This is a genomic window from Paenibacillus tepidiphilus, from assembly GCF_008635795.1.
GTDB classification, from domain to species: domain Bacteria; phylum Bacillota; class Bacilli; order Paenibacillales; family Paenibacillaceae; genus Paenibacillus_AQ; species Paenibacillus_AQ tepidiphilus.
Genome location: NZ_VWRQ01000022.1, coordinates 57,672 through 115,342 on the forward strand (window position 1 = coordinate 57,672; position 57,671 = coordinate 115,342).

At 55.8% G+C, this 57,671-nt stretch carries 38 protein-coding genes and 1 tRNA gene (2 of these 39 cut by a window edge); 6 read left to right on the forward strand and 33 right to left on the reverse strand.

What is annotated here, in order from left to right:
- The 13 genes from F1379_RS23555 to F1379_RS23615 form a co-directional block, all read right to left on the reverse strand.
- Positions 1-2,020 carry the 5' portion of a methyl-accepting chemotaxis protein gene (locus F1379_RS23555; RefSeq protein WP_420850525.1) on the reverse strand. It extends 191 nt beyond the left edge of the window, so only the first 2,020 of its 2,211 coding nucleotides appear in the window; it begins with the start codon at positions 2,018-2,020; its stop codon lies off the left edge, out of view.
- A 275-nt stretch (positions 2,021-2,295) separates the two neighbouring features.
- Entirely contained in the window at positions 2,296-3,615 is a 1,320-nt protein-coding gene (locus tag F1379_RS23560) for a peptidase U32 family protein (protein ID WP_150274600.1), read from the reverse strand.
- A 23-nt stretch (positions 3,616-3,638) separates the two neighbouring features.
- Positions 3,639-4,568 carry a peptidase U32 family protein gene (locus F1379_RS23565; RefSeq protein ID WP_150274603.1) on the reverse strand — a complete coding sequence of 310 codons (930 nt, stop codon included), beginning with the start codon at positions 4,566-4,568 and terminating at the stop codon, positions 3,639-3,641.
- Positions 4,569-4,662: 94 nt separating this feature from the next.
- The gene (gene mltG, locus F1379_RS23570; RefSeq protein ID WP_239004783.1) at positions 4,663-5,709 is read right to left on the reverse strand and encodes an endolytic transglycosylase MltG; all 1,047 of its coding nucleotides are present in this window, start codon (positions 5,707-5,709) and stop codon (positions 4,663-4,665) included.
- Positions 5,710-5,875: 166 nt separating this feature from the next.
- A complete protein-coding gene (locus F1379_RS23575; protein ID WP_150274605.1) occupies positions 5,876-6,181 on the reverse strand; it encodes a DUF1292 domain-containing protein in 306 nt (101 codons plus the stop codon).
- Positions 6,174-6,479 carry a DUF1292 domain-containing protein gene (locus F1379_RS23580; RefSeq protein ID WP_150274607.1) on the reverse strand — a complete coding sequence of 102 codons (306 nt, stop codon included), beginning with the start codon at positions 6,477-6,479 and terminating at the stop codon, positions 6,174-6,176. Before F1379_RS23580 ends, F1379_RS23575 begins: the two co-directional genes overlap by 8 nt.
- A gap of 13 nt (positions 6,480-6,492) precedes the next feature.
- Positions 6,493-6,909 (reverse strand): Holliday junction resolvase RuvX, encoded by a 417-nt coding sequence (gene ruvX / locus F1379_RS23585; protein ID WP_150274609.1) that lies wholly within the window; start codon positions 6,907-6,909, stop codon positions 6,493-6,495.
- Positions 6,906-7,181: an IreB family regulatory phosphoprotein gene (locus F1379_RS23590; RefSeq protein WP_150274612.1), complete on the reverse strand. Its 276-nt coding sequence runs from the start codon at positions 7,179-7,181 to the stop codon at positions 6,906-6,908. The genes ruvX and F1379_RS23590 overlap by 4 nt, the downstream gene beginning before the upstream one ends.
- A 374-nt stretch (positions 7,182-7,555) precedes the next feature.
- Positions 7,556-10,189, reverse strand: a complete 2,634-nt coding sequence (gene alaS / locus F1379_RS23595; RefSeq protein WP_150274614.1) for an alanine--tRNA ligase — start codon at positions 10,187-10,189, stop codon at positions 7,556-7,558.
- 474 nt (positions 10,190-10,663) lie between these two features.
- On the reverse strand, positions 10,664-12,142 hold the full coding sequence (gene pdxR / locus F1379_RS23600) for a MocR-like pyridoxine biosynthesis transcription factor PdxR (protein ID WP_150274616.1): 1,479 nt from the start codon (positions 12,140-12,142) through the stop codon (positions 10,664-10,666).
- The gene (locus F1379_RS23605) at positions 12,142-12,453 is read right to left on the reverse strand and encodes an AzlD domain-containing protein (protein ID WP_150274618.1); all 312 of its coding nucleotides are present in this window, start codon (positions 12,451-12,453) and stop codon (positions 12,142-12,144) included. The genes pdxR and F1379_RS23605 overlap by 1 nt, the downstream gene beginning before the upstream one ends.
- Entirely contained in the window at positions 12,450-13,172 is a 723-nt protein-coding gene (locus tag F1379_RS23610; protein ID WP_162551267.1) for an AzlC family ABC transporter permease, read from the reverse strand. Before F1379_RS23610 ends, F1379_RS23605 begins: the two co-directional genes overlap by 4 nt.
- Positions 13,132-13,953, reverse strand: a complete 822-nt coding sequence (locus tag F1379_RS23615) for a B3/B4 domain-containing protein (RefSeq protein ID WP_150274622.1) — start codon at positions 13,951-13,953, stop codon at positions 13,132-13,134. The genes F1379_RS23610 and F1379_RS23615 overlap by 41 nt, the downstream gene beginning before the upstream one ends.
- A gap of 222 nt (positions 13,954-14,175) precedes the next feature.
- On the opposite strand from F1379_RS23615, the gene F1379_RS23620 reads away from it, so the two are divergent.
- Positions 14,176-14,249 (forward strand) — tRNA-Pro (locus F1379_RS23620).
- A 79-nt stretch (positions 14,250-14,328) separates the two neighbouring features.
- On the opposite strand, the gene F1379_RS23625 is transcribed toward F1379_RS23620, so the two are convergent.
- On the reverse strand, positions 14,329-15,153 hold the full coding sequence (locus tag F1379_RS23625) for an Rpn family recombination-promoting nuclease/putative transposase (protein ID WP_150274624.1): 825 nt from the start codon (positions 15,151-15,153) through the stop codon (positions 14,329-14,331).
- A 158-nt stretch (positions 15,154-15,311) separates the two neighbouring features.
- On the opposite strand from F1379_RS23625, the gene F1379_RS23630 reads away from it, so the two are divergent.
- The 3 genes from F1379_RS23630 to F1379_RS23640 all read left to right on the forward strand — a co-directional run bounded on the left by F1379_RS23630 (position 15,312) and on the right by F1379_RS23640 (position 17,756).
- Positions 15,312-15,569, forward strand: coding sequence for a hypothetical protein (locus F1379_RS23630; RefSeq protein ID WP_150274626.1), 258 nt, complete (start codon positions 15,312-15,314; stop codon positions 15,567-15,569).
- Between the two features lie 24 nt (positions 15,570-15,593).
- Positions 15,594-16,472, forward strand: a complete 879-nt coding sequence (gene dpsA / locus F1379_RS23635; RefSeq protein WP_150274628.1) for a dipicolinate synthase subunit DpsA — start codon at positions 15,594-15,596, stop codon at positions 16,470-16,472.
- Between the two features lie 225 nt (positions 16,473-16,697).
- Positions 16,698-17,756, forward strand: a complete 1,059-nt coding sequence (locus F1379_RS23640) for a DUF1835 domain-containing protein (RefSeq protein ID WP_162551268.1) — start codon at positions 16,698-16,700, stop codon at positions 17,754-17,756.
- A gap of 216 nt (positions 17,757-17,972) precedes the next feature.
- Here F1379_RS23640 and F1379_RS23645 read toward each other — a convergent pair whose 3' ends face one another.
- The 10 genes from F1379_RS23645 to F1379_RS23690 all read right to left on the reverse strand — a co-directional run bounded on the left by F1379_RS23645 (position 17,973) and on the right by F1379_RS23690 (position 38,986).
- Positions 17,973-19,340 (reverse strand): dicarboxylate/amino acid:cation symporter, encoded by a 1,368-nt coding sequence (locus F1379_RS23645; protein ID WP_203457164.1) that lies wholly within the window; start codon positions 19,338-19,340, stop codon positions 17,973-17,975.
- 487 nt (positions 19,341-19,827) lie between these two features.
- Positions 19,828-22,308, reverse strand: a complete 2,481-nt coding sequence (locus F1379_RS23650; RefSeq protein ID WP_150274632.1) for a GH36-type glycosyl hydrolase domain-containing protein — start codon at positions 22,306-22,308, stop codon at positions 19,828-19,830.
- Between the two features lie 103 nt (positions 22,309-22,411).
- Complete coding sequence (locus tag F1379_RS23655) at positions 22,412-26,668, reverse strand: glycoside hydrolase family 2 TIM barrel-domain containing protein (RefSeq protein ID WP_239004784.1); 4,257 nt, start codon at positions 26,666-26,668, stop codon at positions 22,412-22,414.
- Complete coding sequence (locus F1379_RS23660; protein ID WP_150274636.1) at positions 26,637-27,314, reverse strand: hypothetical protein; 678 nt, start codon at positions 27,312-27,314, stop codon at positions 26,637-26,639. Before F1379_RS23660 ends, F1379_RS23655 begins: the two co-directional genes overlap by 32 nt.
- Positions 27,315-28,147: 833 nt before the next feature.
- Entirely contained in the window at positions 28,148-31,921 is a 3,774-nt protein-coding gene (locus F1379_RS23665; protein ID WP_150274639.1) for an Ig-like domain-containing protein, read from the reverse strand.
- 121 nt (positions 31,922-32,042) lie between these two features.
- The gene (locus tag F1379_RS23670) at positions 32,043-33,599 is read right to left on the reverse strand and encodes an ABC transporter substrate-binding protein (RefSeq protein WP_150274642.1); all 1,557 of its coding nucleotides are present in this window, start codon (positions 33,597-33,599) and stop codon (positions 32,043-32,045) included.
- Positions 33,600-33,636: 37 nt separating this feature from the next.
- Positions 33,637-34,521 carry a carbohydrate ABC transporter permease gene (locus tag F1379_RS23675; protein ID WP_150274645.1) on the reverse strand — a complete coding sequence of 295 codons (885 nt, stop codon included), beginning with the start codon at positions 34,519-34,521 and terminating at the stop codon, positions 33,637-33,639.
- Positions 34,522-34,536: 15 nt separating this feature from the next.
- A complete protein-coding gene (locus F1379_RS23680; RefSeq protein WP_420850527.1) occupies positions 34,537-35,550 on the reverse strand; it encodes an ABC transporter permease in 1,014 nt (337 codons plus the stop codon).
- Positions 35,551-35,831: 281 nt separating this feature from the next.
- Entirely contained in the window at positions 35,832-38,135 is a 2,304-nt protein-coding gene (locus F1379_RS23685; protein WP_150274650.1) for a helix-turn-helix domain-containing protein, read from the reverse strand.
- 83 nt (positions 38,136-38,218) lie between these two features.
- On the reverse strand, positions 38,219-38,986 hold the full coding sequence (locus F1379_RS23690) for an SGNH/GDSL hydrolase family protein (RefSeq protein WP_162551269.1): 768 nt from the start codon (positions 38,984-38,986) through the stop codon (positions 38,219-38,221).
- A gap of 132 nt (positions 38,987-39,118) precedes the next feature.
- Between F1379_RS23690 and F1379_RS23695 the strand changes: the two genes are divergently transcribed.
- On the forward strand, positions 39,119-39,985 hold the full coding sequence (locus tag F1379_RS23695) for an AraC family transcriptional regulator (RefSeq protein ID WP_150274655.1): 867 nt from the start codon (positions 39,119-39,121) through the stop codon (positions 39,983-39,985).
- A 117-nt stretch (positions 39,986-40,102) separates the two neighbouring features.
- On the opposite strand, the gene F1379_RS23700 is transcribed toward F1379_RS23695, so the two are convergent.
- Complete coding sequence (locus F1379_RS23700) at positions 40,103-41,023, reverse strand: AraC family transcriptional regulator (RefSeq protein WP_239004785.1); 921 nt, start codon at positions 41,021-41,023, stop codon at positions 40,103-40,105.
- Positions 41,024-41,146: 123 nt separating this feature from the next.
- Between F1379_RS23700 and F1379_RS23705 the strand changes: the two genes are divergently transcribed.
- Positions 41,147-43,132: an alpha-amylase family protein gene (locus tag F1379_RS23705; protein ID WP_150274656.1), complete on the forward strand. Its 1,986-nt coding sequence runs from the start codon at positions 41,147-41,149 to the stop codon at positions 43,130-43,132.
- Between the two features lie 219 nt (positions 43,133-43,351).
- On the opposite strand, the gene F1379_RS23710 is transcribed toward F1379_RS23705, so the two are convergent.
- From F1379_RS23710 to F1379_RS23745, 8 genes are all read right to left on the reverse strand, one after another.
- On the reverse strand, positions 43,352-44,314 hold the full coding sequence (locus F1379_RS23710) for a DUF5692 family protein (protein ID WP_150274658.1): 963 nt from the start codon (positions 44,312-44,314) through the stop codon (positions 43,352-43,354).
- Positions 44,315-44,617: 303 nt separating this feature from the next.
- Entirely contained in the window at positions 44,618-45,877 is a 1,260-nt protein-coding gene (locus F1379_RS23715; RefSeq protein WP_150274660.1) for a flavin monoamine oxidase family protein, read from the reverse strand.
- Between the two features lie 6 nt (positions 45,878-45,883).
- Entirely contained in the window at positions 45,884-46,912 is a 1,029-nt protein-coding gene (locus tag F1379_RS23720) for a helix-turn-helix domain-containing protein (RefSeq protein ID WP_150274663.1), read from the reverse strand.
- Between the two features lie 104 nt (positions 46,913-47,016).
- Positions 47,017-48,072: a hypothetical protein gene (locus tag F1379_RS23725; protein WP_150274665.1), complete on the reverse strand. Its 1,056-nt coding sequence runs from the start codon at positions 48,070-48,072 to the stop codon at positions 47,017-47,019.
- Positions 48,073-48,282: 210 nt separating this feature from the next.
- Positions 48,283-49,746 (reverse strand): glycoside hydrolase family 1 protein, encoded by a 1,464-nt coding sequence (locus F1379_RS23730; protein WP_150274667.1) that lies wholly within the window; start codon positions 49,744-49,746, stop codon positions 48,283-48,285.
- Positions 49,747-49,776: 30 nt separating this feature from the next.
- A complete protein-coding gene (locus tag F1379_RS23735; RefSeq protein WP_150274670.1) occupies positions 49,777-51,666 on the reverse strand; it encodes a beta-glucoside-specific PTS transporter subunit IIABC in 1,890 nt (629 codons plus the stop codon).
- A gap of 120 nt (positions 51,667-51,786) precedes the next feature.
- Positions 51,787-52,620, reverse strand: a complete 834-nt coding sequence (gene licT, locus F1379_RS23740) for a BglG family transcription antiterminator LicT (RefSeq protein WP_150274672.1) — start codon at positions 52,618-52,620, stop codon at positions 51,787-51,789.
- A 270-nt stretch (positions 52,621-52,890) separates the two neighbouring features.
- On the reverse strand, positions 52,891-57,671 hold the 3' portion of the coding sequence (locus F1379_RS23745) for a calcium-binding protein (protein ID WP_150274674.1). The gene runs 436 nt beyond the window's last position; only the last 4,781 of its 5,217 coding nucleotides appear in the window; its start codon lies beyond the right edge, outside the window; it ends in the stop codon at positions 52,891-52,893.

Below are 57,671 nucleotides of genomic sequence, written 5' to 3' on the forward strand. Positions count from 1 at the left end.
GGGAATGACCCAGGCTGCCAATGGCCTCCGTCACCGTCTCCAGGCTGGTGATGAAATCCGTCATCTGCCCCTGCACGGAGAGGAAAATATCGCTGGTGCTCTTCACGGCGCCCATCTGCTCCTTGAAGAGCGGAGCCACCTGGGAGAGCACATCTACAGTCTCATTCATTTCGGAGACGATCTTGTCGATAATGCCGGCTACCAGGGCAATGGACTGCTTGGACTGGTCAGCCAGTTGCCGCACTTCGCCGGCGACGACCATGAAGCCGCGTCCCGCTTCGCCCGCTCTGGCCGCTTCAATCGTAGCGTTGAGCGATAGAATATTCGTCTGCTGTGTGATGTTCTTCATGACATCCAGCACTTTGATGACCGAATATACGGTTTCCTTCAGGTTGTTGACCCGGTCTACCAGCGCCGAAGTCATCTCGCCGGTCCGGCCCGTCTGCTCCAGCAGCTCTTCCAGGCGCTTCGCGCCTTGGCCGGAGGCTTCACCCACACTGCGCGCTGCGTGATCCATCTCGCTGTTGGCGGCGATAACGCTCTGCATCTGCGTGCCGAACAGCTCGGTCAGCTCATTGCCGCGTTCCGCTTCCTGCGCCAGGCTTCCGGCGCCGCCGGCGATCTCTTCCGTCGCGGCTGCGATTTCCTTCGCGGAAATTGCCGTCTTGCGGGAGGCGTCGCCGAGTTCTCCGGCCGTCTCCAGCACTTCGCGCGCCGTATCCGTCGTCTGTGCAACCAGATCGGTGATCTTCCCCATCATCGTGTTGAACGAAGCGGACAATTGCCCGATTTCGTCGCGCGACACATACTCCGTACGCACGCTCAGGTCGCCTTTGGCTCCCTGGTTCATCAGATCCTTCAGGCGGGCCAGCGGGCGGGCAATCATCTGGACCATCCATAGGCCCAGCAGCAATGCGAGCACCGCAGCTATAGCTGCAGCCCAATAGGTCGTAATCAGAATCGGTTCCGCCGGTTCTACCAGCACACCGGTCGGCACCACGCCGCTCAGCTTCCAGTCCGCCTTCTCCATCGGATGGAATACGGCCAGCATACCGTCCGCTTCCTTGTTGTCATTGCTCTGCTTCGATTCCTGGATGAAGGTCAGCTCTGATACGAGGCCATCCTCCTCCGGTACGGATGAAGCCACCACAATACCCTGCGGATCGACCAGTTGAACGCGGGAGCCGTCGCCAAGCGATACATTCTTGAACGATTCCTCCAGCAATGTGTTCTTCAGCTCGAGCATAATGGCGTACCCCTGGCCGCTGCCCATCCCCTTGAGCACTCTGACCATGGCCACATTCCTGCCGCCGTCGCCTTCCACGGCTGTCGAGAACCAATAGTTCTGGGCGCTTGTGGCTTCGGCGGTATAGTACGGCTCATAAGACTGGGCGTTGGCAACCACCGTCTTGAACCAATCCTTGCTTCTTATATCATCCATACTAAGCGTTGAACTGCCGCTAGTAATCACATTCTGTCCTTCCAGAAGCGGAATGAGCGAAATCGCTACAATGTTCGAATCGGTCGTCGTTTGGCTGACCAGCTTCTTGCTGATTTCGCTTGTCGCCGTGAACTGCTCATAGCTGGAGACCGCGCCTTCCAGGTTCGTCAGATTCGTCTGCATCTGGGCGTCGAAGTACACCTGCAGCGCCAGATTCTCGTATTGCTTCAGTGTAATGTCCAGCTTGTCCGCAGTCTGGATGATCGTCTGCCGGTTCGCTTCCGACACATTATCTTTAATTGTGTCCTTTGCCTTGTTGTACGATAACAGTCCCAGCAGCAATACAACAACCACAATCGATGACAAGAAAATCAGAAACAACTTGACGCCAACCGATTTTACCGGATTGACCCGTTTCACCTGACGTACCGAGCCTTGCAGCAAACCTGTGAAATTCACCTTTGTGCCACTGGCTGTTTTGGAGACCTTACCCTGTCCTGCTGTCTTTGTTTCTTCTGTACGGCTAGTCTTGTTTTTCTGTACATCCGCCGGTTTCTCGCTCTTCTTCCTCACTTGCATCCTTCTCCCTTTCTGATTTACCCTTCTGTTCTCCTGCCCGGGAGCCCCCATTGCAATTACCTACCAGTAGGATTAGAAGTCGTATGTAAGCGTTCACTATCATTATATCGGCAAAATGGGTCTTATTTCTTAGTCTTTTGCCGCAATTGTCCCAAGTTTTTTTATGATTTTCCGGAATCATTCTATTTTCCCGTAATGCGCATACTGTGATAACGATTGCACAATCCACCAAAAAGAGCCGTCCCCCTTCGGGAACGGCTTTACATGAATTTTGGCTACTTTCTTTTACGCATCATATCGAAGTAGGCGACCGGCCGGTCCACCTTCATTCGTACCCGCTGCAGCGGATGGCGGGCGGCATCCAGTGAATTCCCCTCTTCATCCCACAGTTCGCCGACGGTCTGCTTGAACACCGTGTTGTCCGGGCCGAAGAATTCCACTTCCTGCCCCGGCTTGAAATGATTGCGCTGCTGGATCACGGCCATGCCGCTGTCCGCATCATATTCCAGCACCAGTCCGGCAAAATCATACGGTGCCGCCTTCTCTTCCGGCTCATAAATATGGTCTTCATGGTCCGGCGTGTCGTAGAAGAATCCGGTGTTGAGCGGTCGGTTCGCTGCCTTCTGCAGCTCCTCCAGCCATTCCGGCTTCAGTTCGTAGCCTTCGGGATCGGCCATGTAGGCATCAATCGCCTTGCGGTAGGCATTGACGACGGTGGCTACATAGTGAATCGACTTCATCCGGCCTTCGATCTTGAAGCTGTCAATGCCGGCTTCGATCAGATCCGGGATGCTCTCCAGCATGCAGAGATCCTTGGAGCCCATCGTAAACTGGTTATCCTCCGGCTGATGCAGCGGAAGCTGGGTAACACCCGGCTGCAGCGGTTGCGGAGTCTGCCCTGCCTCGCCTTGATCCTCCTCGGATACCCAGCGGGCATCCTCGAACAGATCGTACTTCCAGCGGCAGGACTGGCAGCAGCCGCCCCGGTTGGAGTCGCGGTCCGTAAAGTGGTTGGACAGCACGCAGCGGCCGGAGTACGAAGAACACATCGCCCCGTGGATGAAGGTTTCGATTTCAATATCGACATTCGCCTTGATCTCGGCGATCTCCTCGAGACTGGTCTCGCGGCCGAGCACGACGCGCGGCAGCCCCTCTTCCTTCCAGAAGGAGACCGCCTGCCAGTTGATCGTCGACTGCTGGGTGCTCAGATGCACCTCCAGCCCCGGCACTGCACGGCGGGCCGTATCGACAATTACCGGATCGGCGACAATAACCGCCGCAATGCCGGCCTCATACAGATTGCGCAGATACTCCTCAATGCCGGCGATGTCTTCATTATGGGCATAAATATTGGTCGCAACAAAGACCTTGGCGCCGTATTTCTTGGCGAACTCCACACCTTCGCGCATTTCCTCGAAGCTGAAGTTGTCCGCCCCTGAACGCAGACCGTATTTCTGTCCGCCGATATATACCGCATCCGCCCCGTAATGCACGGCGAATTTCAATTTCTCCAAATTGCCTGCCGGAGCCAGGAGCTCCGGTTTATCCAGACGGTAACGCTTGCCCTTATATTTCGGCATGGTTCTCGTTTCCATTCCTGTTCTCCCCTCCATGGTGTTTAATAGACCTGTTCCTTATAAAAGAAGCCGAACGACAGCTCCCGTTCCGGGTCCTGCAGCGCTCTGACCTCGTCCAGCCACTCCTCTTCATAGGCATAGCCTTCGGGATCGGCGGCATAGGCGTCAATTGCCTTGCGGTACGCTTTGACCACAGCCGTGTTGTAGACGGTCGGCTTCAGCAGTCCTTCCACCTTGAAGCTGTGCACGCCGGCAGCCATCAGGATATGCAGATCCTCCATAATGCAGATGTCGTCCGAGCTCATAATATGCGTACCGTTAACGTCCTCATAGATGGGGAACTTCTCTTCCTGGCGTTCCGCTTCGATCAGGAACAAGCCGCGTTCCTTACCGAGGCTGCCTTCCACCTGGCGGCCCTGATGGGCCATATAGCTTGCTACAAGCTTGCGCTTGGAATGATAAATATTGGTCATGCCATGCACCTGGACCTGGGCTTCCACTTCCAGATGAGGCACCATTTCGGTGATTTCATCCATGTTCAGCTCACGCGCCAGTACGACGCGCGATGCGCCCTTGCGGCCCCAATAATTCGCCGTTGCGTAATTAGTCGAGGTCATCTCGGCATTCCAGAACAGCTTCAGCCCCGGTGCCTCCCGCTTCACAGCGGACAGTACAGCCGGATCACCGAACTCCGCACCGTCGAGACCAAGCTCGCCAATCGCCTTGACGTAGGCAGGCAGCTCATCCAGCAGCCGGTTGCTCATCAACCCGTTAAGGCTCACATAAACTTTGCAGCCTCTGCCATGGGCAAGCCGGACCGCCTCTGCGGTGTCCTCCAGCGTGAAATGCCCCGGCAGGCGCATCCCGAAGCGGTCGTCTCCGATCAAGAGCGCATCTGCGCCGGCATCCAGCAGCGCAGCAGCTTCTTCCAGCGACGCTGCCGTCGCCAGCAGCTCCGGTTTGTTCATCATGTTGTTTCCTCCTAATCTATCGGCCCGGTTAACGGCTGTATCGCCGTATCAAATATAAAGTTAAAGCGCATCAGTTCCCATTGTACCTTGTTTTCTAAGGATTTTGCTCGCTTTTTTTAATATTGGCTAAATGTTCCTCATACGTTTTTCCGAACAAATGCCCCTGGGTGCCGTCTTTCTTGGTGACATAGAAATAATAATCGGAAGCCTCCGGCTCAAGCGCCGCCTGAATGGAGGCAAGGCCCGGATTGGCAATCGGTCCCGGCGGGAGTCCCGGATTCTTGTACGTATTATAAGGGCTCTCTGCTTCCAGATCCTTGTACAGCAGCCGTTCCTTCTGCTTGTCCAGCAAATACTGCACTGTTGCGTCAATCTCCAGATTCTGGCCCTTGTCCAGCCGGTTGTAGATTACGCCGGCCACCAGCGGCCGTTCTTCGTCCACGACGACCTCACGTTCGACCAGCGAAGCCACCGTCAGAAGTTCATGCAGCGTTAGCCCCCGCTTCTCAAGCTTCTCCTGCCAGCCTTCGATGCTGTCCAGCTTCTTCGTGAACTGCTCCAGCATGGCGGCGATGATCTCCTGCGGTGTGCTGTCTTTAGCCAGCTCATAGGTTTCCGGGAACAAATAACCTTCCAATCGGTGCCGCACGTCCGCATTCTCAGGTACATCCAGCGTCTGGACTGCCTCCAGGCCGGTGCCTGTATCGATCAGCTTCAGGAACGTGTCCGCCGGCTGGCCCCAGGCCTCCGCCAGCTTGTCCGCCACCTGCTGCGCAGTGAAGCCCTCCGGAATGGTAAAGACAACCGTCTCCTCCTTGACAACATCGCCTGCGTTCAGCCTGGCAATCAGCGTGTCATAGGTGTCACCGGGGCTGGCGGTATAGGTACCGGCCATAAAGGCGGAGCCTTCATTCACCCAGCGCAAATATCCCTTAAACAGCAGTGCGTTGCGGATTATACCATGCTCCTCCAGCAAATCGGCAATTTCTGCACTGCCCATTCCTTTCTCAACCGTGAATTCCACCGGCGCTCCCGCAGGCTTGACCGGCTGCATTCCGTTCCATACATACCATGCCCCGCCCCCTGCGGCTAAGGCCAGCACAAGGACAACAATCAGCACGGTACGGACAAAGGGTTTCAAATGGGACTCCTCACTTTCCGACTATAAAGTATAAAATTGTATTGTTTCAAATTCAACATTTATTTTACAATCTGCTCTTAACCCTTTTCTTTCTCAAGCAAAAAGAGCGGAAACTGTTTCTCCGCCCTTTCCATGATTGATTCAAGTGTAGGCTTGCCAGCGGCCGTTACAGATCACCCTCGGGAAACGTCAGCTCATCGTACAGCTCGGAGACATCTTCCCATTCCTCGTCGTCCTCGATGCTCTCCAGCTCCGGCAGCCCGTCCGGGGATACAACAATCCGCATGATTTCCTGCTCGGCGTCCTTCCCGGCTCCGGCCAGCACCGCATAGGCGCGGGTGCCCACCTCAAACTCGGCCACGATATCGTAAACGGAAGACCGGCCTTGCTCATCTTCCAGTTCCACAGTCTCACCGTATATATCCTTCAAGCGGGAGGTCCATACCACCTTATCGGCGGACCAATCAGTCATTCTCAGATCCCCCGTCCAGCTCGTCTACCAACGTATTGAACGTTTCTTCAACGATAGCCCATTCTTCATCGTTGTCGATCATGAAGAGCTGCAGATCATCGCCGTCTTCCTCATAACGGAAGGCATAGACTTCGTCGCTGTCCTCTTCGTCGGCATCAAGAGGTACCACCATCATATATTTGGCATCTGAGCCATCGACCTCAAATTTCATGATGACCTCAAATTCCTCTTCATTACCTTCCTCATCGGGAATATAGATAATTTCCGGTTCTTCTTGGCCAATATGCTCGTTAGTCATTTCAATGCACCCCTCACCTTTTACTGTTAGCATCCAAATAGTTTTGCAGAATCAGGGCTGCGGCCATTTTGTCCACAATCCCCTTGCGTTTCTTCCGGCTGACGTCCCCTTCAATCAGCACCCGCTCGGCGGATACCGTCGTCAGACGCTCATCCCAAAGGTGTACGGGTATATCTAGCTGCTCATGCAGCTGACCGGCGAATTCCATGCACAGTTCACCACGGGGGCCAATAGAGCCGTTCATATTCTTCGGCAAACCCACCACGATCTCGCCAATTTCATGTTCCTTGACCAGCTCGCGGATACGCTCGAACTCATTGCCGTTACCGCGGCGTTCAATGGTCTCCAGAGCCTGTGCCGTCCAACCGAAAATATCACTTGCGGCAACTCCGATTCTCCTGTCGCCATAATCCAGTCCCAGCTTCTTCATTTCAGATGGTCCACCCGATGATTCGCCAGGTAAAAACGAACCAATTCCTCAATCAGTTCATCACGTTCTTTTCTCCGGACCAAACTTCTCGCATTGTTGTGGCGCGGAATATAGGCCGGATCTCCGGAAAGAAGATACCCTACGATCTGATTGATCGGATGATACTCCTTCTCTACCAGCGCGTCGTACACGGCAAGCAGAATTTCCTGGGGAGATGCTTCCTGTTCATCGCCCTTCACATTGAATTTGACCGTTTTGTCCATGGAGTCCATTTGTGACACCTTCCTTCTGCAAAATCACCCCGCCGGGGCGGTCTCGCAAGTGTTGCTGCTTAAGCTCCTTGCTGCCCTCATCATAACATATTCATGGGCCAACGAGGAAATCCTCCCATGGTAATAGCGCTTTTTTTGGCATTTCGTCTACAAAAATATAGATATTTTTGGATTATCGCGCTATTGCACATTGCCTTGGCCACAAAAAAGCATCATATTCTGCCTTGCTGCGGAATAAAGCAGCGGTACTGATATGTTGCCCTCAGTACCGCTGTATACTTATTAAATGCTGCCGCCCGCTGCAAGCGAGGGCGCTTGTAGATCTACATTAGCCTTTTTTGCTCAATTGTGGGGTTTGATGCAGCCCCGGCCGCTTAACCCAAGGCTGCGACAAGCTCTTCGGCTTTGGCGAGCGCTTCGACCAGCTTCGAGGCATCCTTGCCGCCTGCCTGCGCCATGTCCGGACGTCCGCCGCCGCCGCCGCCGCATACAGCAGCAACCTCTTTGACGAGCTTGCCGGCATGGTAGCCCTTCTTCACCAGCTCCTGCGGCACCGCTACGACAAAGTTGACCTTGTCGTCCATTGCAGCCCCGAGCACGAGCACGGCTTCAGGCAGCTTGGCCTTCAGCTCGTCGGCGGTGGAGCGGAGCGCATCCATGCTGCCTGCCTGCACCTGCACGGCCAGCAGCTGCGTGCCGCCGCCTACCGTCTTCACGCTGCCGGTCAGCTCGGCGGCGAACGTTGCGCTCAGCTTCGACTGGAGCGACTCGTTCTCGCGGGAGAGCTCGCGCACCTGGGCATGCAGCGCTTCGATGCGCTTCGGCACATCGTTCAGTGAAGATTTCAGCAGGCCTGCCGACTGCTTCAGCAGATCGAGCTGGCTCTCGGTGAACTGGTAAGCAAAGCGGCCGGTTACGGCTTCAATCCGGCGCACGCCGGAGCCGATGCCGCTCTCGCTGACCAGCTTGAAGATGCCGATCTGCGAGGTGTTGCCCACATGGCAGCCGCCGCACAGCTCAAGGCTGTAATCGCCGACCTGCACCACGCGTACGATGTTGCCGTATTTCTCGCCGAAGAGCGCCATTGCGCCCATAGCCTTGGCTTCGTCGATCGGCTTGTTCTCGATCACCACGTCCAGCCCCCGCCAGATCTGGGCATTGACGCGTTGCTCGATATCGCTCAGCTCCTCCGGCGTAATGGCGCCGAAATGCGAGAAGTCGAAGCGCAGGCGTGCACCTTCCACGAGCGAGCCGGCCTGGTTGACATGGCCGCCGAGTACTTCCTTCAGCGCTTTATGCAGCAGATGGGTTGCCGTATGGTTCTTCACGACATCCTCGCGGATCTCGCGGTTCACTTCGGCGCGGACCGTATCGCCCACGCGCAGCTCGCCGGCTTCGACGGTTACCAGATGCACCGGCTGCCCGTGCGGAGCCTTGAACAGGCCCGTTACCTTGGCCGTTACGGAGCCGCCTGTAAGCACCCCTGTATCGCTGACCTGACCGCCGCTTTCAGCGTAGAACGGCGTTGTTTCCAGGATGACCTGGCATTCAGCGCCTTCGCCGGCGGAATCGGCCAGCTCGCCGTCAATTACGATGGCCGCAATTTTCGACTCGGTTACCAGATCATTATATCCAACAAATTCACTTTTAACCGTTAAATCAGCCAGTGCGCCCCCTTGAATCTTCATGCTTGCGTTGTCCTGGCGCGCTGCTCTGGCGCGGTCACGCTGCTCCTGCATCGCTGCGTCGAAGCCCGCGCGGTCCACCTTAAGCCCCTGCTCGGATGCGAAGTCCTCGGTCAGGTCGAACGGGAAGCCGTAAGTGTCATACAACTTGAAGGCGTCGGCTCCGGAAATGGTATCGATGCCGTCTTCTTTGGCCTTGGCGGATACTTCGCCGAGAATGGCCAGTCCGTCGGACAGCGTTTCATGGAAACGCTCCTCTTCCGTGCGGATGATTTTGGCGATATATTCCCGGTTCTCTACCACAGTCGGATAGTACACACCCATAACCTCGCCCACTGTCTCGGTCAGCTCGTACAGGAACGGACGGTCCAGGCCGAGTGTCTTGCCGAATCGAACAGCGCGGCGGAGCAAGCGGCGGATAATATAACCGCGTCCTTCATTGGAAGGAAGCACGCCGTCACCTACCGCAAAGGCCACGGTGCGGATATGGTCGGCAATGACCTTCAGCGCGATATCCTGCTCCAGATTGTCTTTGTACTTCACGCCGGCCAGGGCGGCGGTTCTCTGGATCATCGGCTGGAACAGGTCGGTGTCGAAGTTCGAGTCCACATCCTGCAGGATGGAAGTCAACCGTTCGAGACCTGCGCCGGTATCGATGTTCTTATTCGGAAGCGGCGTGTAGCTGCCGTCCTTGTTGTGGTTGAACTGCGAGAACACGAGGTTCCACACTTCCAGCCAGCGTTCGTTCTCGCCGCCCGGATACATTTCCGGATCGCTCATGTCGTTGCCGTAGGCTTCACCGCGGTCATAGAAGATTTCCGAGCAAGGGCCGCACGGGCCTTCGCCGATATCCCAGAAATTCTCGTCGCCAAGCTTGATGATGCGTTCCGGCGGCAGGCCGATTTTCTCATTCCACAGCTTGTAGGCCTCTTCGTCTTCGGCATATACCGTAACGGAAATCAGGTTGCCGTCGAAGCCGATCCATTCCTTGCCGGTCAGGAATTCCCAGGCCCAGGTGATCGCTTCCTCCTTGAAGTAATCGCCGATGGAGAAATTGCCCAGCATCTCAAAGAACGTATGGTGCCGGCGCGTCTTGCCGACATTCTCGATATCGTTGGTGCGGATACATTTCTGCGAGTTCGCAATCCGCGGATTCTCCGGTACTTCACGGCCGTCAAAATATACTTTCAGCGGCGCCATCCCGGCATTGATCCACAGCAGCGACGGATCGTTGTGCGGCACGAGCGAGGCACTCGGCTCAATCTTATGCCCCTTGCTCTCGAAGAATTGCAGCCATTTGGAACGGATTTCACTTGCTTTCATCGTTTACAGCTCCCGTCTCTAATTTCCCCACAAAGTGGAGTTGTTTCCCGAAGCCGATTCAAGTACTTTGCGGGGGCCCCAAAACCTAAAAGACCCACAGGCCACAAAACCTGAACCAACAACCTTCTAACAAACTTACTTCAGAAAATAAAAAACGCCCCTGAATAAATTCAGGGACGATTGATATCGCGGTACCACCCTGGTTATCGCCTCTGCCGGACAAAACCCGGAAGCTTGCAGACGATCGCCTTGTCGCGGCTGTTAACGGGCGCCCCCGGCGGGATTTCCCCGCACTCCGAAATCAGCTTTCGGCCGGTATGTGCACAGGGTTCTCGCAGCCATTACGAAATCGTAAAGGAACCCGTTCTCTGGGAGCCATGCTCCGGCGTACTTCATTTCATCAACGTTTTGATCGATTCGTATTTTAACATTCTCAGTATAGCCAGCACCGGAATATCTGTCAATCTCGGACCGTCAATTCCTGGACAGGGCTTGTTCGGCCCGCGCCACCGCACCGATGCCCAGGCGGATTTGATGCTCCGACAGGTTCGCATACCCCAGAATGAAGGTAGGATATTCCGGCCTGCTCCCGATATAGTATCCGGAAGCGGGATATATTCTTGCCCCGTAACGCAGCGCTTCGGCTGCCAAGGCCAGCTCATCTGCCGCCGTTTGCAGTTCTATTAACAGGTGCAGTCCCGCTTCGTCTCCCAGGATGTGCACGCGATCGCCGAATTCACGCTGCAATGCCTCCACCAGGCAGGCTCTGCGGGTGGCATAGAGCTTCCCCATCCGGCCAATATGCCGGGCATACTGGCCGGAGCGAATGAAATCCGCCAGCGCTTCCTGTTCAATGGCCGCAGTCATCCGGTCCGTGATCATTTTGACCGCGAGAAAAGGCTCGACCAGGGCAGGAGGAAGAATGGCATATCCGATCCGCAGAGCAGGGAACAGAATTTTACTGAAGCTGCCCACATATACGACCCGGCCGCTTGTGTCCAATCCGGCAAGTGCCGATGCCTTTTGCCCGACGTACCGGTATTCGCTGTCGTAATCGTCCTCAATAATGAGCGCGTTTGACCTTCTCGCCCACTCCAGAAGCTGAATCCGGCGATTAAACGACAGGGTCACTCCTATAGGAAATTGATGCGAGGGCGTTACGTACAGCAGCTTCGGGGTTCTCTCCGGTCCTTGACTGTATGCCGCTAGACACCGGTCGATGTCCCGGACGCAAATCCCCTCCTGATCCACCGGGACCGGGATAATCTCTCCGCCCGAGAAGCTGAAAATTTCGCGCAGTACATGATGAGTCGGATCCTCAACCAACACCTGGTCTCCCTTGCTCAGACAGAGCCTGGACAGAATATCTAAAGCCTGTGTTGCTCCTGTCGTGATCACTATCTGTTCAGGAAGCGCCGGAATGGAGCGGGTTGAACGCACCAGACGGGCAATTTCATCCCTAAGTGCAAAGGAGCCCTCCGCAGGTCCATATGTAAGCATATCCGGTGTGGCTCTCCGGCACGCTTCGTTCAATGCCCGCTGCCAGCGGTCCATCGGGAATACATCCCATGCCGGCACACCATGGCGGAAATCATAGGCTGCCGCTGAGGATAACGGATCAAACGAAATAAATTCAGGTGCTTTGGTCGCTACTGTGCAGCCATCGCCGGACACCGGGGGAGAACTTGTTCCTGCCTCCGCTGCCGTAGCGGCAACGAACGTCCCTGCTCCTTTTCTCATCTCCAGATACCCCTCTGCCTGCAGCTGCTCATAGGCTTCAAGCACAACGCTGCGTGAAACAAGTAACTGCTTGGACAGCAGCCGCGTAGCGGGAAGCCGGTCTCCGCTCTTCAGGCATCCGCCGGCAATAGCCTGCAGAATTTGTCCGTACACCTGTCTGGATAACGCAGTTTCCCGTTTCTTATCAATTGTAATTAACAGTTCAATTGCCATTAATGGCCCCCTCCTAACGCAACGACCACCGCAACTGCAACAGAAGCTGTAATCACACCAAACAATGGAATTTTTTTGACGAATACCAGAAGAAAAATTGCCGCAGCGCCCGCTGCAATCCCGACCCACGGCGACTCTTTATCCACCTGGAAGATGCCCGGAATAATCATCGCGCTCAGAATCGCCAGCGGCAGATTCTCCAGAAATCCGTGCTTCTGCTTCGCCGACCCGTTCTTCCGGACAAGGAGCAGCGGGGTAAAGCGCAGCAGGAAAGTCATTGCACCTATTGCCAAAATCACGATAATCGTCACATGGCCTCACTCCTGACCGTCTCTTTTTTGAAGGGAAACATTGCGCCTACGGCTGCTCCTATAGCCATAGCCGCTAATACACTAGCTGTCCCCAGCAAAGGCTGTAAGCACCAGGAGGAGGCTGCCGCCGAAATGCAGATCGCCAAGTTCTTGCGGTGGCGCCGGATTTGCGGAATCACGAGTGCAATAAGCAATGCGTACAAGGAGGTGTTAAGCGCCGGCAGAATATCGGCAGGAATATAACCTGACAGCATAATCCCGGCACAGGTTGAAATAAGATTTACAGTGTATGGCGGAAATTCCATCCCCAGCACATAAGGCAAAGAGTGACTGGAACTGTCATTACGGCTGCGGATTTTCATCATGCTTACCGCGTACACTTCTTCCGTGAGCCCGAATCCGACCAGTCCCTTATGAAGAACCCGTGTATCCCGTTTCATCTTCGAAGCGAACGACATGCCGATGAACAAATACCGCAAGTTGATAACAAATGTCAGCAGCAACACAATGGGTGCGGCGGTCCCCAGAGCCAATAAATTGGCAGCAATAAACTGGCTTGCGCCGGCGTAAACCACTGCGGACAGCAGGAACACTTCGAGGTCGCTCAGAGAGAGCGCCTTACCGACGAGCCCGAAGGTGATACAAGCCGGAATATACCCGATAACGATAGGGGCGGAGTCAATAATCCCCTTCTTGAACAGCTTCAAGGTATCCTGCATGATCCGCGATAACCCCCTCCGAATGTAATTGAAAGGTATGGCTCGGAGCATCCTTATGAATGAACGCGCATTCAATACTCCCTGTGTCGGTGAACGGCCGCAGCAGCTCATGGAGCAAATGAGTAGTAGCCTCAACAAGAGCTTTGGCGTCCTTGTGGACCGCTTCAATCGTGAACAGCATTTGGGAAGATTCGGCTGTCGTTTTAATGTGATTGCTCTGTCTCCAGTTCCAGCGGCGGGAATGCGCTCTCCCGGCAGCATCCGAATAAATGATCTCGCCTGCCGAGGCTACCTCGTACTCATTCACTTTTCCGATCGGCAGGAACAACTCATCTCCGGCAGCTCTTCTGATCGTGAATCCCCGGGTCTCCGAAATATCGCAGGAGACAATGGGAGTGCGGCATTTCAAGGAAATCGCATTGCAAAGATTCACCAAAGTATTGATCCTTGCCAATGCACCATGCTCCACTACACGCTTGATCAACGATTCCGCTGCACACGGATACCTGGCCGGCTTGACGCCGAACTGGCTGTAAACCTTTCGCCAAGCAGCTATCGTCGGAATTTCACTTACCGTATCTTTTTGCAGGCCAGAATTCAGAACCTCCTGTTCCATATGGGCCAGAAGAGCATTAACTTCTGCGTCCTTCTCCAGGTTGGCCATTCGGGAAGCGGCGATCAGCCCGACGTGCAGCTCAGGAGCAATCTCAAACACTTCCCCGGAAAACTCCACCTTAAAGGCCCTGGTGTTCTTGGTATGATTCCTGCGGACTTGATTCATCGTCTTCCTCCTTCATCGCTTGTCATGGAACATTGTACCTGATATACCCATAATCTATAAATTACCAATTACCGCTCAATGCGCCGGACCAATTTGTTAACCATACCACTTTCAATTTTCATCAAAAGCTATGGCAAAAAGAGCTCTGCCTATTATTTACAGAGCCCCAACAGCGGGTGTATAATTCTGTATATTAAGAGTTTTCAAGCAGGTTAACAGCTTCGAGACGTGGCTCAGCTTGGTAGAGCGCTTGCTTCGGGAGCAAGAGGTCGCAGGTTCAAATCCTGTCGTCTCGATAATTAAAAAACACTGGAGCCAAAAGGGTGATCCCCTTCGGCTCCAGTGTTTTTATTGCTCTACTTAGTTCTTCAAGCTTTATTTCAACTCAAGGATTTCCTTCTCGGATAAGCCCGTTGCTTTAGCTATAGTTGCGATATCCAGATTCAGTTCCAGCATGTTTTTGGCAACCTCTTTGATGCCTGCTTGCTTCGCGCCTTCAAGCATCGAAGCTTCGTCATGCAAATACTTCTGGCGGGCTTCATACAAGCGGCGGGCTTCCGAATCCTGGCTCAAGTATTGCAGAGTGTCCATAGCCTTCTCAAGTCCCGGTTCATTCATCTTCAGCGCCTCCCAATAAGTTGTATCGATCCCTTTCAGGAACAGCAGCCAGTTCTCCAGTCCGCCGTTCGAGGGGATTTCATTCTCCAGCTTCGGCAGTTCCAATACATGGATCTCAATATCATCAATCAGCGGTATTCCTGTGCGGTCTTCCCTGAGGTGAAAAACATTATGGTATTCGTCATTTGACAAGAATGCATAGTTTAGAATGTTGATCGTAACGCATTTTTTTAATTCCTGATACTTCTCGCCTTCCTTAAGCTGCCCGGCGTATCGCTTGCTCCAGTAGAACAATGTACGTTTCTCGATATCGTATTTATTGAACAATTGCATCTCAATATCAATCAGCTTGCCCTCGGCCGTCTTGGCATAAACATCGAAGATAGATTGCTTGTCTAGTGGGTCGTCCTTGTCGGTATATGGGTTCATCAGGATAATCTCTGTGAGCGTGGGTTCACCTGCCCTGGTAAATATCCTGTTCAGAAAAGCCAGCAAAACATCCTTGTTGTTCTCGCTGCCAAAGATTCGTTTGAACACAAAGTCAACTCTCGGATCAAGCAACTCCACATCGAACAGCTCCATTCTTAAATTGATTATATCAAAATTTCCGGCCGTGCACGGGAAACATGATATTGACTTCACTTCATTTAGTTTGATTTCCGCCCCCCTTGGCTTAAAATTAACTTTAGATTGCATGATCAGAATGGTCAGTACAATTCCTCATAAGGAGTGAGATCGGCTTGAAGAAAACAAGCATTGCCTCCCTGAGCCTTTCCGTCGTTTCCTGGATCTTGTTCTTCTCTGTCAGCGACAGCCGGTATTTGAGTTATGTACTGATGCTGGCCATCTTGTCTTTTGGGATAGGTGCGGCAAGTTTCTATAGGATCACTAAACTCTCTCTGATCGGATCAACGCTTGCCATCGCGTTAAGCATGGTTCTGGCTTTTGTTGTGATCGGGGTGATCACGCTTGGAAAATTTGTGGACAGTGCGCAGTAGGAGAATCCGAAAGGGAGAAAAGTTATGACATTATTAAGCAGTAAAAAAATCGCTGTGATCGGGGGCGATCTGCGTCAGCTCGAAGTGATCCGTATGCTGCTGGAGCGGCAGGCCGAGGTTCTGCTGGCCGGTTACGATGAACTGGCACAGGTGCCGGAAGGAGCAGTAAAGGTACAATTGGAGCCGAGCCTTCTTGCCAAAGCCGATGCCATTATTCTTCCTGTTGCAGGAACCGGCAACGACGGCTCCGTCGAATCCAGCTTCGCGGCAGGAGATCTGGTGATGTCAGAGGAACTATTCGCAGCCATTCCGAGGCATGCTACCCTCTTCACAGGAATCGCCAAAAGCTATCTGCGGGAAATGTGCGGCCGCTATGCCTTGACGCTGGTGGAAATCCTCGACCGTGATGATGTGGCGATTTACAACTCCATCCCCACGGCCGAAGGTGCGGTGATGATCGCCATGCAGCATACGGATGTCATGCTGCATGGCTCCCGGTGCGCTGTGCTGGGCCTGGGCAGGATTGGGACCACGCTGGCCCGAACCCTAAAGGCGCTCGGTGCCATTGTAGCGGTCGGAGTTCATAAGCCTGACGCATACGCCCGCGCGTATGAGATGGGTCTACAGCCTTTTTATACCTCTGAACTGGCGGAACAGGCGGAACAGGCGGATATCCTGTTCAACACGATTCCGGCTCCGGTAATCACCCGCGACGTCATCTCCCGCATGCCGCGCCAGGCACTTATTGTTGACCTCGCTTCCCATCCGGGCGGAACCGACTTCGCCTATGCTAAGGAGCGGGGCGTTCAGGCTTTGCCAGCCCTGGGTCTGCCCGGTATCGTCGCGCCCCGCTCGGCAGGCCGGATTATTGGCAATGTGATTGTGGAAATGCTGGAGACCTGAGTTCTACTCGCTAACGGACCCTATAGCCTTTATTGCTCAGTTTCGGGTCGATCGGGCAGCGTAACGGACTCCAGTGCTCTCATCTATGTCAAATGACATGATGATTGGCCCATTCATCAGGAATAAGGTTATCTGACTCCGATACCAATGCAAATTCGGAGGTTTAAGCCGAATAGAGATTTTACGATCCGATAGCAGCGGATGAAGAAAGGAGCTGTCACTTGCATGAGCGGGATCCACGAGCAAATTAACCGGTTGGACGGGCAGGAGGCCAAAGGGCTGCTCCATGCCTACATGATGCATACGCAGCGCCTGGCCGGCGGCAAGCTGACACAGGAGCAATTCATTGCAGAAATATTCGAAACGCTTGAACGCCTGACCGAAGCCAAGAAGCAGGATCACTACACGAGGATATTTCCGCCGGGTCCGATAACCCGCCTGCATATTATCTTTGGCGACTCCGCCGGCGGCGGTCTCAAAATGGCGCTGCGGCAGCTGGGGCTGAGCCCTGGTCATCAGGTGCTTGTACTCCGCGAACGATACGAAATGGGACCGCTCGCGGGATGGGAGCAGCCGGAAGGGCGCGCAGAGCGGCGGGAATGGCTGCGGGAACGTCTCAATCAGCATGACTCTGAAAGCGATGCGGAGCTTGAAGAAGAGTATGGGCTAAAACTGGAGGAGTATCTTGCGGCGCTGCCGCCCGATGTTCCTGTCACCATCTGGAGCGGCTGCAACGGCTGTGAGCAGACCGGGCTGCGGCACGCCGTTTATCTTTTGCGAAATCTCCGAAATCCCCTCTATGTTATATTCCCGGACCGGGACAGCCACCTTCTCTTCGATACCGCCACGGCAGTCCAGGACTACCGGCACAGCGGAGAGATCATTCCGGAGAAGCTAGCCGCCATCTTCAGGCACAATGAAGCCTCCGAACCTCTAACGTCCGGTGAGCGGGACAAGCTGGTACAAGAATGGCTCGATCTGACTGCTGCCGGAGAAGAGCTGCAATACCGGATTTGGGAAGCCGGGCAGCTGAAGGCCGTAGGTGTCGATTATTTTGACGAATATTTACTGGGGAAAGCCCGTGAGCTGCAAAGCTGGCGCAAGGAAGGTGACTTTATGAAAGCCGCACGCGTCATCGGCGAAGCGCTGGGGTACAGCGAGCAGTACGTGGGCGACGATTTCCTGGAATACAGATTGCGGGAGCTTATATACCGGGGACTTCTGGAGATTAAAGGCGTGCCGAAAGCCATGCGGTATTACAGCGTCCGGGTGAAGCAGTTATAAGCTGCCAATTCACAGTTAGCAGGGAAACGACTAGCCCTCAGGCCGCAAGCAGGTAGATCCGGCAACTCATGTAACGCCGCCAACTCATGCAGCCCGGTCAACTTCCGGGGATGAAGCTTCCGGGTACAATAGGGAATAAAGAAAGAGCAGCGCTTCTCCCGGCATTCGGGGACACGCTGCTCTGTTCATTTTATTAGTTAACGTATAAGTTAACTATTAACCGGCGCTCAGCACGATATCATCGTCATTGTCGTCTCTGTTGAACGCCTCGCGGTCGAACTCCCCTTCCGAGTTCGCGACCAGCAGCGCCGTAACGGTGGTACCGGAGGCGTTGACGGCCGTCCGGCCCATGTCGATCAAAGCTTCTACGCCCGCCACAATCGCAATGCCTTCCAGCGGCAAGCCCAGTGCTGTCAAAACAACGGTAGTGGAGATAACCGCAGGGCCCGGAACACCGGCGACCCCGATGGAAGATACGATACTGACAAGCACCAACGTAACATAATCTGTTGCCGTGAGATCAATACCAAAGACCTGCGCCGTGAATACGGCGACAATGGCTGGCCATACGCCGCCGCAGCCGTTAAAGTTAACGGAAGCGCCGAGCGGAGCGACAAAGCTGGCAATCTTCGGCGAAACATGCAGCCGCTTGGTGATAACCTCCAAATTCACAGGGAGTGTAGCGTAGCTGCTTCTTGTCGTAAAGGCAACAGTCAGCGTCGGGTATATTTTATGGAAGAACCGAATCGGATTGACTTTGGCCACGAACAGGACCAGCCCGCCAAAGACAAGCACAAAATGCAGAATCAGCGCCGTGTAGGAAGCAAGAATGACGCTTCCCAGCTCCTGCAGCGTATCCCAGCCGTAGCGTGCCGTAATTCCGGCGATAAGTGCGAACACACCGTAAGGTGTCAGGCGGATCACGAACTTGACGACCTGGTGCAGCACCTGGGTCAGCGATTCAATCAGGTCACGTACAGGCTTGACGGCATCCGGCTTCTTGGCGCCGACCTTCAGGATCGCTACCGCCAGGAAGATGGCAAAGATCAGAATCGGTACCACTTTACCTTCAGCCGCTTCACTGAACGGATTGGACGGCACCAGATCCAGAATAACCTGGGAGAAGGTCGGGATTTCCCGCGCCGTGAAGCCTTCTGGCACCTCCTGCTGAATACCGCTGCCGGGATTGAACAGCAGGGCTACCAGAAGCCCGATAATAGAAGCAATTCCCGTTGTCCCCAGGAACCAGGCGAAGGTCTTTGTGCCGATCTTGCGCAGATACTCCAGACTGGACAGCGAGGAGATACTGTTCAGCACCAGTACAAAGACGAGCGGAATAACCAGCATGCGGATCAGACTGACATAGATGCTGCCGAAGGTAGAGATGGCCTGCGTCTGCAGCTCAAAGGCCTGGAAGAATATCCCCGCAACCAGTCCGAGGCCCAGACCGACGAGCACGCGAACGCCAAAACCGACGCGCTTGCGGGCCAGCCAATAGAGGAAGCCGAACACGATAATGGACACCGTAAATCCATACCAGTTGGTTTCAATTGCGGTCAATAAATTGTTGTCGATATTACTCATGTCAGCTGATGACCTCCTATACCTACTTTTTAGATGTGAATAATGCGATTAATGTACAGTGAATACTTTGCTTTGTCAATGGGGGAATTACGGGTGAAAAAGGAAATTCCCTTTAACACCAAGCAATCTAATGTGAATAATATTTTTTATATTGACAGGACGTGTCACCCTGGGTAATATGTAGCATAATCACACGCCTAGTGAATCCACTGGACAGCCGGAGGTTCAACCCGCGGACGCACCCGCTGCGCCGGAGTTGGGCCTTTTTTGTTGTCTGCGAGCAAGAGGGGATGCCATCGACGAAAATGGGTTAACAGTCTACGTAAGGAATCTACTCTTTATTCTATGAGCACAGGCTTCCGCCAATAACGCCGGAATTCTAGAATAGGGATTCATTTATGGCTATTAAAGAAACTCCACAACAGTGCAGGTAAAAAAGCCGCAAAAACGGTTTCCCGTATTTGCGGCTCTAACAGCACACACTTGCTTATAGTATGACTTCCACTTTCACCGAGGAACGCCCCGGATAAGCCGGCAGTACATGGCCCTCCAGCGGCTCGCCGTCGACGGTGATTTGCTTGACGCCTTTGCAGACCCCGCTCTCATTTCTGACTGTTATATCGTAGAGACAGCCGCGGAAGCGGCGTTTGACCGTAAAGCCTTCCCAGTCGGAAGGAATGCACGGATCAATGGATAACCCCTCAAGGACCGGCTTTACACCCAGAATATACTGCGTCACGGCCACGTACATCCAGGCGGCGGTGCCTGTCAGCCAGGAGACGTTGGCCAGGCCGAATTTGTCGGATTCCGGCCCGAACAGATTGGAGGCATAGACATACGGCTCCGCCTTGTACCGCCATAAGCCCGCTTTGTCCATGGCTACATTCGGCAGCAGCTGTCGGTAATACTTATAGGCCTGATCGCCCCGGCCCAGCAGGCATTCGGCAATGATCGCCCAGGTGTTGGCATGGCAGAAGACTGCGCCGTTCTCGCCCGTTCCCTTGTTGTAATTGGTCAGCGGATCTGCCGGATCGGGGAAGGTGGTGATGGACGGGTGGATTTTTTTGATGCCCAGCTCGGTATCCAGCAGCTCGCGGACGCTATCCATCGCCTGAAGCCCCTTCTCCGAATCGGCCATGCCGGACAGGGTGGCCCAGGTCTGGGCATTGAGCCAGATTTTGGCCTCGTCATGCTCGTCGCTGCCCAGGAACCGGCCGTCGTCCATAATGGCGCGGCGGAACCAGCGGCCGTCCCAGCCGGTGCTGTTCACCAGCTGCCGCTGCGCTTCATACATCGCCTCAAATTGTGCGATATCCTCGGGGTGACCCGCTGCTGCTGCGAGATCGATCATCTTCAGCAGCACTGTGCCGAGCTGCATCGCCGTCCAGATACTTTCTCCCCTCCCCTCGCGGCAGACGCGGAACAGCTGGTCGTTCCAGTCCGAGCGCAGCATCAGCGGGAAGCCGTTCGGCCCCAGCTTGGAGGCGGTAAAGTCAATTGCAGCCTTCAGATGCTCATATACCGGGCCTTCGCCGCCGTCGTAATAAGGTACGGACGCATGCAGGAATGCGGCGTCGCCGGTCTCGGCCAGCAGATCCCAGGCCGCCAGAGCGGTCCACAGATGGTCATCGGAATGCACACTTGTCACCGGGTCCCAGCCTTCGTTCGGGAAGAAATAATGGTTCACATGGCCGTCCCTGTACTGTTGGCCGAGCAGCAATATCATTTTGCTGAGGGCAAGCTCAGGATCAAAGGGCACCACCGCCAAAATATCCTGCGACGTATCCCGGTAGCCGACGCCCCGGAATGTGCCGGTCGCATAAAACGAAATATTCCGCGAGAACAGGAAATTGCGGTGCGCCTGATAAGGATTCCAGATGTTAACCATCCGCTCCGCATCCTTATCCGGCAGTACACTCTCCCAGGAGCCCAGATACTGCTCCCAATTCTCCTTCAGCGCTCCAAAGGAACGTTCGACAAAACCGGCTTCCCGGGAATGGGCGATAGCTTCCAGAACGCCGGCTTCATCCGGAGCCGTTCCCAGAAAAACATTGATGCTCCGGCTCTCGCCCGGCTGCAGCACCAAAGTGAATTGCAGCGCACCGCACGGATCGCCGCCCAGCAGCGTTGACCCGGTACAGCCGCCGTGCTCGATGGCCGCCGGATTAGCTTCACTGCGGTAGCTGCCGATGAACTCCTCACGGTCGCCGTCATAACCGGCCAGCGGTGTATCGGCAGCCAGATAGACCAGCGGGGTCTCCTCAGGCTTCGGCTGATTCTCGACCCCGTATTTATACACCAGCGCCTCGGCAGGATGATACTGCACCGACACCTGATGCTTGTTGTAGCACTGCCACTGCAGCTCGCGCATAAATTCCATCATGCCGAATTCGGCATAGGCGTACACATTGAGTTCTTTTGGCACAGTGCCTTCGTTGGTTAAGGTTAAATTCCAGATCAGCGAGTTCTCGTAAGGGCCGACAAAATACAGGGTCTTTGCAGAAACTCCGTCCCGCTTGGCTGTAAAACGGGTGTAGCCGAGACCATGCGCGCTCTTCCATTCCTCCGGCTTCGCCAGGGCAGGCTCGTTCGTCGGACACCAGTATTCGCCCGTCTTGCGGTCCTGAAGATAGATGTAAGGACCGGAGCGGTCCATCGGCAAATGAAAGAAACGATAGCGGGTAATGCGCCAGATTTGCGGTGACTTATAAAAAGCGACTCCGCCGCCCGCATGCGACAGCATCGTATGAAAGGTTCCGTTCGACAGATAATTCATCCACGGGGTCGGCATGTCGTGGCGGTTGAATTCCACTTCTTTGGCTTCATCGTGAAAAACATAATAATCCTCCGGATTGCTGCTGTTCGGTCGGACGCCTGTTGAAGAAGCTGCTGCTGCAGCACCGGTCCCTGTCTCCCGCCCGGGATGGTCCGTAGGCTTCAAGCGATTTGCTTGCTCGTTTGTGTTCATGGTTATCAGCTCCTTTATGTTTGTCTAATGGGCATCAGGTCCGCAGCCGCAGGTATGCCGGCTATCCAGTGGCTGTTGCCGCCGCTGCGTTCCAGTCCGCCGTTTATTTGGGCTCGACCTCATCCAGGGTCAAGGAATATTCCAGGTCCTTCATATAGGCACCGTTCTCATGCAAAAAGGTCAGGCCGAACGTAATGTCTCCCCCGCTTCCGCGCAGAACCGCGATCAACCGGTTGAGTCCGCTCCGCAGCAGCAGCTCCTGCTCAGGCTCAGGAACCCGCTCCCCGTTCAGAACAATTTCGTACTCTGCGTCCGTCTGAATGCGCAGACGCCCACGGCGCTGCAGGGGCACGCCTTGTCCGCCGCCAGGCACCTGTACGAAGCAGCTCACAAACCACGGGGCCGTGCCGGCATCCGCGATCCGCATTGTGCCGCTTTCAGGGCGGCGCTCTTTCTTCTGCATCCAGCCATATAGTCCTTCACCCAGATTATTCAGCGAGAATTCGGGGTCCATATAATACGCCTTCATCGCCTCGTAATCGACATACGGCGGGCAGGGCAGCGCCATCGCCATCTCCAGCGCCCATTCGGCGTCTCCTTTGACACTGTCCAGCAGCCCGTCATCGAAGGACGCCCCCAGGTTGCCCAGCAGACGGGTATACAGACGCAGCGCCTTGTCGCTGCCCGGGTCCGTCCGGAGCTGCGAGCAAATAACGGTTCCGGCTCCCAGCTTCAGCTCAGCCAAAAATGTCCCGGACGGCCTTGCCTTGGTCCGGTTCAGTTCCACCAGCGCGAGACGGCTGTACTCCGCCGTGTAGTTATTGACGAAAAAGTCCTTCCAGGCCGTCCCCTCCACGCTGGTGCATAACGCTGCAGCTTCCGGCACCTCCAGGCTGTGGTCCGCCAGCACATGGTTCACGACCTCCCGCGGCGAGAGGAAGACCTTGTCGAAGCCAAACAGGTCGACCGGACTCACGCCGCGGACCGCGGCGGCGCTGTAATCCGCCGCCAGATGATACGTCTCGTGCGGCATGACGCGCACGGGACGGCCCAGCAGGCGCGCGAGCGCCGCCTGCTGCTCTTCCCCCGCCGGCAGGACGAGCACGCGTCCGCCGGCCTCGGCATGGCGCCGGGCGGCGTCGGCCGCCCCCGGCGCCGCCAGCAGGCAGGCTTCGGCCACCAGCAGGCCGAAGTCCTGCCCGGGCTGCGCCGGGGCTGTGCCCGGCGCAGGGGCCCCGCCGCGCGCGGCATCGCGCAGCGCGGGCACCCGTGCCTGCGCGGCTTCGCCCCGCGCAGGCACATCCGCGTGCGCCGCTTCGCCCGGCGCAGCTGCAACTGCCGGCGCTGGAAGCTCCAGCGCCGTGTACCGCAGCCGCAGCGCGTCGAGGAACGCTGCGGCCTCCCCGCCGGGGCGCACCAGTGCGGCCACCGGTGCGCGTTCCGCTGCGGCGGCTTTGCCCGCGCCGCCGGCGTAGGCCAGCAGGTTGCGCAGTAACAGGCAGGCCTGCGGCACCTGCCGCAGATTGGCCATCAGCTCCAGCTGGCAGGCGACGAACCTGCCGGAGCCGCTGCGGTATTCGAGCAGCGGTGACCACAGATCGCCGCCGTCGCCGAAATCGCCGGCGCTGCATTCCAGCAGCAGGGTGAAGTCGCCTGTTACCGGCTTCTCGAAGGCCGCGTGTATGAATGGCAGCGGCCCTTCCTCGCGGAGCTCCGCATGCCAGAACATCAGGTCCTCGTCGCCGAGCCCTGCCAGCACAGGGTGACTGTAGTCGCCGCCGTGCGCACGAAAGAAGGAGCGGCGCGAGAGCCGCAGCCTGCCGAGCGACAGCCCGGTCTGCTCCAGCAGCAGAAGCTGCCCTCCCCTGGCGGCAAAAGCCTTAAGCCCGGCTTCCAGCCCCCCGTCCGGATCATCCAGCCTGCTGCCAACGACCAGGAGATACCGGCCCGGCAGCTTCCCAAGCTCTTCTTGCCCGATCCGCTCACAGCCGGGAAGGAAGCTGCGGAGCATCTCATAGTCCGCGTCTCCGCCCAAATAGGCAGCCGGACGTTCCACGGTCACAGGCTGGCATAGCAGCTCTGCGGACACCAGCCGGTATTCCGCGTGCAGCTTGTGCACCTGCTCTCCGGCGTGGAACAGGGCAGCGGTCAGCACCGCCCGATCCTGACCCTCCACAGCCGGGCGGGGTGTCCATTCAAAGGAAATCGTCTTTCGTTCTGCAGGCTCCTGCCAGAAGGCAAAGCTCTGCTCATGGATGACCCGCCGCCCTTGGCGGATTACGCACTCTACGCGGACCTCTTGGGCTCGAAGCGTGTCGTTGTATACGTCAAAGCTCCTGGACACCGGTGCATCGTCATAGAAGCAGCGGTTGTATTCGGCGGCAATGATGGTCGCCGGCTTGAAAGCCTCCGCCATCACCTCAAATGCCGGATTAGGCATATAGGCCGGATACTCTTCCGGCAATAAGCCGTTGTTAATCGTAAGCGAATAGGCCGGAACCATCCTCTGCTTCACGCCGGGCAGGCTTGGTTCACGAGGCGGCTGCACGACATCCTCCTGTGGCATAGCACGCATGAAATAATGGGCGAAATTAAACGTCGATATACCGGAGACTTCCTGACGCCGGGCATATTCAATGAACAGCCGCTCCTTCTGCGCCAGGCCTAAAGCGCTCTCATCTGTGCCCCGGTAAGCGCCAAGTCCGACATACATGCTGCTGTTCTGCGGGCAGATATACCACCAGCCGCCATGCTCGCCGAAGGTTAAGGGAACGCTGCGATCCCATTGGTCAATAATGCCGTCGATATTGTAGTGCCGGCTCTCCACTTCGGTGTACGCCTTCGGCAGCAGCCGGTTATCTCCCTCGGCAATGATCGGCCGCGTAGGGTCCAGACTGCGGACAGCGTCCATAAAGCCGGGGATATGCTGCTTGAAGCCGTCGCGGCCGTCCACCCAGCGCATTTCGTTTTGTACACTCCAGAGAATGACGGAAGGATGATTCTTGTCACGCCGGACCAGCCGCTGAACATGCCGGAGACAATTGTCAATATAAGCGGGATGGTCCGCCTGCATCGACTTGCCCGAGCCGTAAATCGCCGTTTCGTCGACGATCAGCATCCCCTCTTCGTCGGCAATGCGCACATACTCCTCCGGGTACGGCTCCGCATGCAGCCGGATGCTGTTGACCCCGACGGTACGGCACATCCGGTACCAGTTACGGATATATGCTTCCGTCTGCTGCGCTCCGCCCTGGAAATGCCAGGAATCGCCGCGCAGATTTACCGGGATGCCGTTCAGTATGAAGCGCGGCCCCTCGCACCAAATCTCACGGAAGCCGAACACCTCCACCCGCCGGTCAATCATTTCGCCGTCCTCCAGTAAAACCAGCTCGGCTTCGTAGAGAAACGGCGAATCGGGAGCCCACAGGCTTGCATCACTCCAGTCCAAGCGGAAAGCCGCACGAAACACAGCACCATCCTGCACATTCTCGCATAGCCGGAGTACTCCCGGTGCATCGGCAGCTTCTATAGCCTCGGCTGTGGCGGACATTACAACCCCGTCTCCATAATCTGCCGGAAGCGGAACCGCGCTAATAAGCTCACCACTCCCTGGTCTGCTGCCGGAGTCTACCTGCACCCCTCTTTCCCGGATCTTCAGCTCTGCCCGCAGCGTTCCCCGGTTGCTGATTATGGCTTTCCCCCCGATAAGCGCATCCACTTCCAGCCGTCCCTGACGGACAGAAGTCCGGATAGTTATGTCTTCAATCGACAGCATCGGATAGCTTTCGAGGTACACATCCTGCCAAATTCCCCGGGAAATATTGCCGAACCAGGAGCCCATTAATCCGGTGATTTTCTGCTGGCCGGAGGGAATGGTTACCTTGTCGAAATTGGCACACAGTACATGCAGGTGATGTTCACGTCCTGGCTCCACCAGCGAAGTTATGTCCAGCCTAAGCGGCAAATAGCCGTCCTCCCACACTGCAAGCTCCTGCCGGTCCAGGAAAATAACCGCTTTTTGCATAATGCCGTCCAGCCGCAGCACCACCCGTTGACCGGACATGCTCGTTGGAACATGGAAGATGCGGTGCAGCACACCGGCTTCGGCATCGTCCCATTCCCGGGGGTACCCGTAAATATCCATCGGGGCATACTCATGCTCCGGGATAATCCCGAACCTTCTCCCGCCCGCCTGCGGATAGCTCCGCCGCCAGCTGGAGGGCACCTCTACCTTGCGCGCTTCATAGACAATATGTTCCGGCAATCTGCGGCATTGCGGCTGATCGTACAGGGGCATGAAATCCCATTCCCCGTTCAGGCATACTAATTCACGCATGTTCTGCTCCCATCCTCCCGGCATCGGACCGCACCTCCAGCACCAGCTCCAGCCGCCGCCAGATCTCCTGCCCGGCAGGCGCATCCGTCCATTTTATAAAATGCGGGTCCATCACTTCTCCCCAATTATCCGGGCGCAGCGAAGTGTTCAGCTTCCCCGCATACGGAGCGGTCTCACGCACGGTCGGCTGCTCTGCATAGAAGAAGAGCATATTCTCGTGCAGTCCGATAATCCCGTATTTATCGCCGTCGCCCGGCCGTTCTTCCTGATACTGATAGTGATAGTAGATATAGCTGGAGATTTCCTCCGGCTTCAGCAGCGCAATCCTTCCATACGGCTCACGCTCCGGATTCCGGCGCTCCCAGTGCTGCCGCGAAACCGGATACTGATAATGAAAAATATCCGTCATCGGCGCCCAGTGCCGCCCCCTCCATCCCCCCGGCCATGCTGCCAGGTACTCTTTTGCACTAACCAGCAAATCCTCCGGCTCCACCTGTTCTCCCAAACATTCATAGTAAAGAAACAGGCTGGTCTCCCAGCTAAAAAGACTCAACTGATCTACGGCAAGCCGGTTCATCCGCGCTCTCAGCCCATCCTCTAATACGTTCAGCCAAGCCGGGTCATTCACTTGACCTTCCTGATGTTCCGCACGATATAAACAGCGTCTCATGCTGCACCTCCGGCACTTGATTTCCTCTCCATGTTACCGGATTCACTCCGGTTTTGCCTTGACGATGGGGACCATGTTTAGCACGAAAACGACATCTGCAAAACCATTTTTTATCAACTGTAGAAATTGATTTTAAGATTCATCCGTTCAGGCCGGGAAGTAAATTCATCGTAATTTTGGAGCTCTGGCCATTGCCTGCCTATTCCACTCTCTGGATTACTAGCGCTGATTGCGGCTGAATCCATCGGTAGACTGGCCTGTTTGGTTTTGGCAAAAAAAAATTACCTATTTCACCTGTATGGAGACGATCACTCACCCAATTGGATACCGCCACAGATAATGGAAACAGGCTAACGTGATAACTATGGGCAACACTTTAGACGCTTACCATTGTACCGGCCCATTGTGGTCGGTTTTTCATACACATTCGGCCCGTTTGCCCATGTACCAGCCGATTGTGGTTTGTTTTTCATACGCATCTGGCCCGTTTGCCCGTGCACCAATCGATTGTGGTCGGTTTTTCATACACATTCTGCCCATTCCCCCATGCTGTGGCGCATTGTGGTCGGTTTTTCGTACACACTTGGCCTTTTCACTGTGTTTCCTGACTGTATGCGGCTTCGTAGGCGGTGTTAAGGAACGAATTAGAAATAAACACATGGTTCTTGGGTTATGAAAAATTAGTGTGCGAAAATTGACTTATTGTCTGGAGTGGGACGCCCTCCAAGAACCTGCTCTTCTGAAAAAAGCTCCCCCCCGTGCGGGGAGGAGCCCGGCTATCAGCCCGATAATCGACTCGATAATGCCACACCTGCTGTCCTGACTGGTATAAGCTAAGGCACCAGTGAGAAAGTAATGTCGTCGAACAGCATGTAGTCGAAGCCGCTGACGTAGAAGCCGACCTTACCCGCCGGCCGGTGGGCCGGGTCGGTGCCGGAGAGGCGCAGGGCCCCGTCCACGTAGACCTGCACGTCGCCCTCTTTAACGACAACCTTGACGGCATACTCCGTATCCGGCTGCAAATCGGCCGACGGCAGGACGGTCTCCTTGATCTTCGCCCAGGCCGGATTGTACAGCATCCAGGCGGAGGTGCCGTCCGCCCGCATCTGGTACCCGATGCGGGTGGAGCCGGCGCTGTCCTGCCGGTCGAAGATGTACATCGTGCCCGCGGACGGCAGCGACGCCGGCGTCTTCAGCTTGAAATCCAGCTGGTACGATGTAAAGCTGCGGTCTACGATGCCGGTTGCGCCGTTCAGAATTTTGTAGCGGCGGTTGCCGTCCGGATCGGCGGCGATGCTGCGGTTCGGATCGACCGGCCAGCCGTTGCCGCCGTTCTCGAAGTCCGTCACATGCAGGATATTGGAGACGATGACCTTGATCTCCGCCTTGATCAGCGGATTGGCCGCAGAGACGGCGGTAATCAGTGTCTCTCCTTCATACACTGCTCGGACTACGCCTGCCGGGCTTACCGCAGCCACCTCGGGATTGGCCGACTGCCAGGTAACAGCTGTATCGGGCGTATCCGCCGGGTCGAAGCCCAGGTGCAGCTGCTTCTCTTCACCGGCTGTTAACCGCACTTCCTTCTCTGCCGGGATGATGCCGGAGAGTTCAGCAGTCAGCTCTCTGAACTTAATGTTGTCAAAATACATGTGCGTGACATTGTTGACATAGAAGCCGACCTTGCCCTCGGCGTTGTGGCCGGGATCGTTCGCCTTGAAGCGGAACTCGCCGTCCACGTACAAGCTGATGTCGCCGCCCTTGACCAGCACCTTGATGTCATACTCCGTATTCGGCTGCAGATCGTGGTGCGGAAATTTCACTTCCTTGAGCGTCGCCCAGGCGGAGTTGTAGAGCAGCCAGACGGAGCTGCCGTCGGCCCGGGTCTTGTAACCGATCCGGCTGGAGGTGCTGCCGGACTGGCGGTCAAAGATATACAGCGTCGCGAACTCCGGCATACTTTCCGGCGTCTTCAGCCGGAAGCTGAGCTCATAGTCGGCGTAGGTTTTGGCGCTAAGGGCCGTCGCACCGTTCACCACCTTGTACCAGCGGTTGCTGCCCACCTTCTCGATCATCCGGTAGACGTCCTGCTGCCAGCCGTTCGGCCCGTTCTCGAAATCGGTGAAATCCATGACACCGTCTCCGGCTTCTACCGTGACATGAACGGTGGCTGCCAGCAGCGGGTTCTCGGCCGAGGCGACCGTGATAACGGTCTCGCCGACCGTCTTCCCTGTGATGACTCCGGCACTGTCCACAGCGGCGATACTGCTGTCGGCCGAGGTGAAGCTCAGCGCCGGGTTGCTGGCATTCCACGGCAGTACAGCCGTCCGCAGCTTGACGGTCTTCCAGCGGTCTACCGTCACCTCGTTGTCATAGACGGTCACCGACTGGACCGGGAAGTGGTCCACCCCGATGGTCGTGCCCGCCTTGCCCTGGATGCCCATTTGTTCAAACGGGATATCCGGGAAGCCCGGTATGGCGGAGAAGACCGCCGCATCCGGGGCTAGCGACAGATCGCCGCCCGCCAGATCGGTGAAGCCGGGATCGGTGGTGGTCACCCAGTTGTCCGCATACTGCACCAGCCCGAATTTGTCATAGGCCCCATAGACATTGGTGGAAACACGCGGGACAGCCGGATTGTACACGACATTTCCCTCAAACGTGTTGGTATCGGGATAGTACCGGTTCTCCGCAAAAAAGTCCGCCAGCTCCGGATATTTGGTCAAATACGGCGTGCCGGCGAAGTTGTTCTGCGCCGCGAACAGCGCCTGCCACTTCGGCATATAATTCTTCGGCACCTGATTATCCGGGGCGTCGCCCAAATACAAATCGGCGTAGTCATATGGCACTTTGCTGTCAATGAAGATATTGTTGCGGGTCTTGATGTGCGAGCCGCCATTGTTCTTGATGGCTGAATTGCCCATTTTGTAAAATATATTCTCGTCAATAGTCAGGCCCATCGTGAAGTTGTCGGGATACACGCCCTCCACCCCGGCCTTGCTCTCACCGATGTTGTGGAAATAATTGCGCCGGATGACGGTGCCCCGCTCCTGCGGCGTCTCACCGGCATTCATATAGATGGCTCCGAGATCGGAGAAGGTGGTACATACATCGTAAATCTCGTTGTACTCGACCAGATGGTCATTGCCGAAGATCAGCACACCGGGGTGGGGTGCGTCATGCAGCTCGTTGTTCACCATGCGGTTGCCCACACCGGAGAGCAGCACACCCGGATTGTAAGCCTTGTGGTAATAGGCAAAATCGTGGATATGCGAGTTTTGCACGCTGTTATTCGCAGGCTGCAGCGTCGTCTTGTTCCCGCCCGTCAGCGTTACGGCGGTGCCGCCGATGTGGTGGATATGGGTGCTGATCAGCGCATGGTCGGTGCCCGGTGCCCCATCGAACTGGTTGTAATAGAACCGGCTTTGCGTATTGATCAGCACACCGCTGTTGGTGAAATTGCGGATTTCGCTGTTCAGAATCCGCATCTGCTTGCCGCCCATGAACACCGCTGCGGAGTCGCGGCCATTCTCCAGCACCAGCTCGGAGAAATCGATGTAGGAGGCATTCAGCGCGTTGATCATCGGCGTCTTCAGCATCGTTACTTCAAGGGTTGGATTGGCGGCAGCAAATTCGGCGTTCGGCAGAAAATACAGCTTGCCGGCCTGGCGGTCGATGTAGTATTCGCCGGGCATATCGATTTCCTCCAGCAGGTTCTGCGCAAAGTGGAAATCGGGGTACCAGGTCTTGCGGATGGCGCTCATTTCGCCGTAGCGGAGCGTAATCGTCTTGGCGGCTGTGTCGATACTAGCGATTTTATTGTAGGACCATTCCCAGCTGTAGCCGAAAATGCCGTCCAGCCAAATATCGTCGGCCTGGGTCCAATATTGCGGGCGGTCATACGTATAAGAGAAGGTTCCGCCGCGCTGATGCACCTCGCCGTTCGGGCTGGTGCGCGACGGACCGGGATCGATAATCTCATCCATCTGGACGGTGCCCTCATTCGGCCAGCGGGCCAGCGTCATGCCCTGACCGTTGACGTACAGCTCCATCGGCGGAACCTTGCTGAGATCGTTCGCCAGATAATAGCCGTGGCGGCTCATTTCGCCGTAATCGGCAATGCCCAGCGCCGCCAGATCGGCAACCAATACCTCAGTCCGCGCCTCCGGGCTGATAATGCGGTTCAGGACTGCCTCATCGGTAACAGGCACAAAGGCGGATTTCGGGAGCTGCTCGGCGCCGGACAACACCACTTTCTCCCCGGGATATGCGGTATACGTGATCGGTTTGTCCCGTTCGCCCGAGTCCTCCTGCCGCAGCTCGAAGCTGGAGGTGCGTTCATACGTGCCCTCACGCAGATAGACCGTAATACCGCCCTTCGGCAGCTTATGCTTGGCCTTCAAGGCACGGATTGCGTTCCGGGCCTTCTCCAGCGTCAGAAACGGGGCATGCAGCGAGCCATTATTGGAATCGCTTCCATTTGTTGCGACATAAAAAGCGGTCGCCTTCTTGCCTTGGATCTCCGTTTCCTCCGCCGCGAACGACGGGGCCGGTACAGCCATGAACAACAGGGCGGCCGCCAATGCCGCAAGCAAACGTTGTTTCGCCATTGCTCTCTTCCTTTCAGGTTGAATTGACGGCGGCCCCGCTTCTCTTATCTGGGTCACGAAGCCGCCCTCTTCTGCAGCAGATCTCTCCCGAAATTCCTTGAGCCTGATATAAGCTAAACTTTTATTTTTTCAAACCGGAATCTTTAAGGAACTGCTCGAACTGCTTGGTGACTTCAGCCACGTACTTCTCTTCGCCGGCTTCCTTCAGCTTGCCGTACAGCGTCGGCCAGGTTTCGTCGAAATCCAGGGTGCCAGTGATGATGCCGCGTTTATATTCGTCCCAGACGGCGTTGAGGTTGGCGATCTCCGTATTGACCGGCTCGGAATTGAACTTGAAGGCGCCGACCGGGTTGATTTCGGCCTCTTCGTTGATCTTCTTCGTTTCTTCCCAGACGTTCTCCGGCTGGCCTTCCTTCAGGTAGGAGTTAAATACGCTGCCGAAGACCCAGTCCATATTCGGACGGTAACGGGAGTCTTCCTTGGCCCGGATGTATTCACCATCCAGCTTATCGTAATGCTCACCGGCGATACCGTTGCAGAGCAGGTTATACAGCTCCTTGTCGGTGTTGACCAGATTCAGGAACATCATGGCCCGGTCCGGATTCGGGGACGTGCGGCTGATGGACTGGTTGGTGGTCGCCGAATAGCCGTTGGAGAACCAGTTGCTGAGCGGAACGGTGATGACGTCCAGACCGCTGTTCTTGGCTTTGACTTCGGCTTCAACGCCCGGCTTCAGGATGACGTTGAAATCAACGGCAATCTGTCCCTTGCTGGAGAAGTCGGTCGATTTGGCCGTAGCGGCATCCTTGTAGATGTAGCCCTTCTTATACCATTCGGTAGCCAGACGGAAATTGTCCAGCTCTTCCTCAGGGTAACGGTACAGCTGATAGGTCGGGTCGTTCGTCTTGATATAGAAGTGGCCGTCGAGTCCTGGCACGCTCCAGTAGTCCTCGTTGTGGTTCAGCGGGTTGAAGTCAAAGTATCCGCCGAAGTTGTTGAATGGAATGATGTCCGGCTCGTTCTGCTTCAGCTGCTCGAAGAACGGCTCGATATCTTCTATTTTTTTGATCGAAGCCGGGTCCAGATTGTATTTGTCGGCAAAACGCTTCTGTACGATATAGCCGTAACGGGAGCCGATAATCTGCTGGTTCGGAATGCCGTAAATTTGTCCGTCGACGGTCAGGCCGTCCCACATGACCTGCGGCACATCGGCTTTAAGCTCAGGCGCATATTGGTCAAGCAGTTCATCAATTGGCTGGATCGCACCCTTGCGCACCAGCTCCTCCGGCTTCAGCATGTAGCCGGTCCAGAGAATGTCGAACTTCTCGCCTGCGGCCAGCACGGTGTTCAGCTTCTGCACATAGTCCCCGATGGCGACCGGCATCAGCTTGACGGTGGCATTGATCTTCTCCTTAACGATCTTGTTGACTTCATCCTGAACCTTCTGCTGATCGGCCTGCAGTTGGGACAACGGGTAATACCAGGTCAGCTCGACCTCCTTCAGGTCGCTTGCACCGCCCGCATCCGGAGCTGCGCTTTGTGTGCTAGGCGTGCCGGAATTCGCCGGCTCTTTCGCACCGTTCCCTGCATTGCCGTTGTTGTTATTGCCGCCGCAGCCGGACAGCACGGAGCCCGCGAGCAGTGCGAGCGCCATCATACCAAACAGCTTCTTTTTCATGTGTGTGACCTCCTGTACTTAGTACAATAGTTGTATGTTAACCCTTGAGGGAGCCAACCGTAAGCCCTTTGACAAAAAACCGCTGAAAGAACGGGAAGATGACCAGCATCGGTCCGCCGGCCAGCACCGCAATCGCCATCCGTGCCGAATTGTTCGGGAAGCTGGAGAGGTCGATGCCGAGCGCCTGCGTGAACTCCGAATTCGAGGTCAGGAACTCAATGCTGTTAAGCGTCCGCACCAGCAGAAGCTGCAGCGGCACCTTGTTCGGATCGTCGATGTAGAGCATCGCGTTAAACCATTCGTTCCAGTAGCTGAACGAGATCAGAAGTCCCAGTGTAGCCAGTGCCGGCGTAGACAGCGGAAGGATGATCCGGAAAAAGATGCGGAACTCGCGCGCCCCGTCGATTTTGGCCGATTCAATAATTTCCAGCGGGATCTTCGACATAAAGCCCTTCATCACCATAATGTTGAACGGCGAAAGCAGAATTGGCAGAATGAGTGCAAATAGACTGTCCTTCAGATGAAGGTACTGCGTAATCAGAATATAGGACGGCACGAGTCCCCCGCTAAACAGCATCGTAAAGAACACATAGAAGGTCGTCGGCCGGTTATAGCGGTAGTCGGGTCTGGAAATTACATAAGCGGTCATCGCTGTCAGCAGGAGGCCGAGCAGCGCTCCGACAACCGTTACGGTAATCGTCACCCCGTAAGCCCGGAACAGAACGTCGGGACTGTCCAGCAGATAACGGTAGGCATCCAGGCTGACGGTTTCCGGGATAAACTGATACCCGTTCTGGGTCAGCGATTTCTCGTCCGTCAGCGACACCGCAATCACCAGCAGAAAGGGCAGGATGACGGCAAGCGACAACAGGATGAACAGCAGGTTAAGCAGTACTTTGGATATTTCGAATTTCTTAGGCATCGCTAGGCCTCCTCCTTACCACATGGAATGATCCGGGTTAATTTTCTTCACAATGCCGTTCGCCGTCAGCACCAGCACAAGACCCACCACTGACTGGTAGAAGCCCGTTGCCGCAGACATGCTGACATTGCCGACTTCACGCAGGGCACGGTACACATACGTATCGATAATATCCGTGGAGCCGTACAGGAACCCGGAGTTGTTCGGTATGAAGTAGTGCAGTCCGAAATCCCCGCGGAACATATTGCCGATGGAGAGAATCAGCATAATAATGACCAGCGGCGCCAGCTGCGGAATGGTGATTTTGATGGCCATCTGCCATTTGGTTGCCCCGTCGATCCGCGCCGCCTCGTAATATTCGCTGTTAATCCCCATGATGCCCGCGAAATAAATCAGCGTGTTGAACCCGACCACTTTCCACAATTGCACCAGGATCAGGATGAACGGCCACGGCGCCGCCGTCTGATACCAGCTCACCGGATCGAAGCCCAGCGATTCCAGCGTGCGGTTAATGAAGCCGTCGGAATGGTTCAGAAACGCGTAGGCCACATAACCCACGAGCACCCACGACAGGAAATGGGGCAGAAACAAAGCCGTCTGGTAGAACTTGCTCCACTTCGCCTTGATTTCATTTAACAGGATCGCCAGCAGCAGCGCCGCCGAGGTCCCGACCAGAATGTAAGCGGTGTTATAAAGAACCGTGTTGCGTGTAATCCGCCAGGCTGTATCCGTAGCGAATAAATAACGGAAATTGTCCAGCCCCACCCACTTGCTGCCGAACATGCCCAGATCATAACGGTAATTCTTGAAGGCGATAATGAGACCGATCATTGGAATATAGGCAAAAATTAATTTGTACAATATTCCCGGCAGCGAGAGCAGGAACAGCTCCCGGTTGTTCCGGAAATGGTGAAGCTCTCTCCGGAACCATGACTTCTTCTTCTGTGTGCCCCGCGGCGAATCCGGATACGGTCCCTGTTCCGCCAGCCCCGCACCCGGGACCGGAACATGCTCCGTGCCGGAGGCCATTGTAACCCTTTTCAACATAGCAAAGCTCCTTCCTTTCCATCCTTGACGCTTGCCCTTAGTCTCAGGCTTTGCACGACTAACGATAGCGCAGAAAGGGGCGGAACGTTACTGTACAATTGCAGGATTGCTGTACAGAGGGGCTGTATAGATCACGGATTGCTGTACATGAGGGCTGTATGGACTAAGGAATCCTGTACAGTCTGCGGAACCGCCGGATAAGACAGGCAAAGGCCCGCAAATCGGCTCTCTCCTTTGCGGGCCCTGCTTCCAAAAGATTTCAGTTAGGTGCTGCGGTCAATGGCCGATTTCAGCCGGTATTCCTTCGGAGTCGCCCCGTAGCGGCGCTTGAACAGTCTGTAGAAATAGCTTTCGTTGCCGAAGCCCACCTTCTCCATAATTTCCGCCACCGTCATATCCTGCTGCTCCAGATACTGTCGTGCTTTGGCCAGACGGGCCTCATTGATGCGGTCCACGACACTTGCGCCTTCCTGCGCCTTGAACACTTGGCCGAGATACACGGAGCTCATCTTCAGCATATCGGCAATCCGCTGCAGGTTGAGATCAGGGTCTTCGTAATGCTTGTCGATGACCTCCTTGACGGTGTCGGCCAGCAGCCTGTTCTTGTCCTCGCGTCCGCTGCGGCGCTGCCCGCACACCTCGCGCACGACCTCCAGCAGAACCTCTTCGATCTCATCCAGTGTTTCCTTTTCCAGAATTCGCCGGTTAATGGCCTGCAAATTGACCGATACCGGGTTCAGATTGTTATGATTCATCTCGCCGAGCGTATTGCTTAGCGTCACCGCCAGATGCAGCACGGAAGAGAACATATTCTCAAAGCTGAAGCCGCCGAGCAGCTCTCGCCAGCTGCGGATGGCCTGCTCCGTGTCTTCCAGATCGCCGCTCTTCAAGCCTTCAATGACCCGGCGCTCCAATTCCTGCGGAATCCGCAGCGATTCGCTCTGTTCATTGGCACGCAGCCGCTCCGGCTCAAGCACCGCACCCTTGCCGAAGATCATCCGGTAGTTGCTGTGGCGTACCGCCTGGTTATACTGCTGCGTGATCAGGCGGTAGTCGGTAAACACCTCGCTCAGTGTGACCGTGAAGGTAATCCGGTAATACTGGAGAATAGTCTGCTGCAGTTCGCGGAAGCTGTCACCGAGCCGCTCCAGCTTCCTGTTGTCTCCGCCTACGATAAACACGAGGTGCCCGCTCTTCATATCTGCCGCTTCGCAGGAGCCGGTATGGCGCAGCAGCTCCTGTCCGATATTGGCGACCGCGAAGTAGAACAGCGACTCCATCCGTGAGCCCGGCCCTTTACCGAGCCCCTGCAGATCATCGATCTGCACCAGTGCGAGCCGCAGCGGGCCCGGATAGGCGATGTCGATGCCGTATTGCTCCCGCAAGCGCAGAAACTCCGTCTCCTCCATGCTCCCGCTGAGTCCGAGCAGGCTGCGCAGGTGATAGAGCTTGCCGATGTTGGTCTGCGAGGCCCGCTCCTGCTCCAGCCCCTTGAGCTTGCCGATCATCTCGGTCACATTCGCCGCGATCAATGACAGCTCATCCTTCGCCTGCGGCGCGCCGCCCTGCGGAACCAGGGTCAGCAGCTGGCCGACCGGCTTATACAGCCGCAGCGAGAAGAACACGGACAGCAGCACCGCCAGCAGCACCACGGACAGCGTCACCGCGACCTCCGTCCATTTCATCTGCCGGACACTGCCGAGGACGGCGTCGTAGTCCTGCATGCTGACGATCTGCCAGTTGTTCAGGGCTTTGCTCAAATAAGTCACCTTGAATTTCCGGTTCTCATGGGTATAGACGAAGGTTCCTGGCGTCTCGCCGCCGCCGGCGATCCGCGGGAGCAGATCCTCCTTCAGATTCAGACCGGACGGCAGCGCACCGTCGGTGGAGATCAGCACCTGCCCTTCGCTGTCGGTGACGAAGAGCACGTCATTTTCCCGCTCCGCCACTAGGTTAAGCGCTTTCACATTATCGAGCATCCAGTCCGGCTTTACCGTCAGAATCAGCACATTGTCGTTGACCGATCCCAGGGACGCGCCATCGTAAATGAAGAAGGCAAATACGTCAATTCCTTCGTTCCTGCCGTCGAGATCCAGCGGAATCAGCTGCAGCTTCGGCAGATCAGCGCGGGAATCCATATAATCCTTAAGTGCGCCATAAAGTGTCTCGTTCGGAACTTCATGGTTCAGGGAAGAGAAGAACCTGTCTTGCTTCCCGTTGTAAAAGACCGCGGCATGCAGATACGGCGAGGACGCCACCGTATGGTTCAGCCGTTCAATCTTCAGAATGCTCTGCTTGAAATCGCCGCCGGATTTCAGCGCCAGCAGCTCCTCATCATTGAACATGGAGACCGCCAAATCCTTCACGATGCCGTTCATGTTCTCGATGTTGTAGTTGATTTGGGTCAGCAGCTTGCGGTCAGCTTCATTTTGCATACTGAGCACTTTGCCGCGGGCATTTGAATTGAGTACGAGCGAAGTTACCGCCAGCGTGGCGACCACCAGCATAAAGCTCAGCAGAATGCGCTGTAAATATTTGCGCGAACGGAGCGTCTGCCATACATTCAAGAGTCCTCACTCCCTGCTCTTAGAGTGACCTTACTATAATCCTGCACCTTTTTGGTTGTCAATCATACGTTCGCGGGAGGTCTTTAGTCCGCATTCCCTGCATTCCCTGCATTCCCCACATTCTCCAGTTCTCCGGCTTCCGCACCGAGCAGCTCCCGCAGCAGTGTCCGGGCCATGGCTGCATGGCCTGAAGCATCAGGATGAATCCCGTCACCGTAACGGTATCCGGTGTCCAGCATACGCTGCCGGCGGATATGCTCCAAGAGCGGGGAGTGCATATCTATGACGAAATCGGCGGGGCAGCTGCCGGTAAGCAGCCAATCGGCATAACGCTTCAGCACCTGATTATACTCCCGGTACGGGGTCAGATAGCTGAAATCGGGCGCAGCTTCCGGCAGCAGCGGGCCGGTAAACGAGGCGGCATCAAACGGCGGCGGCGCCAGCAGCACCGTCCGGGCACCCGCTGCCGCGATTTGTTCGCTCAGCCGCTGCATTCCGGCCCGGTAAGCGGCGAAGCGCTCCTCGCCGTAAGGGTGGTATATTCCATCATTCATCCCGTAGCAGGCCACTACAATATCCGGAGCTGCAGACGCCAGCTCCTCCGCCAGCCGGTCATGGACACAGGGCCGCGGAAACGGATGCGCCGCTTCGCTGAGACCCGAGACCGTCTCGCTGGGCACCCCGCGCGCAATCAGCCTCACCGGCTGATCCGGGCGGCGGCTCTGCAGCCAGTCTGAGGCGAAACGGATGTAAGAACCGTCTGCCGTTATGCTGTCCCCGAGGAACAAAATAACCGGCCCGGCTGAATCCTTCCTTAATTTAGAGAATGTATCGTCAAATAACGCGTTCATCATATCCCTCCTATCCATCATGCAGGCCCCTGCTGCGCCCGGTATAACCGGCAGCAGGCCCGCATCCTAATGGTAGCGCCGCCGCCGCTTTTGCGCCTTGACGATCCCGACCTTCTTTAGCATAATACTGCCATGACTACCAAACTATACGCGCGGGACATCGGCCTGGAGCCGGGCTTCACCTTCCGCATCCAGAAATGTCCGCTGAACCACGATTACTACGTCCACTGCCATGACTTCTCGGAGCTTGTCGTTATCCTGTCGGGACATGCCGTTCATATCATTGAAGGGAAGGAGTACCCCGTTTCCGCCGGCCAGGTGTTTCTGATTCACAGCGATGTGTCCCACGGCTACAAGAATGTCGACGGCATCGAATACGTCAACGTGATGTTCCAGCCCGAGCAGCTGCTGCAGCTTCCCGAGCTGCGGCTCTTGCCGGGCTTTCAGGCGCTGTTCTACATCGAGCCGTTCTACCGCAAGGAGATGTACTTCAAGGGCATGCTTATGCTGGACGGTCCGCAGCTGCAGGAAGCAACGCGGCTGCTGGATACCATTCTCGCTGAGCATGACGGCCAGCCGGAGGGGTACCGGTTAATGGTCCGCACCTATTTCACGGCGCTGGTCGGCATGCTGTCACGCTATTACCAGCAGAACGGCGGACATGCGGAGAATAAGGCGCTAAGAATCGGCGAGACCATCACCTATATCGAGGAGCACTTCCTGCAGCCGATCACCCTGCAGGAAATGGCGGATATGGCCTATATGTCGACCCGCCAGTTCCTGCGTGTCTTCACCCGCAACTACCAGACCACGCCGATGGACTATATCATCCGCAAACGGCTCGATTATTCCTGTACCCTGCTGCGCAATCCTGACCTCTCCATCTCCCAGGTGGCGATGGACAGCGGCTTCCGCGACCAGAATTATTACTCCCGCCAGTTCCGCAAGGTATTCCGCTGCTCGCCCAGCGAATACCGCGAGAAGCTGCAGGATAACTGAAGGCAGCGGGCAACACCGGCTGGCATTGCTGCCTTTATGGCTAGCGGTGGAATGACCGGCGGTGGGATTGACCTGGAAACGGCCGTTTCCAGCCGGCGGAAGACCACCCCGGCGGGTTCACTCACGGTCTTCCGCCCGGGCCGGGGCCGGAGCCGCCGCATTCCGCTGCCGCAGCCGCCGGTAGGCCCCCGGCGTAAGGCCGAGTCTTGCCGTGAACAGCCTCGTCATGTAATTCGCATCGCGGATGCCCACCTGCTCGGCGATCTCGGCGATGCCGAGCACCGTACCGCCGAGCAGCTTCTTCGCTTCTTCAAGCCGCAGATGCAGCACGTATTGCAGCGGCGTCGTCCCGATATGCCGCTTCATGCACCGGGCGATATAATCCGCCTGGAAATGCAGCTCCTCTTCAAGCTCCGCCAGCTCAAAGGGCTCCCGCCAGTGCCTGTCCAGATACGCTGCCGCCGCCTGTGCCAGGCGCAGCGAGGGCTCGGGCGCTGCTGTGCGGGCACAGTCCGCCTGCAGCAAGGCCAGCAGCTCCGCCAGCAGCACATGCAGACGCAGCGCATTCTCCGTGTTCAAGCGGTTGTGTATTCCGTTCATCTCCAGCAGTACCGGCTCAAGTACACCGGTATCGACATCCGCGAACTTGGGAATGTAGAGCCGCTGCTGGGCGGAAGGCGCCTCGTCCTCCACCGTCCCCTTGGCCAGCAGCGACGACCAGGCAATCTCCTCCCGGCGCAGCTTCGCCGCCGGGAGCTCATGAATGAAGTGAACCCAGTATATCTCCGTAGGCTCCGTACACGGGCGGTATCCGTTATGCGGCAGCCCGGCCTCCAGTACAAGCAGTTTGCCGGGGCCTACCGCGTACTGCTGTCCGGACTCTTCCATATAAAGCGTTCCCCGCTTCACCAGCAGCAGATCGTACACGCCAAAGGTGCGGGCGAAATGCTGATCCCCCGGCGACCAGACGGCATATCCCACCGTAACGAATTGCGGCAGCGGCGGAATGGCAAGCTCAAGACACAGCACCTTATTCACCTCCCTCTCCAAGTCGGTTTTGTGCTACTTCAAGTCTAGTTTATCACTGGTTCAGCCCCGGAAAAAGAGTTACATTGACAGGGAATCGGTTTTACATCCTAATGTGCAAGGGGCTGTTAATCCATGCGTTTTCGTCAGGTCCATCTGGATTTCCATACTTCTGAAGCCATTCCGGGTATCGGAAGCGCCTTCTCCAAAGAACAGTTTCAGTCCATGCTGAAGACCGGTCATGTCTCATCCATCACCGTCTTCTCCAAATGCCATCACGGCTGGGCATATCATCCCAGCGAAGCCAATGAGATGCATCCGCAGCTGTCGTTCGATTTGCTTGGTGCCATGATCGAGGCCGCCCACGAGATCGGCGTCCTGACACCGGTCTATCTGTCGGCCGGACTCGACGAGAAGCTGGCGCGCAGGCATCCCGAATGGCTGATCCGCGATGCAGAGGACAAGACCCGCTGGGTCAAGGATTTCATGACCCCGGGCTATCATGAGTTCTGCTTCAATACACCTTATCTCGATATTCTGCTGGCCCAGATTCATGAGGTGGTCACCCGCTACGATGCGGACGGCATCTTCCTCGACATCGTCGGCAGCCGTAAATGCCGCTGTCAGTACTGCGTAGCCGACCTGCGGGCTGCCGGCCAGGACCCGCGCGACGAAGCTGCCGTCGCCGCCTTAGGCGAGCGGACTTACCTGAACTATGCGCGCCGGGTGCGCGAGACCATCGACGCTGTGAAGCCGGGCCTGCCGGTGTTCCATAACAGCGGCCATCAGCGGCGGGGCCGCCGCGATCTCGCCCATGTCAACACGCATCTGGAGCTGGAATCGCTGCCGACCGGCGGCTGGGGCTACGATCACTTCCCGCTGTCGGCACGCTATGCCCAGACGCTGGGGATGGAATTCCTTGGCATGACCGGCAAATTCCATACCTCCTGGGGCGAGTTCGGCGGCTATAAGCATCCGAACGCGCTGCGGTACGAGGCGGCGCTCAGCCTGGCCCATGGCGCCAAATGCTCGGTCGGCGACCAGCTGCACCCGGTTGGCCTTATGGACGAAGCCACCTATACCCTCATCGGCGCCGCTTATTCGGAGGTTGAAATGAAGGAGCCGTGGTGCGCCGGAACGGAGTCCGTAGCGGATATCGCCGTCTTGTCGCTGGAGGCGGCGCGCGAAGCCTGCCCCGGCGGTCAAGCGCTCGCCGGCCGGCCGAACCAGGCCGACGCCGGTGCCGTGCGCATCCTCAGCGAGGGGCATTATCTGTTTGACATCGTAGATACAGCCGCCGATTTCAGCGATTACAAAGTGCTGATCCTGCCGGACGAAGTACCGGTGTGGCCGGAGCTTGCGGCAGCCATTGCCGAATTCACGGCAGGAGGCGGCAAAGTGCTCGCCACCGGACGCTCGGGCCTGGGCCCGGACGGCACAGCCTTTGCCCTGGACCTCGGGCTGAGCTGGCAGGGAACCAACCCTTACCGCCCTGCTTATTTCCGCCCGGATTTCGTCCCCGGCCCGCTGCTCCCGGCCTCTTATGTCATGTATGGCGAAGGGCAGCTTGTTACGCTTGCAGGCGGCCAGTCCCTCGGAAGTGTGGAGAATCCGTACTTCAACCGCGATGTCTTCACCTTCTGCTCGCATCTGCATACCCCAAGCGCGCGGGAGGAGAGCGGCCCCGGCATGGTCGAATCCGAAAGCGGCATCTATATCGCCTGGGATGTATTCAGCGATTATGCCGACAACGGGCATCTCATTCTGAAAGAGATGGTCCTCCATGCCCTGTCCCGCCTGCTCCCGCAGCCGCTGCTGCAGAGCAATCTGCCTGCCCGGGGAATTGCGACGCTGCAGTATCAGCCGGCAGAGCGGCGTTACGTCAACCATCTGCTCTATGCCTCGCCTGCGCTGAAGGGCCGCATCGAGGTCATTGAAGATATCGTGCCGCTGCGTGATGTCACCGTCACTCTGAATCTGCCGGCTTCCGCATCCGTTGGACGGGTGTACCTTGCTCCTGACATGGAAGAGCTTCCGTATCAGACAGGCGAAGACGGCTCCATTAGCTACACGGTTCCGTACCTGGAGAATCACGCGATGGCGGTAGTGGAGCTGGAATAGGGAGTGTGTCCGTTAATCCTGCAAAACCGGTTATACTGCCAAAATAGCGGCTGCTGGGTCCGTTCGCAGCCGGTGACTGCTCCAAGCTTTTAGCAAGGCTTGAGGAGCGCTTACCCACCGTCCTCCAATAAACGCAAAAGGGCCGATCCCTACAGCCATAAACGGCTATAAGGATCGGCCCATTCTTTTACCGGAAGCATCCGGTTATCCTCCCATTAATTAAGCGGAAGCACCGGTGATTCTTTTTTCCACTACATCCACGCTTGTATCCTTATCCTCTGCAATCGCCTTGTAAGCCGCCAAATCAGTGTAGATTTCCTCTTTGAGCGGATTGCGTTTGTGCTTGGCAATCTTGTAGACATGGTAGACAAGCACAGCCACATTGGCAGCCAGAGACAAGGCACTGACAACCCACAGGGCGGTTTCACTGTGCGAAGACTGCACTGCGAACTTGGACTCTCCGACGAAGGACGGCACCGACATCGTGAACATCATCCAGATGGCCAGGGTCTGTGCACGGTGCTGCAGCCAGGCGCCCTTCTTGAAGAAGAAGGCCGGAATGGTGCAGGAGACCAGCAACGCTGCGCCTGCATAGAAGGAATGATCCGATACGGCATTGTACACATAAGCGAAATTCCAGATATCATAGGCAATAATCCAGAACCACAGCTGGTCCGGCCACAGCATATCCTTGGTTTTGCTTTTGCTGATGACAATGCCCATCCAGCCGGAAATGGTGATAATGTTCAGAATGCCCGCAATCCCGTTCATAATATTCCAGGGACCGCCCACCATCATTACACCGTCGACCATACCATCCAGACTGTACACCTGGAAATCGCGGATAACCGCTTCCAGGATGTTGACCGCGAGGATGATCGCCGGGAACATCAATATGTATTTGTTGCTGCTCCAGCCCTTGATATACCGGATGCCCATAAAGCCCAGACAGCCTGCCAGCGCGGAGTATACTTTAACCCAGTGGAACCAGGTACCGGTACTGGAGCCCTCGCCCGCCGTATTGGGCCACACGGCAATGGTCAGCACAATCGGCAGCGCCAGAAACAGAAACAGCGAGAACCATTTGCTCATCCGGGCGAATTCATTGACGATCATGAGTCCGGCCAGTACCGCCAGCCACATCAGCGCCGAGTACCAGGGAATCGATTCGAATAGAAACATGACTTTGTTCCTCCTTATTATATATATTCATGTTTGTTCTCCCCTTCAGAATACCCACAGTCCCGGCTTTCATCAATCTCGCGGAAACCTTGATTTATCAACGTTCTGGAACTCTGCTTTCGAGTTAAGTTTACACTGCCGTCCGTCTGGGTCCGCAGCACTGCCCTGAACACGAATGACCCGCGGGCCAGCGCAGAATCTGTTGTTTCCAGCCCCGTATACTGTAAACCTAACTTGAATGTAAAATATGTGTAAAAAAGCCTTGCTGCCCTAGGGCAGCAAGGCTGCTGCGGACTCCGCTGTTCAGAAGAACCGGTCGACCAGATGTTTGGCATACACGGTACACTTCTCCAGCGTGGGAAAATTCATGATCTCCCCGGCAAAGTAAATATTGTCCCGTCCCTGCATCTCGTCAAGCTGCTCATAGAAGCCTTCACGAAGCGCCGCTGCATCCACATGGGGGAAATGCTCCCACCGCTTCATCATGTAGAACCGCAGATGGGTTCCGCCGAGCCCGAGCAAGGCCTGCTCCACAGCCTCCCGCATTTCCCGGTCGGTCATATCCTCGTTCTCCGCCACATACACCGTGATCAAATCGGTATTACCCAGATCTGCCCACCGGTGGTACCAGGCCATCATCTGCCCTCTGCGGCCGGGGGCCAGGTTGCCGGGAATATAACCGGACATCCGGGGAATGCCCTCCACCCGGTAGGCATATACGCGAAACCGTTCATGCCTGATGCGCCCGAGCAAGCTTTGCTCCCCCGGAGACAGCTGCAGCAGCCTGGCGGCATTCGGCAGCGATGCAGTATAAATCACCTTGTCATACCAGGCGGTCTCCTGATCCGTCTCCACGCGCACCTTGCCGCTGGCATCCGCTTCAATCCGGCGTACTTCGCAGGTCAGCCGCAAATCCTTCACCTGCTCCGCCATCCGTCTGATAAGCTCGGAAGCTCCCTCCGGCCAGGTAATCATATGCGTAATTTCAATAAAAGACAGCAGGTCCTCATAGGTCAGAAATTTCAGCACGTAAGCCGCAGGCACCTCGTATATACTCCCGAAGCCAAAGGTGCTGAAGTAGTGCATGAAGACCTGCTGAATGACATTCAGCCCGTTCTGCTCGCACCAGGAGGCGAAGGGCTGGCACAGCTCCTCCGGCAGACCCAGGAAGCCCGGCTCCTTCAGCCGTTCATAGCGCTGCAGGATTTCGGGCAGCCGTTTGAACTCCTCGGTAAAGCCCGGCAGCTGATCCATGGGAATCTGCGAGGTTTTGCGCCCATGCAGATTGAAAAAGCCGCGCTCCAATAAAGGCCCCTTGTCGGTAAGGCCGAATTCTGCCATCAGCTGCTTCGTGGCATGGTAGGAGGGCAGCCCGATCAGCGTGCCCATTTCATAGGTTTTGCCCTGATACAGAAAGGAATGGCATTTGCCGCCGACACGGTCCGCTTGCTCCAGAACGGTCACTTGCCGGTAGCCCTTCTTGGCCAGATAATGGGCGGCAGACACTCCGGTTATACCCGCACCGACAATGCACACGGACTCCGCCCTGTTCATGTTCTCCATCTTTCGTTATCTCCTTGTAAACAGCCATAGCGGCAGCACATCGCGTTGTCCCGTGTATTCAAGCGCCACATCTGCGGGAATTTTACCCAGGTTAGGGCCGCCGGCAATTTCTCTGTTAAAGGTATATATTTTCAGGTATTCCTGTAAGCGCTTCTCCAGGGCGGCAAACGAATCAATCGTTTCGTCGCCCCAGGCCGGCCGGTAGAACTCCTCCGCCAGTACCGCAGCAAACCGCTGCAGCGGCGCAAAAATTTCGTGGTCCTCTGCACTCACCGTCACCTGATTGATCTGATGCTTATGTAGAAATTCACTGTATTTATGTTTGCCACGTTCCCAATTCGACGTAAACTCACGGCTCTGGCACGTTACCAGGTTCTCAATATTGAAATGCAGCGTCTTCAGCTGCGGAATGACCTTCAGATGCATGAAATCGATCACATGAATCGCCGATTTACAATCGTACAGCTTCACCATACCGAGTGTAGAGAAGACATCGTAGATCACATACTGGTATACCTTGCCGACCCGCGGAAAATGCCCCAGATAAAAAATCCCCTGCTGACAGATATAGCCCGGACGCGCATTGCGCGGGTCCTTCATCCTGAAATCCGGCAGTTTGACACTCCCCTTGTTCTTTCGTGCACCGGCTTTTGCCCCTGGACTCTGCCGCTTCCGTTCTTTGAGCGCTGCAGCATACATCTCCCGCTGCTCTCTCCGGCTCAGTCCATGCCGCCGCAGCACGTTGTAAATTCCGGTCTCGCCTACCTTCATCCCTTCATCCTGCAGGTCATAATAGATGCGCTTGGGCCCGTCTTCCGGGAATTTCGCGGCATGCTGCAGAATCAGCCGTTCCGTCTTCCGGTCCACCTTGTTCGGCATAACCGGCTTCCGCGGTTTCTCCGCGAGCCCTGCCATACCGTGTTTATTGTAGGCATCCTTCCATTTATAAAAGGCTGTCCGCGATATTCCGGCCGCCTTGCAGACCTCCGCCACATTGTTCCCGATGGCTCCCTGCATCAGGATTTGATGTTTCATTGCCGCTTTCAGACCATCCACCCCCCGCAGCTTCTATTCTATCAACAAACAGGGCGGTTGAGGCGTCCCAGTTCCATCATTATTATGAAAAAAACCAAGGCTATTTATAATAGATTCACATCTACAAGATATGCCTGTTGTTCGTTAGATCCCTTCTTGATTTGGGTGACTAATAAATTCACGGAATCCACCCAGGAGAAGTCCTGGATTATGAATCCTTCCTCCGGCTGTATTACGCGCACCTGATTTTGCGATAGATCTCCGATGATCAATATATTGGCATCAAAGCTGCCCGGATCGGGATAATTCTTGACCGCTGCCAGCTTGCCGCGTGGATCGGCCAGGATCTTTTCAACCCTTCCGACCCCTTTCTCAATCTCTACGATTTTATCGTTTTCCAGATGGATCACTTCAATTTTCCCGATTTGCGGAGCAATAAGATACGGGTAGGCTACAATCGTTTCCAATGCCGCATTCTCTTGAATGGTTGTTTCTTCTGCGGATACCAGATCAATTTTCACCAGATTGCCCTGATCTCTAATGTATACTTCATGGTCTCGGCCCCATCCGATGAATTCGTATGCGCCTTCATATACAACGGTTTCCTTTTGTGATGTAAGATGCTTGGTCCACAATTGGCCGCTGCCTCCCTCATTCTGCACAACATTCCGGTTGCTGTAATAGATCAGCCACTCTCCCGAAGGATCGATATGTGGGCGTTCTGCCCAGACCAAAGGGATGTCTTCGATTGTTTTTTGACTTAATTCGTTCAGATTGTATTGATCCACCTGATCCAAAAGCAGCTTGTCAATGGACCCTTCTTCAATATTCAGGCTATAAACCGAATGGTTATACTCAAGAATATATTGAGCTGTACCAGGGATGGCAGTTAAGGCATACCCCTCGCTTGAATTGGGAAGCACCACATTTTTCCCGTCGTGTTGAACATATGAAAAAGATAGTTGCTCCTTTACTCCATTAAGGTCAAACATTGCTGATTTTACTTTCAGCGATTCTTCGGCTACGCGGTTACTGCTGTTCAACTGAATCGATTGGACACTGAATTCTTTCGTTGCTTTATCGGTTACCGGATCAACAGATTTACAAGAACCAGCGGCAACTAACAGAACAGATGCTGCGATTAGAGCTCTCTTCTTCATTCCGCATTCTCCTTTTTAGGTTTACTATAAATATACATATATCAACTCTTATTAACAGTTTTTTCGATAAAAGTTAGCCCCCTCTACACTATCGTCCATGCCGGACGCAAACAAGGCAGCAATTCTCCATAACGGAGAACTGCTGCCTCGCTGGTCTGTCTATAGCCTTGCCCATTGCCCAATGACGGGAATGCGCCTTGCCCCGACTGCTTATTCCATATCCTCGCCGTTCGAGCGGATCAGCTTCTGGTACCAGTAAAAGCTCTTCTTGCGGAACCGGTTCAGCGTGCCCTTGCCGTGATCATCCTGATCCACATAAATGACGCCATAGCGCTTGGACATTTCCGAGGTGGAAGCGCTGATAATGTCGATGGCGCCCCAGCTCGTGTAGCCCATCACCTCGACCCCGTCCATAATCGCTTCCTTGACCTGCGTCAGATGCTTGCGGAAGTAGTCGATCCGGTAATCGTCGTTGATGGTGCCGTCCGCTTCCGGCGTGTCCTTGGCGCCCAACCCGTTCTCGACAATGAACAGCGGTACGCGGTAACGGTCATACATCTCTTTCAGCACGGTCCGCAGGCCAATCGGGTCCAGCTGCCAGCCCCATTCCGTCCGCTCCAGGTTCGGATTTTTGACGGTGCTGAACAGATTGCCCCCGGTCACCCCGTATTTCTCCGGCTCTGTAGTGGAGACAAGAGAGGTGTAATAGCTAAAGGAGATAAAGTCGACCGTGTTCTCCCGCAGAATCTGCTCATCCCCCGGTTCTGTCGCCAGCTCAATGCCATTCTCCTTAAAATAGCGTCCGATAAACGCCGGATATTCGCCCCGGACCTGAACATCGGTATGCAGCAGGTTCAGCTGGTTATCGACCAGCGCCTGGTGCACATCCTCCGGGCGGCTTGTCGCCGGATAGTGGATCATGCGGGCCAGCATGCAGCCGATGCGGAATTCGGGATTGATCTCACGGCCGAGCCGGGTGGCCAGGCTGCTGGCGACAAACTGGTGATGCAGCGCCTGATAGGAAGCCTGACGGATGTTGCCCACCCGGTCCTCCACGACACCGCCGCCGGTGAACGGCTCAATGACGGTCGTATTGATTTCGTTGAAGGTCAGCCAGTATTTCACCTTGTCCTGATAGCGGGTCATTACCGTTTCGGCATATTTTACATAAAAATCAATGACCTTGCGGTTTGCCCACCCGCCATAATTCTCCACGAGCGTCATTGGCATTTCGTAGTGGGAAAGCGTCACCAGCGGTTCAATGCCATATTTGCGCAGTTCATCGAACACGTTATCGTAGAACTGCAATCCCCGTTCATTGGGCTGTGCGTCATCCCCGTTCGGGAAGATTCGCGCCCAGTTGATCGACAGCCGGAACGCCTTGAACCCGAGCTCGGCGAACAAGGCAATATCCTCCTTGTACCGGTGATAGAAATCAATACCGTAGCGTTTCGGATAGCCTTCCGCACTGTCATGCGCCATCGCCCGCTCAATCGATGCGCTGGTCACGTGCATCAGCTCGCGCAGGTTCACATAGTCCTTCTTTTCGAAATACGGCACCATATCTGCAGTCGACAATCCTTTGCCGTCCTCATTAAAAGCACCCTCAGCCTGATTGGCGGCAATGGCGCCGCCCCACAGGAAATGGTCCGGAAATCCGTTCACAGTCTTCATTAATGATCAGCTCCTGATTCAGATTGGTTGTTATACTTCGACCTTCAGCACCGGCTGCTTCGGAGAAATCTCCCCGAACTGGATCGGCGCAACTGATTTGTATTCATCGGTATTGGTAACCACCATTGCCGTGGTAATATCGTAATTCTCTGCAATTTGCTCCAGCTCAAAGCTGAGCAGCTTATCTCCGGCCGATACCTTGTCTCCGGTCTGGACATGAGCCGTGAAATACTGGCCTTTCAGCTTGACGGTATTGATGCCGACATGGATTAACAGCTCTACGCCGTCCCAACTGCGGATGACCAGCGCATGCTTCGTCTTGAACACATTCATGACCGTACCGTTCACCGGGGAGACCAGTTCACCCGTAGCCGGCACGAAGCCGATGCCTTTGCCCATCATCTCTTCGCCAAAGGTCGGATCATTGACTTCGGTCAGCGGAATCGCCTTGCCCTTCATGGGCGACCAGACGGTTTCATTGGTTACTTCAATGTGCACTTCTTCTACAACTTCAACCGGTGCGGCAGTTGTCCCGGTGACTTCCTTAGTATCCGCATTGTCCACGGTCTCCTCGTTAATGCCCAGCAGGACAGAAACAATCAGCGAGACGACAAAGGCGATGGCCAGACCGCCGATCGCATACCAGAACGTCGATCCAATGAATGCCGGAATACCGGGAATCCCGCCGTTGCCGGCCAGTACATAAGCGTTGACACCGAACATCAGGGCGAAGCCGCCGCCCGCAGCACTGCCAATCATCCCGGCCAGAAACGGCTTCTTGTAACGCATATTGACCCCGTACATCGCCGGTTCTGTAACGCCCATCAGGGCGGTCAATGCCGTCGAGAGGGCAAGGGACTTCAGTTTCTTGTCCTTCGCGCGGAAGAACACGCCTGCGGTTGCACCCGCTTGGCCCATGTTCGAGATATAGGTCAGCGGCAGGAACTTGTCGAAGCCCACGGTTGCGAGATTGCTGAGAATGACCGGCACCAGTGCATAGTGCATCCCGGTCATCACGATAAGCGCCATCGCTCCGCCCAGGATGATGCCTGCAACCAGTCCGCCTTCGACAATCAGCCAGTTGATGCCGCCCGACAAGCCGTTGCCGATAAATGTGCCCAGCGGTCCGATGACGATCATCGTTACCGGAACGACGATCAGCAGACTGAACAGCGGTACCAGCAGCAGCTTCAGCGAAGCGGGGATGATGCGGTTAAAGCCTTTTTCCACATAAGACAGCAGCCAGACGGCCAGCAGAATCGGAATGACCGACGAGGCATAGGTCACGGAAGTCACCGGGACGCCAAGGAAGGCCACCGGATTGCCGCTCGACAGCAGCGCTGTCACATCCGGGCTCATCAGCGCCATACTGACAGCAGCGGCGACGAACGGATTAGCATTGAACTTGCGCGCTGCACTGAACGCGATCAGCATCGGCAGGAAGTGGAACACCCCGTCACCGATGGCCGAGATAATCCGGTACGTATCCGAACCGGCGGCCAGCCAGCCCAGTGAGACGAAGAGGGCAATGAAGCCTTTCAGCAGACCTGCTCCGGCAATGGCCGGAAGAATCGGTGCGAACACGCTTGCAATGAATTCGAACACCCGGGAAATTACATTCTTCGACTTGTTGTCCTTGTCTTCTTTGCCCTCCCCGCCCTTTGCATCCTTCAGCGCCGGATACTCCTTGACCAGTGCGTCGAATACCTTCGGCACATCATTGCCGACAATAACCTGGAACTGATCGCCGGAGATATTGGTGCCCATGACTTTGTCCAGGCTCTCCAGCTGCTTTTTATCGGCTTTGCCGTTGTCCTTCAGATCAAACCGCAGCCGGGTAATGCAGTGGTACACGGAATTGATATTTTGGGCTCCGCCGACGCCTTCCACAATTTTTTTGGCCGTTTCTTGATGATTCAAGCTAATCCCTCCGATTTTCAGATATGCCAAAAACCCGAACGAAACCAGGCAGCGGAAATGAACCTCCGTACCTTCTCATTCGGGTTTTGCCTGATTGAACAGTAACAAGCCCAGGTGGCGTTATTTTCTTTTCATCATCCGTTCGAGATGCAGAGTCAGGTACAGCTGCTCCGAATGGGTCATTTGATAGCCGTAGTTCTTTTGAAGAAAGCGCTCGATTTTTTGGATACAGGCAAAGGTCTGCTTGTAATTCTTGCGGACCACGTCGTACAGGTACTCCTCGGTATCGTCATGGCTTGAATGCGTAATCACCCGCTGGCAGAAATATTTCAAATGAGTGATGAACCGGAAATAATTCACGCTGTCCTCATCAAAATCCACATTGAAGTGGTATTTAATAATGTTCATAATCTCCTGCAGCAGCTGCATCAGATGGGTCACGTCATTCATCGAATCATTGACTTCCGCGTTGATGAAATGGAGGGCGATGTTGCTGATTTCCTCCTTGGGAAACTCGATGCCCAGCCGTTCACGCAGCAGCGTCAGCGATTCTTTGGCCACATCGTACTCCGCCTTATAAAAGTGCTGAACCTCCCACGACAGTGGGTTGGCGACAATCATATTGTCCTTGATGCGCCTTGTCGCAAAGTGAATATGGTCGGATAGTGATACATAAATCCCATCGCTGATCTTCTTGTTCAGCTGTGTACGCGCCAGACTAACGATATCGTCGGTTACCTGCAAAATTTCGAGGGGCGTATCCAGCAGCGAAGCCTTGAATTTCTCCTGGATAGCTTCATCCTGCAGATGGAACACTTTCTCCACCCGGCTCTCGTCAATCACATCACCGACGCGGTTACTGAAACCGATGCCCCGGCCGAGGATCAGCAGTTCCTTCCCCTTGTCGTCCAGTGTGCTGACGATATTGTTGTTGAAGATTTGTTTGATAATCATAGCAACCACCTATTGTTGAGGAAAATAAAAAAAGCGGGCAAACGACAACAGAAACCGCATGCATGAAATTCATGCACTGCGCAATCTGTTGTGGTTTTGCCCGCGTTACCGGTAACAAGCCTCACCATAAAAATAGCACAGGGTATCAGCGTTGTCCACCTTTAATAATTTCCTGATGCCAAAACCATTGAGGTTTAGTATTTGCGGATTACGGATGAATTATTCATTGAATTTCTATGCATGGACAGCCGTTTTTGTCGGTAGCCCATCTTATGGATTAGTGGTCCAGAATGAAGCCAGCACCTGAAGCGCCTCTTCTTTCCGTTCATTTAAAGCTTGCGTCCAATTCAGGCCCGCCGAGGACGAGAAGGTCGACATGGCTTGAATTAACTGATTCACCTGGGTATTCATCAGCGTCCTGCCATCGTTGGTTTGAAACACTTCAGTCTGATAGACGGTTCCGGATTGCCAGTTGGAAATTTGCAGCTGATCCTTGGCATCGGAAATTTTAACCAGCAGATGATTGCCGCTCTTTTCAAAAATGACCTCCTCATAGCTCAATTGGAGCTCCACCTTATCCGCCGTGCCGCCGCCCTCCACGATGGTGTCGTTGCCGTAGCCCTTGCCGAAGATGTACGTGTCATTGCCGTCTGCACCCGTGTAGCTGGCATTTCGCAGCTCTCCGTACAGCGTGTCGTTCCCCGCTCCGCCGTCCAGCACGTCATTGCCCGTGCTGCCGTACAGCACATCCGCGCCATCCCCACCGTATAGCAGGTCATTACCGTCGTAGCCGTACAGGCTGTCGTTCCCTGCCAACCCGTGAATCCGGTCGTGGACGTTGTTCAGGCCATATAACGACTCTCCCGCTTCCGTGCCCAAGGTCAGCACATTCGCTTCCAGCTCACTTTGCCCCCACACCGTTCCATCCGCGAACGCCACACTCTCCACCTTGAACGCGGCAGCCGAGAAGTAATTGCTGATCAGCAGGCGCTCACCGCTTTCCTTGATCCGCAGCACCAGACTGCCGCTCTCCTGCAGCACCTCTACATCCCCCGGGTTGACTCCGAGCTGCACAGCATCCGCCGTGCCGCCGCCCTCCACGATGGTGTCGTTGCCGTAGCCTTTGCCGAAAATGTAGGTGTCATTGCCGTCTGCACCCGTGTAGCTGCCATTCCGCAGCTCCCCGTACAGCGTGTCGTTCCCGGCTCCCCCGTCCAGCACGTCATTTCCCGTGCTGCCGAACAGCACATCCGCTCCGTCTCCACCGTATAGCAGGTCGTTGCCGTCGTAGCCGTACAAGCTGTCGTTCCCCGCCAGCCCGTAGATTCGGTCATGAACGTTGTTCAGGCCATATAACGACTCTCCCGCCTCCGTGCCCAAGGTCAGCACATTGGCTTCCAGCTCACTTTGCCCCCACACCGTGCCGTCTGCAAAAGCGACACTCTCCACCTTGTACGCGGCAGCCGAGAAGTAATTGCTGATCAGCAGGCGCTCACCCGTCTCCTTGATCCGCAGCACCAGACTCCCGCTCTCCTGCAGCACCTCTACATCCCCCGGGTTGACTCCGAGCTGCACCACATCCGCCGTGCCGCCGCCCTCCACGATCGTATCGTTGCCGTAGCCCTTGCCGAAGATGTAGGTGTCGTTGCCTTCCACTCCGGTGTAACTGCTGCTCCGCAGCTCCCCGTACAGCGTGTCGTTCCCGGCTCCCCCGTCCAGCACGTCATTGCCCGTGCTGCCGTAGAGGATATCTGCGCCATCCCCGCCGTACAGCAGGTCATTGCCGTCATAGCCGTACAGGTTGTCGTTCCCGGCCAGACCGTACATCCGGTCGTTAACGTTGTTCAACCCGTACAGCGTATCTGCCAACTCCGTCCCTAAAGTCAGCACATTCGCTTCCAGCTCCGTCTGGCCCCACACCGTGCCGTCTGCAAAGGTGACACTCTCCACCTTGTATGCGGCAGCCGAGAAGTAATTGCTGATGAGCAGGCGCTCGCTGCTTTCCTTGATTCGCAGCACCAGGCTGCCGCTCTCCTGCAGCACCTCCACATCCCCCGGGTTGACTCCGAGCTGCACCACATCCGCCGTACCGCCGCCTTCCACAATCGTGTCGTTGCCGTAGCCCTTGCCGAAGATGTACGTGTCGTTGCCGTCCAGGCCGGTGTAGCTGCCATTCCGCAGCTCCCCGTACAGCGTGTCGTTCCCGGCTCCCCCGTCCAGCACGTCGTTGCCCGTGCTGCCGTACAGCACATCCGCGCCGTCTCCGCCGTACAGCTGGTCATTGCCGTCATAACCGTGCAGGCTGTCGTTCCCCGCCAATCCGTAGATCCGGTCGTGGACGTTATTCTGGCCATACAGCGTATCTGCCAACTCCGTGCCCAAGGTCAGCACATTCGCTTCCAGCTCCGTCTGGCCCCACACCGTGCCGTCTGCAAAGGCGACACTCTCCACCTTGAACGCGGCAGCCGAGAAGTAATTGCTGATCAGCAGGCGCTCGCCGCTTTCCTTGATCCGCAGCACCAGGCTCCCGCTCTCCTGCAGCACCTCTACATCCCCCGGGTTGACTCCAAGCTGCACAACATCCGCCGTGCCGCCGCCCTCTACAATCGTGTCGTTGCCGTAGCCTTTGCCGAAGATGTAGGTGTCGCTGCCTTCCAGGCCGGTGTAGCTGCCATTCCGCAGCTCCCCGTACAGCGTGTCATTCCCCGCTCCCCCGTCCAGCACGTCATTGCCCGTGCTGCCGTAGAGGATATCCGACCCGTCTCCACCGTACAACTGGTCGTTGCCGTCATAGCCGTACAGGCTATCGTTCCCCGCCAGGCCATACATACGGTCGTGGACGTTGTTCAGGCCATACAGCGACTCTCCCGCTTCCGTGCCCAAGGTCAGCACATTCGCTTCCAGCTCCGTCTGACTCCACACCGTGCCATCAGCAAACGCCACACTCTCCACCTTGTACGCGGCAGCCGAGAAGTAATTGCTGATTAGCAGACGCTCGCCGCTTTCCTTGATTCGCAGCACCAGGCTGCCGCTCTCCTGCAGCACCTCCACATCCCCCGGGTTGACTCCGAGCTGCACCACATCCGCCGTACCGCCGCCTTCCACAATCGTGTCGTTGCCGTAGCCCTTGCCGAAGATGTAGGTGTCGTTGCCTTCCAGGCCGGTGTAGCTGCTACTCCGCAGCTCGCCGTATAGTGTGTCATTCCCGGCTCCCCCGTCCAGCACGTCATTGCCCGTACTGCCGTAGAGGATATCCGCCCCGTCTCCGCCATACAGCTGGTCGTTGCCGTCTTCACCGTACAGATTATCGTTATCGGAACCTCCGTACACTTGGTCGTCCCCGGCATTGCCGTATAAGTTGTCATTGCCTTCACCGCCGTGCAAATAATCGTTGCCGGCATCGCCGCTAATGCTATCGTTGCCGGCAATTCCGAAGATCAGATCGCGGTTAACTGTACCGGTCAACCCGTCGCCGCTATCCGTTCCCAGGCGGATGGCTCCCGTCTCGGCAATCGCTTTCGCCAGCTCGCTGTCCCTGGATGCGTACCGCAGCATTAAATCCTCGAAGGGCTGCCGCGCCACCGTCTGCTCCAGCCCCATCAAAGTGAAGCTCTGCAGCAGATTCACGCCAAGCTCCCGGTTGTCCTGCAGAAGCCCGTCGAGATATTGCTGCACTTTGGCAAGTCCGATGGTCGCCGTTTCTCCCGTCAGATCAACAATATAGCTCATTCGCTCCAGTATGGGCTTCAAGTGGCTCTGCTTGAGCAACTGCACCCATATCCGGTTGCTGAATCCTTCATATACGCCCATAATGGCCGCAGCCGCAGCCGTTCCCGGGTTGCTTCCGGTAGTCCCCACAAACGGCTCGTTCATCATTTTCTCCACGACTGCGAGCTTCCGGGCGTCAATATTGGTGCCTCTACCGGTTGGACTGACATTGTCGCTGCCCGTCCATTTATAGAGAATCTGCTCCATCAGGATCTTCTGCTCTGCATAACCCGGCGTCGCCACAAACTGCTCCACCAGTGCCTGCAGACCCGCATCCTGGGCCATCGCCACCGCCAGTTGCTTTACCTGTCCATACCCGCGTACATTCGGCAGCTTACGCACCGATTCAGGCAGGTCGCCCGTTTCAAGGTCCAGCGTGTCCGCTTTGCTTGCACTCAGCCACAGATCGCCTGCCTGATGAATGCTCCCGTCCGCTTTTTCAAAAGTAAAGCTTAGGGTTTCCGCATTCACCGCCGTCAAGTCCAGCGCCTTTACGCCCAGTTCAGCCAGACTGTGCAGTTCTTCCGCTGCCGCCAGACCGTCCCGGTTCAAGTCTGTCCACACCTGCAGTTCACCAAATACAGCATCCGCGGCATCAATCCGACGGTCGCCGTTGTTGTCAACATCCAGCAGAGCCTCAATCCCGTCTTGTGCAAGATTACCGTTCTTTAGGTAAGTGGCGTCACCGAATAATTCGCGTCCATTATCTACCTTGCCGTTCCCGTTCAGATCGCGGACCAATAATCCGTCACCCGGCTTCACCCACTGCCCTTTTTCGGCAAACCCGTCCGCATTGAAGTCAAAATAAGCGCCCAGAGCCTGTGCTGTCACCTCAATCCCGTTTCCATCCAGGTCAAGTATGACCGGGTCGCGGTATGGGACCGGATCGGTCACGGTGGTCGAGCCCATATATTCCTCATAGAGCTCATAGACCTCAGGGTATGTCTCTCTGGCCATTTCTTCCTCGCCAAGTGCGACATACTGCTGGATCATCCGCAACTGATAGTCAATAATGGTGGCCCGTCCCTCGTTAAGCAATTCGCTCCCCACGGATAGCAATCCGTTCAGATACATATCCATGAACAGTGGCGATAACTTGCCCGGCAACAGCCCGCCTATCGAAAGAATATCCTGCAGATCCTTGAGGGGATCCATTGTGAGCAAATCGCCTTCGGCGAGATCGGCCACCGCTTTGAGTGCATCCTCCGCCGTTTTGATCCGGTCAACCACATCTCCGATCTTTCCCACTACAGACAGTCCGCTGTCCAAATACTCCAGCAATC

Coding starts and splice junctions, on each gene's coding strand:
- F1379_RS23645 (WP_203457164.1), bottom strand. CDS start 19,340: ATGAGTAATATCGACAACAATTTATTGACCGCAATTGAAACCAACTGG.
- F1379_RS23625 (WP_150274624.1), bottom strand. CDS start 15,153: ATGGAGCTGTTCGATGTGGAGTTGCTTGATCCGAGAGTTGACTTTGTG.
- licT (WP_150274672.1), bottom strand. CDS start 52,620: ATGATTATCAAACAAATCTTCAACAACAATATCGTCAGCACACTGGAC.
- F1379_RS23640 (WP_162551268.1), top strand. CDS start 16,698: ATGAGCGGGATCCACGAGCAAATTAACCGGTTGGACGGGCAGGAGGCC.
- F1379_RS23610 (WP_162551267.1), bottom strand. CDS start 13,172: ATGCAGGATACCTTGAAGCTGTTCAAGAAGGGGATTATTGACTCCGCC.
- alaS (WP_150274614.1), bottom strand. CDS start 10,189: ATGAAAGCAAGTGAAATCCGTTCCAAATGGCTGCAATTCTTCGAGAGC.
- ruvX (WP_150274609.1), bottom strand. CDS start 6,909: ATGAAGAAGCTGGGACTGGATTATGGCGACAGGAGAATCGGAGTTGCC.
- pdxR (WP_150274616.1), bottom strand. CDS start 12,142: ATGGCAATTGAACTGTTAATTACAATTGATAAGAAACGGGAAACTGCG.
- F1379_RS23655 (WP_239004784.1), bottom strand. CDS start 26,668: ATGCCGGGAGGATGGGAGCAGAACATGCGTGAATTAGTATGCCTGAAC.
- F1379_RS23680 (WP_420850527.1), bottom strand. CDS start 35,550: ATGGCCTCCGGCACGGAGCATGTTCCGGTCCCGGGTGCGGGGCTGGCG.
- F1379_RS23575 (WP_150274605.1), bottom strand. CDS start 6,181: ATGACTGATTGGTCCGCCGATAAGGTGGTATGGACCTCCCGCTTGAAG.
- F1379_RS23705 (WP_150274656.1), top strand. CDS start 41,147: ATGCGTTTTCGTCAGGTCCATCTGGATTTCCATACTTCTGAAGCCATT.
- F1379_RS23730 (WP_150274667.1), bottom strand. CDS start 49,746: ATGAAGACTGTGAACGGATTTCCGGACCATTTCCTGTGGGGCGGCGCC.
- F1379_RS23690 (WP_162551269.1), bottom strand. CDS start 38,986: ATGAACGCGTTATTTGACGATACATTCTCTAAATTAAGGAAGGATTCA.
- F1379_RS23720 (WP_150274663.1), bottom strand. CDS start 46,912: ATGAAACATCAAATCCTGATGCAGGGAGCCATCGGGAACAATGTGGCG.
- dpsA (WP_150274628.1), top strand. CDS start 15,594: ATGACATTATTAAGCAGTAAAAAAATCGCTGTGATCGGGGGCGATCTG.
- F1379_RS23675 (WP_150274645.1), bottom strand. CDS start 34,521: ATGCCTAAGAAATTCGAAATATCCAAAGTACTGCTTAACCTGCTGTTC.
- F1379_RS23670 (WP_150274642.1), bottom strand. CDS start 33,599: ATGAAAAAGAAGCTGTTTGGTATGATGGCGCTCGCACTGCTCGCGGGC.
- F1379_RS23660 (WP_150274636.1), bottom strand. CDS start 27,314: ATGAGACGCTGTTTATATCGTGCGGAACATCAGGAAGGTCAAGTGAAT.
- F1379_RS23665 (WP_150274639.1), bottom strand. CDS start 31,921: ATGGCGAAACAACGTTTGCTTGCGGCATTGGCGGCCGCCCTGTTGTTC.
- F1379_RS23615 (WP_150274622.1), bottom strand. CDS start 13,953: ATGAATCAAGTCCGCAGGAATCATACCAAGAACACCAGGGCCTTTAAG.
- F1379_RS23590 (WP_150274612.1), bottom strand. CDS start 7,181: ATGGACTCCATGGACAAAACGGTCAAATTCAATGTGAAGGGCGATGAA.
- F1379_RS23650 (WP_150274632.1), bottom strand. CDS start 22,308: ATGAACACAAACGAGCAAGCAAATCGCTTGAAGCCTACGGACCATCCC.
- F1379_RS23565 (WP_150274603.1), bottom strand. CDS start 4,568: ATGATGAACAAACCGGAGCTGCTGGCGACGGCAGCGTCGCTGGAAGAA.
- F1379_RS23695 (WP_150274655.1), top strand. CDS start 39,119: ATGACTACCAAACTATACGCGCGGGACATCGGCCTGGAGCCGGGCTTC.
- F1379_RS23715 (WP_150274660.1), bottom strand. CDS start 45,877: ATGGAGAACATGAACAGGGCGGAGTCCGTGTGCATTGTCGGTGCGGGT.
- F1379_RS23725 (WP_150274665.1), bottom strand. CDS start 48,072: ATGAAGAAGAGAGCTCTAATCGCAGCATCTGTTCTGTTAGTTGCCGCT.
- F1379_RS23710 (WP_150274658.1), bottom strand. CDS start 44,314: ATGTTTCTATTCGAATCGATTCCCTGGTACTCGGCGCTGATGTGGCTG.
- F1379_RS23580 (WP_150274607.1), bottom strand. CDS start 6,479: ATGACTAACGAGCATATTGGCCAAGAAGAACCGGAAATTATCTATATT.
- F1379_RS23560 (WP_150274600.1), bottom strand. CDS start 3,615: ATGGAAACGAGAACCATGCCGAAATATAAGGGCAAGCGTTACCGTCTG.